The following is a 57,671-nucleotide window of genomic DNA, read 5'->3' on the forward strand; positions in this document are numbered from 1 at the left end:
TGGATGCCAATGTAACGCCTCCAAAAATAGAACCTTCCTCGACAGACGGGCAGGTATTGACCACGGTAGCGGGGAATGTGGCTTGGGCCACAACAGCCGCCGGGGCATCAGCCACAGGAACGACCATCGATGGTGATGGAACCCTCGCCACTCCTTTGGAACTAGCCGACGATGCCGTAACCTCTGTCAAAATTCTCAATGCGACCGTAGCCGCTGAAGACCTCAATGATATGGGGGCAGCAAACGGAGAGGTTCTAAAATGGAATGGCGCGAACTGGGCACCTGCGGTCGACACGGGTGGCTCTCAAAATCTTTTTGAATCGGATTTTACGCTGGCTGCCAATCGAACACATAATCTTGGTGGAAATAATTTTGTTTTGGGCGGTTCCGGAAATGTAGCAATCGGCACTCTGCCTGGTGCACCACAAGACAGATTGGATGTTGATGGTCAAATAAGAGCTCGTAATGGTTTTGCCTCAACAGAAGGAAGTGCGGGTAATCCTGGATATGGATTTTATACTGGTGGCAATACCGATATGGGAATGTTTCGAGCTGGAGTAAATAACTTAGGTTTTTCTACTGCCGGTACAGAGGTCATCCGAATAGATGAGAATCAAAACGTTGGTATCGGAATTCCAGCACCAACAGAAAAGCTACACGTAATTGGCAATATTTTGGCGTCAGGAACAATAACTCCAGATTACGTCTTCCAAACTTATTTCGATGGGAAAAGCTCACTTAATCCGGAGTACAAAATGTTTAATCTACAGCAAATTGAAGATTTTGTTCGTAGTCACAAACATTTACCCGGGGTACCTTCTGCCAAAGATATTAAAGAAAAAGGTGGCATCTTAATTAATAAATCGACCGAAATCAATCTTGAAAAAATCGAAGAACTATTCCTTCACACCATAGAGCAAGAGAAAAAAATAAATCAACTTAAAACTGAAAATCAAGCAATTTCAAAAGAACTCGCCACTCTAAAAAAAGAGTTAGAAAAACTTAAAAATTTAATTGAAAACAGATAATTGAAAAGATTGCTTTATATATTATGTTCGGTAGTTGGCCTGATTTCTCACGCCCAAACCGCCCTATATAACAGCGGCAACCTACGCATTCATGAAAACGGCCAAATGGGTTTCCATACCGATCTGACGAATGATGGTGTTTTTGATGAAAATTTGGGGTTGGTCGGCTTTTATGGTAATAGTATAAGTGTTTCCGGGGCCTTCGCCCCTACTTTCTTCGATGTTGAATTTGCGGCTACGGGCAGTACCTTGTTGAACAGCTCCGTCAATGTCACCAACAATGCCAATTTTATTTCGGGCAATGTGGCGACCTTTAGAAATACTTCGGACGTTTCCTTACAATTTTTGGAAAATGGTTTTTATACCGGTGAGAGCGATCCGAACAAGGTAGACGGGTACGTTTCGGTCAGCGGGCGGCCCAATTTTACGTTTCCCGTGGGCGATGCAAATCAACTTCGCCCACTCATTATGCAATCTTCGGGAGCCGGTACATTGGCAAAATGCGCCTACTTTTTTGAAGACCCGAACAATCCTCAAAGTTTAGACGACGCTTTTAGCACAGGTCGAACCGCACCTAACGTCGGGGTTGTGAGTCCCTTTGAGTTTTGGCGGCTGGAGAGCGATGTGCCGACCACTATTAGTATCAGCTGGAACGAGCGTAGTAATATATCCGGTCTGACCGACGATGTAAATACCATAGCCATAGTCGGATTCAGCAAAAGCCTAAATCAATGGGTAGGTTTAGGTAGCACTTCCAGAGCGGGTGATCTGGTACAAGGCTTTATCACCTCGGCGCAATTTGTGCCTGATGATTATGACGCTATTACGTTTTCAGGTTCCGGAGCGCCCGATGTGCTTTTAGAATTGGATAATTATCTCGTGAGTGCCAATGGCGATGGCATCAATGATTTTCTTGAGATTCCGGAGTTGGAACAATCACCGAACAACGAACTCTTCATCTATGACCGTTTTGGGATGAAGGTATTCGAACAGACCAATTATACCAATGAATTTAGCGGTTTCGCAAATACCGGCGACTTCGTTTTTCAACGCGAAAAAGGATTACCTTCAGGCGTATATTATTATGTTGTTTCCATGAAAGATATGGGCCTTGATTTTCAAGGATTCTTCTATTTGACACGATAAAACCAATATACTTCGCTCGACAAAAAGTCATATTTTACGGTAACTCGCAGACAATTTTCATTTCACAACATATTTTAAGCTACACACAACAATTATTATTGGTTGCTCTCGTTTCGTACTAATTTTACTACAAATTAGAAGATTAACACAAATCTTAGCGAAAAATGGACTTGAAAAAAATCGGGCTATTATGCTTCCTTTTCTTTTTTGCAAATTTTGTAAACGCCCAGTTGAAAATAGGTGAAAATCCAAATTCAATCAATGCCGCCTCCATTGTAGAAATGGAAAGTACTTCAAAAGCATTGGTGTTGACGAGACTCACCACCACACAAATGCAAAACATTACTCCACTTCGCGGAGCAATGGTCTACAATACAGATACAAAATGCATTCATTATTTTAATGGATCACAATGGAACAACCTTTGTCAGAACTCCGGACTGGGGTCATTTTCATTTGTAAATAATGGAAACGGAACCTTTACCATCAATTATTCGGATGGCACTTCTTTTACTTCCCAAGATCTTACAGGCCCTCAAGGCCCAATGGGTTTAAAAGGAGACAAGGGCAATCAAGGTGACGCAGGCCCACAGGGAATACAAGGAGATAAAGGTGATCAAGGCGACGTAGGTCCACAAGGGGTCCAAGGATATGTCGGTCCTCAAGGTATCCAAGGCGACGTAGGCCCTCAGGGAATACAAGGTGAAAAGGGTGATCGAAGGCGACGTTGGTCCACAAGGGATCCAAGGAGATAAAGGTGACAAGGGCGATCAAGGTGACGCAGGCCCACAGGGAATAAAAGGAGATAAAGGTGAACAAGGCGACGTTGGTCCACAAGGGGTCCAAGGAGATGTAGGTCCCCAAGGCATCCAAGGGGATGTAGGTCCGCAGGGTAGCCAAGGAGATAAAGGCGATAAGGGAGACCAAGGCGACGTAGGCCCTCAGGGAATACAAGGTGAAAAGGGAGACCAAGGTGACAAGGGAGACCAAGGCGATGTGGGTCCCCAAGGCATCCAAGGGGATGTAGGTCCGCAGGGTATCCAAGGAGATAAAGGCGATAAGGGAGACCAAGGCGACGTAGGTCCCCAAGGAATACAAGGTGAAAAGGGAGACCAAGGCGATGTGGGTCCCCAAGGCATCCAAGGGGATGTAGGTCCGCAGGGTATCCAAGGAGATAAAGGCGATAAGGGAGACCAAGGCGACGTAGGTCCCCAAGGAATACAAGGTGAAAAGGGAGACCAAGGTGACAAGGGAGACCAAGGCGATGTGGGTCCCCAAGGCATCCAAGGGGATGTAGGTCCGCAGGGTAGCCAAGGAGATAAAGGCGATAAGGGAGACCAAGGCGACGTTGGTCCTCAGGGAATACAAGGTGAAAAGGGAGACCAAGGCGACGTAGGTCCCCAAGGAATACAGGGTGAAAAAGGGGACAAGGGTGATCAGGGTGATGTGGGTCCCCAAGGAATACAAGGTGAAAAGGGTGATCAAGGCGACGTAGGTCCACAAGGAATCCAAGGAGATGTAGGTCCGCAAGGAATCCAAGGAGACGTAGGTCCGCAGGGAATTCAAGGTGAAAAGGGTGATCAAGGCGACGTTGGTCCACAAGGCATCCAAGGTGATAAAGGTGACAAGGGTGACCAAGGCGATGTAGGTCCCCAAGGAATTCAAGGTGACAAGGGCGACCAAGGCGACGTTGGTCCACAGGGAATACAAGGTGACAAGGGGAATCAAGGCGATGTAGGTCCGCAGGGGATCCAAGGAGATGTAGGTCCGCAAGGGATCCAAGGTGATAAAGGAGACAAGGGTGATCAGGGTGATGTTGGTCCGCAGGGAATCCAAGGAGATAAAGGTGACAAAGGAGATGCAGCTAATCCTTCTTGGGAACTTTTAGGAAACTCTGGCACCAATGCCAATACAAACTTTTTGGGAACCACAGATGCCCAAGATCTTGTTATAAAATCCAATAATATAGAGAAAATCCGTGTAGTACAGAATAAAGGTCAGGTCTTAATAAATCAAGCTCCCACCTTTAATAATCATCCTTTGGTCATTAAGGCCAATGGTGTAGATGTCTTAGCTTTTCAAGACAACACAGGTACACCCAAATGGCATTGGAATCTTATAGGAAACGGATTGAACTTCGTAGAGTCAAATGTAGCCGATTACAGGTTATTCCTAGAAACTGGAGGACAAGTAGGCATTAATACCAATACACCTACTGAACGGTTCGATGTGAACGGTACGGCCAGAATAAGGACATTGGGCAATGCCGCTAATTCAGATAATATTATGGCGGCAGATGCAACAGGTGTATTGAAAAAAGTCCAAAATAAACTATGGTGGCAGATGGACCAATTCCAATACGAACACCAATTTGAATGCCAGCAGTACGATCGCCCCTGTTTTTGGAACTCAAGATTATGTCGACGACGGTACGAATCTATATCAAGTTTCAGGAAATACGCTCATTTTAAAAGAATCAGGTCGTTATGATATTAGAGCAAATCTGTCTTTACTCGGGGTCAATATATCCGGAAACACGAAACAAAGAACAAACGTCAATGCGAGAATTGCAGTAAATGGAACCCCAATAGGAGCTATCGCTGCCTCAGGTTATATCCGTTGGGCAAACGGCCATGACCATTCGAGCATACATGTCAATGAAATATTGCAGTTGAGCGCCAACGATGTTATCACCATCATAACGTATAGAGAGGCAAATTCGGGTACTGTTCGTTTCAGTGGTTCAGGCGAATCGAGTTTTATCATCAACAAGTTAAGGTAGTAGCAACATGCGAATCAGAATAATTTACATAGTATATTGCCTAAGTGCATTCGCCTTCTCTCAGGAAGCCATTCACAATTTTGGGGACTTGCAAATTCATGGCCAGGCCTTGGTGGGTTTTCATACCGACTTGATCAATGATGGTGATTTTGATAAAAATTCAGGATTGGCCGGTTTTTATGGCTATGATAAATCGCTTACCGTCTCGGGGACAAAAAGCCCAATTTTTTATGATGCCGAAATAGTAGTGGACAATGGTTTGTATTTGGATACCGGAATCGGAGTTACAAATAATGGCAATCTAATAACCGGTGATATAATCACTCCCAGAACCAATACAAGTGTATTTCCAAACTTTATTGACGACGCTTTTTATGTCGGTGAAAATGATGTTTCCCTTGTTGACGGCTATGCAGCAATGACCAATAAAACGGTTTTTACGTTTCCGGTTGGTGATGATGAACGTTTACGGCCTTTGACCATTACTTCCTCCTCAACTAATCCAATGGTAAAATGCGCATATTTTTTTGAAAGTCCGAATACCCCTTCCACATTCGGGAAAAGCTTTCAGACAGCAGCAAAGGCTTCAGAATTTCTTTCGGTCAGCGAAAAAGAATTTTGGCACTTAGAAGGAAATCTACCCGTATCGGTTACCCTGACCTGGGATGATTGGAGCAATGTGGGGGCTTTTGCAACCTACATTAGTGATATTAAAGTGGTCGGTTGGCATAAAAAACAAAAAGAGTGGGTAAATCTTGGTAGCACCGATGTTCAAGGTGGCATGGCCTACGGCTCGGTTACTTCAGAGCCACTTGTTCCCAATGAGTACGAAATCATTACGCTGGGCGGAAATGACGACAAACTTGAGGAATTTACGACTATCGAACTTGACAACTACTTTATGACTCCTAATGGAGATGGTAAAAACGATTTTTTAGTGCTTGACGGAATCGAAAAATCTTCAAATAATACCCTTCAAATTTTTGATCGCTATGGCATTTTGGTGTACTCAAAAACCAACTATCAAAATGAATTCAATGGATTTTCCAATAGAAATTCAGTCATAAATCGCCCTTCCGGTCTTGCCTCGGGTATCTATTTTTACTTGATAACAATGAACGATTTAAAACAAAAGCATCAAGGTTATCTTTACCTTTCCTCAAAGGTCAATAATTAGAGTTTTAGTCATATTGTTGCTATTCCCTTGTATTACAACCCAATTCAGTATTCAAGTCGTATCATAATATTTACCTAATTTAGTCCATTTAAGATTCAGATTAGGGAACTTCTGAAAACTGCCTGGAAAAATGCTCCATTTCCAAATTTTTGGGAAGTCTCACGTTGTTGGCAACATTTTTGATGTTTTCCTGTTAAAATAGATATCCGCTAACCTAAAATAGCACCATGAAGAGAAGATCATTTATTAAAAAAAGTAGTGTTTCATGTTTGGCCCTTGGTACCTTGCCGGCCTTTTCTTTTGCTCAATATCAAGAAGGGGAATTTTCCATTATGGAATTGATGGGCAAAGAAGATATCAAATTATACGGTGAGGGTATCAACCTTAGAAAAGAGGCTCACGATGCATTTTTGGAAATGAAGAAAGCGGCCAATAGCGATGGAATCGATTTAAAAATAGTATCAAGCTATAGGGATTTCTATCGTCAAGAAGGTATTTGGGAACGAAAGTATCAACGCTATACCGAAGAAGATGGTATGGAACCTATGGAGGCCATTGACAAAATTGTCGAGTATTCGACCATACCCGGAACCAGTCGGCATCACTGGGGTACCGATATCGATATCGTCGATGGGTATAGAAATGTCGAAGGCGATGTGCTCGTACCCGAAAAATTCGGTGAAGGTGGCCCGTACGAAGACTTTAAAAAATGGATGGACGAGAATTCAAAAAAATTCGATTTCCATTTGGTATATACCGACGACCCTAAAAGGAAGGGGTTCAAATACGAGCCATGGCATTATAGTTATGCACCTATTTCAATACCCATGCTAACCGCCTTTAGGGGCAAAAACATACTGGCATTGTTAGGTCAGGAAGAATTTATGGGCAGCGAACACTTCACGACAGGATTTGTAAACAACTACATACGCAACAATATTTTGGATATAAATACCGAACTTTTATAAGGGTTTTGTATCTTGAATTTTGTAACGAACACTAGCAAAAATGAGAAGAGGCAGTTGGAAAATCCGTATTTTAATCGGACTGGCTATTGTGGCATTCGCTTTTATTAAGCGATGCAACAGCAAAGAGACCAATGAATATACCGGTCGTGTACAGACCATAAACATGACAGCGGAGCAAGAGATTGCCATTGGCCTTCAAAGTGCACCGGAGATGGCGCAACAGCACGGCGGGCTATACCCTGATGAACGCTTGCAGACCTTCGTGGATGCCGTGGGCCAAAAATTGGTAAACAACAGTATGGCTCGCGAAACCCCCTATAAATATGATTTTCATCTCTTGGCGGATGACCAGACCATAAACGCGTTCGCTTTGCCAGGCGGACAGTGTTTCATTACCTATGCCCTATTTTCCAAATTGAACGAAGCTCAGCTTGCTGGGGTTATGGGCCATGAGATAGGCCATGTTATTGGACGACATTCCGCAGAGCGTATTGCCGAAAGTGATTTTTGGCGAACGCTTTCAATGGGCGCATCCGTCGGCGGTGACATGGGAGGTCTTGTCAGTGGCATCGGTCAGAATACCCTACTGACCAATGGAAGGGACGATGAGCTTGAAAGTGACGACCTGGGCGTACTTTTAATGATACGTGCAGGTTACGATCCCCGAGAAATGATCAAAGTCATGGAAATACTAAAGGGGGCCGCCGGGCCCAATCGGGTACCTGAATTTCAAAGTACGCATCCCGACCCTGAAAACCGTATCGAAAAAATAAAGGAAGCTATTGCCAAATACGGTGGGTGACCACTTCGATTTCCATTCCTTTTTCTTTTTCGTGGGTGCCTACATCGAATATCTGGGCCTTTCATCCTATAAAGCGTCCCATTACTGTTAATTTCGAGGTATTCATCCCATTTTTTGGCGATTTTGGCTATATTTGAAATCCCTCAAGTCTTAACACCGCCTCAAATTTAACCCTTATAGCTTTGATTTAAGAACACGTACTGAACTTGCTTCAGTATTTAAATGAAACTATATGGGAACACTTTTACATTTTAAAAACCTATACACGGCAGCATTCGAGAATTGCAAGCCTGAAATCGTAGTCTTGATTTTGAAAGTCTACTCGGTTTTTTGCGCATTCATGATCTTTATGGCGATTTATGCCGTTTTTTACAGGGCCTTTACCGGATTTGACTTTTAACCAATTTTAAATAGCTCTTTTACTTGAACACTATATAGGGTGATTTAGTTAAAAGTTAAAAAACCCGTTCCAGCAACATATGCATTGGAACGGGTTTTTCATTGATTGATGAATACTGTACTCGCTTACATCACGGCCTCAAGAATTGCCAACGCATCTTGGGCATTTGAAAGTTCAGCGTGTTTCTTGATCGTATATCCCTTATCGCTTCGAATACTGAGGTCCGCACCGTTTTCAATAAGTATTTTCAAAATCTCGGCCTTATTGTAGCGCGCTGCAAATATCGCCGGCGTCATACCCAGCGACTTTTTGTTTACATCCTCGCCCAAATCGATCATACGTTTTACGGTTTCGATATCCCCTTGCATAATTGCCTTGCAAAAAGAACTGACTTCGAAGTCAATACTGATTTGCGGATAAGAAGAAAGGGGGTGATTTGATTTTTGGTCGGCCTTGGCCGAATTGGCCATTAGCAGACATGCCACGGCCAACGTTAAAACAGTTTTTTTCATGATGAATGATTTAGATTGATGAATAAATTTTGATTATATAAATATAGACTTGACTTATCGCATCTTGTTTCAGCATTAACAGTTAAATAACTAAAGTTTAACAGAATCGAGATGTCTTTCGTTATATAATTAACATTGTGTTATATACCGCAGAAAAATCAAGATTAAAATCTAGTCAAACTAGGTAAATCATCCTATTTTTGGTATTCCAAAAAATTTGTAGGATGAACAAAAAAATTATTTTGATGATTTTGGACGGTTGGGGAAAATCGCCTGACCCGAAAGTATCCGCCATTGATCAAGCGAATACACCTTTCATAGACTCCCTGTATAAGAAATATCCGAATGCCAACCTTTTGACCGATGGCATGAACGTGGGTCTTCCTGAAGGACAAATGGGCAATAGCGAAGTGGGCCATATGAATCTTGGTGCCGGTAGGATCGTATATCAAGATCTAGCAAAAATCAATCTGGCGGTTAAAGAAAATACCTTAAAAGACGAGGAAGTCTTAAAGGAAGCATTTTTATATGCCAAAAAAAATAACAAGGCCGTGCATTTTCTTGGCCTCTTGAGTGACGGTGGTGTACATAGTCATATCGAGCATCTAAAAGGACTTATTTCCGCCGGAGAAAATTTCGGACTCAAAAACATGTTCATCCATGCTTTTACCGATGGCCGCGACGTAGATCCCAAAAGCGGCAAAGGTTTTTTGATCGATCTCAACGCCTTCTGTTCGGATAAGCAGGCAAAGTTGGCCAGTGTCATCGGAAGGTACTACGCCATGGACCGTGACAAACGTTGGGAAAGGGTCAAATTGGCCTACGATCTTATGGTAAATGGTTTCGGCGAAAAATCCAAAGAGGTCTCCGCAACAATGCAAAAAAGTTATAATGAAGGGGTGACCGATGAATTCATTAAGCCTATTGTAATGACCGATTCCCAAGACAATCCAATCGCAAAGATCCAAGAGGATGATGTCGTCATTTTCTTCAACTTCAGAACCGATCGTGGCCGAGAATTGAGCCAAGTATTGAGCCAAGAAGATATGCATGAACTGAATATGCACAAATTAAAACTTTACTTCGTCACCCTCACGAACTACGATGATTCCTACACAGGGGTACATGTCGTTTATGATAAAGAGAATTTACGGGATACTTTGGGCGAGGTCTTGGAAAAAGCAGGCAAAAAACAGATTCGAATTGCCGAGACTGAAAAATACCCGCACGTCACCTTCTTTTTTAACGGAGGAAGGGAAAAACCATTTGATGGTGAAAAACGTCTTTTATGCCCGTCTCCAAAAGTAGCGACCTATGATCTTAAGCCAGAAATGAGTGCCTATGAAATTAGGGATGTCATCATTCCCGAATTGGACAAAAATGAAGTTGATTTCGTCTGCCTTAATTTTGCTAATCCTGATATGGTAGGGCATACCGGTGATATGAACGCCGCTATAAAGGCCTGTGAAGTAGTCGATAGTTGTGCTGAATCTGTCCTCACGGCGGCCTTGAAAAATGGATACTCGACCATCGTCATCGCGGATCACGGTAATTGTGATACGATGATCAATCCTGATGGTAGTCCGAATACGGCCCATACCACGAACCCGGTTCCATTGATTTTAGTGGATGAAGAAATTAAGGAAATTAAGGACGGTGTGTTAGGTGACATCGCCCCGACCATTTTACAATTGATGGGATTGAAACAACCTGAAAAAATGACCTGCACCTCACTAATTTAAATGATTTAAACTTTCTTGTACATTTTAACGGAAAATATAGTCCATACATCGGTATTTACTCGTAAATAAAAGTATTCCCTCTTATATTCATGGGAATTCCCCGGCAACTCTATTGAAAGATTCATTCTTAAGATATGCTATTAGGGGAACTTTATTTTAGACCTAGAAAGGGATACCTATATCTCCTCTTTTTTAGCTTTTTGGTGACCCTGAATGCCCAAGAATTAACAGGTGATTGGACAAGTAACGGTAGTAACAGAACTGCATCGGCTTGCGGCACAACCATTTCAACTGAAGTTTCCGATGAGCAAAATGGTGCGTTTGTCACCTTTGGTGCCGACCCCATTGATTGCAATATGCCGAACACGTACTCCAACAACACTGTTGTAGGCCAACCTGCACTGGCACCTTTTTTGGGGTATGGTACAACGAGTGGTAGTGCGGTCCTAACCTTTAATTTCAGTGAACCGGTCACCGACCCTATACTACATATAGATCGGTTGGGAGGAGGGTCTGATGTTGGATCAGGAGGCGCCGTTTTTTCAACCTCAGCCCTACTGACAATGATTACGCCAAATATTACATTACAACGTCTATCCGGAAATGGGCCTCATTTTGAAGTCAATACCAATGCAATTACTCGTACAACAGGTCAAGTACTTCCTCCTGGAATCAATACGGAATGTGGTGTCGAAACCGATGGAGTAGCTGCAGGGTCAATACAACTTATAGGTACTTTTGCGAGCGTTTCCTTCAGATTTGAAAGAAATGGTTCCGGAGGTGATGCCGATGCGATAGAAGTGGTTTGGGAATTGAACTGCGCTCCACCCCCACCGCCCCCTTCACTTGATTTTGACAATGATGGCATTCCAGATGTAGACGATCTTGACGACGACAATGACGGTATTCTCGATACGGTCGAACAAAATGGAATTCCCACCTTAGATACCGACAGTGATGGACTAATCGATGCTTTCGATCTCGATAGCGATAATGACGGTTGCGATGATGTCATAGAAGCCGGTTTCGAGGATCTGGATGGCAATGGTACCTTGGGCACGGCACCAGATGATGTAGATGCCAATGGGCTTATCATCAACGCCGTTGATGGCTATACGACGCCAAATGACCTTGATGCGAATTCAATTTTTGACTTTCAGGAGGTTTCTACTCCTGCGATACTTCAAAACCCCTTCGACGAAGTGCTTTGCGAAGATGAAAATGCGCAATTTCAGGTATTGGTTGTCAACTCAAATACTATTACCTGGGAAATAAGTACCGATAACGGTGCATCATGGAGTGACGTTCCCGATAATGGTTCTTATGATGGCATAAACACGGAAACGCTGAACATTCTGAACACCGAATTGGCCGACAATGGCAATTTATTCCGGATTAGAGTAGAGACCTTGGGATCGGTTTGCGACCCCGAAATTTACTCCGAACCTGCTGAACTAAGGGTATTACAAGCTGCAAATTCGGGGCAGGACACCGAACTTGAAGTGTGTGCCAATGACAGTCCGATTGATTTGTTGGAGCTATTGGGGGCAGGCGTTGATCCAGGAGGAACCTGGAGTCCAGTATTGAATTCGAACAATAATTTATTCGACCCATCATCGGATAGTGCAGGAACCCATACGTATACTGTTGGGTCCGGTGCTTGTCAATCAAGTTCTACCGTGGAAATCACAATTGGTGAAGGGCCGGTAATCGAGGCCGTTGATATTTTGGATGTAAACAACAATATTCAAGTGGTCATATCGGTATCCGAACCCAACACAACGGAGTACTCCATTGATGGCATTACTTTTCAGAACGAAAATACCTTTGAAAATCTAGGGGAGGTGAATATACCATATACGCAAGGTCTTTGAACGGATGCGGAACCGCGACCGAAATCATTGAAATTAACGGTATCGTTGACTACCCCAAGTTTTTCACTCCCAACCAAGACGGTGTAAACGATACCTGGCAAATTGAACAAATTAGAATACCCGATACGCGAACGTACATCTACGATCGCTACGGTAAATTATTAGCCGTGCTTATTGGAGAAGATGAACGTTGGGACGGTACCTACCGCAATCGACGAATGCCTTCTACCGATTATTGGTTTAAAGCGGTTTCGAACGAAGAAATTATTCTCAAAGGACATTTTTCGCTCAAACGTTAGTCATTCTGTCTAGATACTTCACATTATCATGAACTCATCAAACTTTTTAATCAGTGTTTGAATTGTTGAATTCAGATTGGTCAAAAAACCATAAAATTGTCGGATTGATTACCTTTGCAGGCTTATGGTAAAATTGAAGACACCTGAAGAAATAGAATTGATGCGCGAAAGCGCATTGGTCGTATCTAAAACCTTGGGGATGCTGGCCTCCGAAATAAAGCCGGGAGTGAATGCACTATACCTTGATAAGTTGGCCGAGGAATTTATTCGTGAACAAGGGGCGGAACCTGGTTTTCTGGGTATGTACGATTTTCCGAACACTTTGAATATAAGTCCCAATGCACAAGTGGTGCACGGTATTCCAAACAAAGAACCTTTGAAGGAAGGAGATATAATTTCTGTAGATTGCGGTTCTCTAAAAAATGGATTCTACGGGGACCATGCCTATACTTTTGAAGTGGGCGAAGTGGCCCCAGAAGTCAAAAAACTATTACAGGTGGCCAAAGAGTCGCTTTATCTCGGCATTCGACAATTCAGATTGGGTAACCGGGTAGGCGATGTTGCATTCGCAATTCAGAGTCATTGTGAAAGCCACGGTTATGGGGTTGTACGTGAGTTGGTCGGTCATGGTCTCGGAAAAAAACTGCACGAAAGTCCTGAAATGCCCAATTACGGAAAACGCGGTAGGGGGAAAAATTTGCCGAAGGTATGGTAGTCGCCATAGAACCCATGATCAATATGGGCACTAAAAACATAAAACAACTCAAAGACGGTTGGACCATTCTTACGGCCGACGGCAAGCCCAGTGCACATTTTGAACATAACGTGGCCATCGTCAACGGGAAACCTGAATTGCTTTCCACCTTTCAATATATTTACGATGCGCTCGGAATAAGCAGTAATGAGGAAGATGAATACCGGCAGAAAAAATAGAAGTGTGACCTCCGCAATATGAAAAAAGTCTTCAAGCATATCTTGAATACCATTCCCAGACCAATTTTAATTAAGCTTAGCTATTATGCACGCCCTATTTTGGCATGGTCGTACAGAGGTTCAAAGTTTACCGATCCCATTGATGAACGTTCATTTAAAAGTTTTCTTCCGTACGGTTATGAAAAGCCCCGTGAGAATGTACTTTCCCCCTCTACCTTATCGTTGGAGCGTCATCGATTACTTTGGCTGTATTTGAAAAACGAAACTGATTTTTTTTCCGATTCGCTCAAGGTATTGCATTTTGCACCTGAGCAGGCTTTCTATAAACGTTTCAGAAAATTAAAAAACCTTGATTATACCACAACGGACCTTAACTCTCCTTTGGCCGATATCAAGGCGGATATTTGTAACCTTCCTTTTGAGGACAATCGGTTTGACGTGATTTTATGCAATCATGTTTTGGAACATATTCCCGATGACACGGCTGCCATGAAAGAACTTTATAGGGTCTTAAAACCAGGTGGTTGGGGCATTTTTCAAATTCCCCAAGATCTAAAACGTGAGAGAACTTTTGAGGACAATTCCATTACCAATAAAAGAGAACGTGCCAAAATCTTTGGGCAATACGACCATGTACGCATCTATGGAAGGGATTATTTTGATAAACTTCGATCTATGGGGTTTGCCGTTAAAGAGGTGGATTATACGGCTATACTGCCTGCCGGGGAGGTCGAAAAATATCGATTGGCAAGAGGGGAAATTATACCCTTGGTTAGAAAGTAATTATTTCACCACCAACTCCTCAAACCCCTCGGTCATAAACTCTTGGGTATCTCCATGCTCATCGATATAGACGATATATCCGTCCAATTCTCTTTGTTGGCTCAAAAGTTTAAAAGACTCATCGAGATCCATGGCCATAAATGCGGTCGCAAAGGCATCGGCCTCTGCGCAGGTATTTGCCAAAACCGTGGCACTTAATGTGTTGCCGCTTTTGGTATATCCGGTTTTGGGGTCAACGGTATGCACATATCTTTTTCCCGTCTTTTCGTCGACCCTGAACTTTCTATAGTTTCCTGAAGAGGCCAATGCACGATTTTTTAAATAGATTGTTTTTTTCAACTCGCGCCGGGTTTCCATTTCAGGATCATCGATACCGACGACCCAAGGCTTCCCCTTATTTTGATTTTCACCCTTGGCTACCAGTTCTCCTCCTACCTCCAGCAGATAATTCCGTATGCCTTTGCCATCGAACATCTTGGCCAAACGATCTATGGCATAGCCTTTCGCCACGGCATTAAAATCAAAGTAAATATCAGGATGGCCTTTTTGAACCGTTCCCTTTTCAGAAATAGCCACTTTGTCAAACCCAACGAGATGTAACAGACTGTCTACGGCGGTACTATCCATTGCCATTTGCTCTTCTGGGCCAAAGCCCCAAGCATTGACCAAAACGCCCACTGTGGGATCAAAATAGCCGTTGGTCTTCTCGAAGACATTTTTGGACAGCATGAAAACCTCCTCGAACATTTCGTCGACCACAAGAGTAGAATCTCCCTTATTTATTTTGGAAATATCAGAATCGGAAATATAAGTCGACAAGGAACGGTTAACCGCTTGAAAAACTGAATCTATCTCTATTTGATAGTCTACCTCATCTTCCGCGAAATAGATAAGGCTATACGAAGTACCCAGGGCGGCACCTGTGCTACGATTCTCTACGAGTTCTCCACTTGTCGAGGCGCATGAAATAAAAAGCGAAATCCCCAAAATATAACATATCCTATTCATCCTCTATTTCAATAAGTCCATCATATTCCACTATATATTCCTCGTTTAAATAGACTGGCAACGCTCGGTCAGAAGCATTTGAAAGTCCGACTCCGGCGTAATACATCAGTGCCTCATGTTTCTGGGCATGGTCTTTCATCTTGGCCATTAAAACCTTGTCATACACTTTCGGATTTTCGGGATAAGCTACACTTCGAACCACAATAAAATGAAGCATTTTCTCTTTCAAGCAAACAAATTGAGGGTTTTTCTTCAGCTTGCTATTCACGCCCATAAAATCATATCCTTCGGCTTCCAGTTGTCTACCGACAATATTCATTGCCAGATTATGAAGTTCCTGTTCTGTTAACGGTTTTCCCATAAAAAGAACCTAAAAAAACCTGACAGGTTTTAAAACTTGTCAGGTTAAATTTTTCTTGATTATAACTTTATCCTCCAAAGTCGTCAAAGCGGATATGCTCATCAGGGATACCAAAATCTTCTCCCATCTTCTGTACCGCCTTGTTCATCAACGGTGGTCCGCAGAAATAAAGTTCAATATCTTCAGGAGATTCATGATGGTTCAGGTAGTTGTCGATAACACAGTTATGGATAAACCCTACGAAGCCATCTCCCGGTGCATCAATATCTTCCTTGACCTTCCAGTTGTCCTCTTCCATAGGTTCAGACAAGGCCATATAAAATTTAAAGTTGGGAAAGTCATTCTCAAGTTGTTTGAAGTGATCGATATAGAACAGTTCACGTTTTGAACGCCCACCATACCAATACGTAACCTTGCGATTCGTCTTTAAGGTTTTGAACAGATGATATAGATGTGAACGCATAGGTGCCATTCCCGCACCTCCACCAACGTAAAGCATTTCAGAATCTGACTCATTGATGAAGAATTCACCATAAGGACCTGAAATGGTCACATCGTCTCCAGGTTTTAGAGCAAAAATATAAGAGGAGGCAACTCCCGGGTTGACATCCATCCATCCATTTTTCGAACGATCCCACGGTGGAGTCGCAATACGTACGTTCAACATGATTTCCCTTCCTTCAGCAGGATAGGACGCCATGGAATAGGCACGTTCGACCGTTTCAGGATTTTTCATCACCAAAGGCCATAGGTTGAACTTGTCCCATTCAGCTTGAAATTTATCAGGAGTTTCATGTTCTTCAGGATGCGCCGTAATATCGATATCGGAATATTTTATTTCACATTCGGGGATTTCGATTTGAATATATCCTCCTGCCTTATATCCCATATCTTCGGGAATCTCAACCACAAACTCTTTGATAAACGAAGCGACATTATAGTTACGCACTACCTTTGCAGGCCACTTCTTGATTCCGAAAACTTCTTCAGGAATGGTAATTTCCATGTCTTGCTTTACCTTGACCTGACAGGCCAATCGGGCCCCATGATTTAACTCCCTTTTCGAGAAATGGGGCGTTTCTGTGGGTAGTGCTTCACCACCACCTGAAAGCACGTGACATTCACACTGAATGCAGGTACCACCTCCGCCACAGGCGGATGGCAAGAATACTTTTTGATTTCCCAAAGTAGATAACAAAGAGTTACCCGAGGCTACTTCAATTTTCTTTTCCCCATTGATGGTGATGGTTACTGGACCAGAAGGAGATAATTTTTCCTTGGTGAACAACAACAGCGCTATCAATAACAATAAAAGTGTTAAGAAGGCTATTACGGTAATTAGTATGGTTCCACCCGTACTTGTAGCTAAGATCATATTCATTCTTTTATCGCGTCGTTATATGAGATCTCTTTTTCGTCAATTTCTTCATCGACCTTGTCGGCAACTTTTTCGTCAGTTTCTTTCTGTTCGATAATCTTGGCAGAAGTGGTCTCCTCCGCTGGTGCATCATCACCACCCGTCAACATGCCACCAAAGCTCTGAAAGCCTATTCCCATCAATCCTGTGATAATGAAGGTAATTCCCAATCCACGTAGCGGGGGAGGAACATTCGAATATCTTATTTTCTCACGAATGGCGGCAATTGCCAAAATTGCCAAAAACCATCCAATTCCTGAGCTAACTCCATAATTGAAAGCCAAGCCTAGAGTTTCAATTTCTCTGGCCTGCATAAAAAGCGAGCCTCCTAAAATAGCACAGTTCACCGCTATCAAAGGGAGAAAAATACCCAATGAGTTATATAGTGATGGTGAAAACTTCTCAACTACAATTTCAACTAACTGTACCATAGTAGCGATAGTCGCAATGAATAGGATGAACGATAAAAAGCTCAAATTGTAGTCCGCATATTCGGGTCCCAGCCAGGCCAGGGCGCCATCTTGTAATAAGTATTTGTCGAGCAACCAGTTCAATGGTACGGTAACGGCAAGTACGAAGATAACGGCGGCCCCTAAACCTACCGCGGTTGCCACTTTTTTCGACACGGCCAAATAAGAGCACATTCCCAAGAATACGGCAAATACCATATTGTCAATGAAAATGGATTTAAAAAATAATTCTATATGTTCCAACATACCGTCAGGCTTAAATTTTTTATTAGTTCTCTTCTACCAATGCAGGATTTCTAGAGCGCTGTACCCAGATAATTATCCCAACAACAATTAGCGCTGCAGGTGGAATGATCATAAATCCGTTATTTTCATATCCTGTAGCATAGAGTCCGGTTTTTGCAATGGGGTCTCCCAAAACCGGAATTCCAAATAATGTTCCTGAGCCAAGCAATTCCCTAAAGAATCCAACGATAATCAATATCACTCCGTAACCAAGCGCATTTCCGATGCCGTCAAGGAACGAACGCCAAGGACCGTTGGCCAAGGCAAATGCCTCAAAGCGACCCATAATGATGCAGTTGGTAATGATCAGTCCGACAAATACGGCCAATGTTTTACTTAGTTCGTACTGATAGGCCTTCAATACCTGATCCACAATAATGACCAATGCGGCGACAACAATCAACTGTACGATGATCCGTATTTTGGATGGAATGATATTACGCATCAGCGAAATCACGACATTACCCAGCCCGAGGACAAAAACGACCGCAAGTGCCATAACCAAAGAAGCTTTCAATTCAGCTGTAATCGCGAGGGCGGAACATATACCCAGTACCTGTATCGTAATCGGGTTGTTATCCGCCAAGGGATCCAGAATAAGACTGGTATCTTTTTTTGAGAGTAATGCCATATTTACTGTGTTCTAATGGTTTCTAAATAAGGTTTATATAGATTGACGGTCTCTTTAATCATCGCCGACACACCATTACCGGTAATTGTCGCGCCGGCCAAAGCATCGACTTCGTTGTCATCCTTCACTTTGTTTAGAGGGTCGTTGTTGCCCTTGGCTACTTTGATACCCGCATATTGTGTACCCTTTAAAATGGTTTCTCCTGAAAAATCATCCATAAAGTAGCGCATTTTAATGTTGGCACCCAATCCGGGGGTTTCCGCTTTATGGTCAAAATATACACCTTGAACGGTCATGGTCTCGTCTACTGACACAAAGCCCCAAATAGCGTCCCAAAGGCCTTTGCCGTACATGGGCATAATGTAAAATTTCTTTCCGTCCTTTTCCCCTACAAATAGCGGCAGTTGGTAGTCTTGACCTTTCTTTTTAGCAGCCAATTGTTTTTTCAAATCAATCAGGTACGACTCTTCCTTTGGAACGGCCTTACCATTGTCAATAACCAATTGTTCCTTGATATATTTTGAAAATTCACTCTCTACTTTATCCGTTGGGATAAAATCAACACTACCCTCACCTTCGTTATTATTGACGCCCATCGCGTAAAGAATATTCTGCTGTTTTTCGAACCTTTCATTTTCTTGAATCTGTGGGCGAAGCCCAGATGCCAAAAAGGCTAAAATAGAACCAACGACCACTACCATAATAGCGGCGAACACGACGGTGTAAACGTTTTTATCTGTATCGATTGCCATAATTAAACGGTTTCTGCTTTAAGTTCTTTTGCTTCTTGATCCGAATCTTTCGGAAGTAAAGTTGCATTCTTCAAACGCTTCATTCTTCTTTTTACGTTGCCGCGGATTACATAATGGTCAATGGTCGGTGCGAATACATTCATTAGAAGAATGGCCAAAAATACCCCTTCAGGATACGCCGGATTGAACACGCGTATCATAACTGACATAAAACCGATTAAGAAGCCATAGATCCATTTTCCACGATTGGTCTGCGCACCGGTCACGGGGTCTGTCGCCATGTACACGATACCGAATGCCAAACCGCCTACAAGCAAATGTTTCCAAAAATCAAAACTCATCAGGCCATAAAAGCTACTGCTTTCGCCAATCCAGCCCCATTCAACGACCTGGTTGAAGAACAGCCCCATCACCAAAGAGCCCAGCACGGCACTTACCATAATTCGCCAACTGGCGATTTTACTAAAGATTAAAAAGAGTCCGCCCAACAAAATCAAGAAGGTCGGGGTCTCACCTACCGACCCGGGAATAAAACCCCAAAAGGCGTCCCACATCGAATAGGACATTTCCGCACCCTTATTTTGTGCTAAAAAGCCTAAAACTGTTTCTCCCGAAATCGCATCGACATTGGCTCCGTCGGCAATTTCTTGTGCACGTTCTACGGCGCCATGTACCCAAACCTTATCACCGCTCATCCAAGTCGGATAGGCAAAGAAAAGAAAGGCGCGAATGGTCAAGGCAGGGTTTAGGATATTCATTCCTGTACCGCCAAATACTTCTTTGCCAATAACCACACCGAATACAACGGCAACAGCCAACATCCAAAGTGGTGTGTCGATAGGAACGATCAATGGCACCAACATACCAGTGACCAGATATCCTTCCTCAACTTCATGGCCCTTAATCACTGCGAAAATAAATTCCACCAAAAGCCCTATTCCATAGGAAACAACAACGAGCGGAAGAACTTTTACAATTCCAATCCAAAAATTGTCCCATGTCAAGAAATGCTCCATCACGGAGAAGTCTTGCGGAAAACCGTTGATCGCGGAATAATGTTGATAGCCTGCATTGAACATTGAGAACAATAGTACGGGCACCAAGGCCATAATGACGGTATTCATGGTACGCTTCAAGTCATCTGCGGCACGAACGTGTGATCCATTGTGCGTAGTCTCATCGGGCGTAAACAAAAAAGTATGGAGCGCATTGAATGCGGGCGCCATTTTCTTGCCGCGATAATGATGCTTGATAATGTGCAGTCTTTTCTTAAAAGTCAATCTTTTGTCGCTCATATTATCCTATTTCTTTTTGCAAGAGATCAAGGCCCTCGCGAATAATCTGCTGATGTGGCTGTTTTGAGACACAAACGAATTCCGTTAGTGAAAAATCCTCGGGAGCTACTTCATAAAGCCCCAACTGCTCCATTTCGTCCAAGTCTTTGACCATACAAGCCTTCAAAAGCTGCATCGGGTAAATATCCATGGGGAATACCTTTTCGTACATTCCGGTTACCACAAATGCCCTGTGTTCGCCATTGGTATTGGTCGTCAGGTCATATTTTTTATTGGGTTGCAGCCATGAAAAAGTTAAGGCTCTAGTAGCGGAAATTTTGTTGAAAATGGGTTTGTTCCATCCGAAGAACTCATAGTCGTCCCCTTCGGGAATACAGGTTACCGTATTGTTGTAGTATCCGAGATGGCCATCTTGTTTTGATTTAAGACCGGTAAGCACATCCCCATTGATAACCCGGAAATTTTCTCCGTTTACGCCACTGGCATACAAAAAGGTCGAAATTTCGGTTCCTATTTTCGTCGTATAATATTTAGGTTGTTTTACCGATGATCCGGCCAGAGCGACGATTCGCTCGGCATTGAACGTACCGGTCAACAAAAATTCGCCTATGATCACTAAATCTTGCGCACTGACCGTCCAGACCAATTCTCCTTTATTGATGGGGTCTATTTTATTGATGTGGGTTCCGACCAACCCCGCAGGATGTGGCCCTGCAACTTTGTGCAATTCTATTCCGTTCAGGCCGGTCAATGGCGATTTCGCCGATTTCCCCACCGAAACATGTACCTTACCGGGAGTCATCTTCCCTAAGGCTGAAATTGCGGCTTGCAGCTCTTTTTCCTTTCCTTGGAGCACATAATCCAAATCGGCGGATAAAGGTGCTGTGTTGTATCCTGAAATAAAAATAGCTTTCGGGGTCGTATCGGGGTCGGCTATTATATCGTAGGGACGTTGTTTAATGAATGGCCAACATCCTCCTTTTAGCAAATATTCCTTTACCTGATGGGCCGATGCCTTTTCAAGATCGAGCTTGGAATGCTCCAAGGTGTCCTGTGTTTTATCGGCTAGTATTTTTAGGGTCAAAATACGTCTTCTGGCACCTCTTTCGATTTCAATAAGCTCACCGCTGACCGGTGAAACGAATAACATGTCCTCACGATTTTTATTATAAAAAAGTGCTTCGCCTGCTTTGATTTCTACACCTTCCTTGACCAACATTTTTGGAGTTATTCCGTGGAAATCGCTAAGATGTATTGCGTAAACATTGCTTAAAACGGCTTTTGAAGTAGTCTGCTCTGCGGCACCGACAAGATTGATGTTCAAGCCCTTTTTAATCCGGATGTCTTTAGACATATTATTGTAGACCTTAGGTTATCAAAATTTGGAGCAAAAATAGTACTTAAACGATAGTTTTCATAATTATTGCCCATAAATTTGGGTAGTATAACGATGTTAATTTGTTCGGTATGCTTTTTGTTTACCTTTGCCTAAAAAATAGCGGTTTTATGCGCCAAAATCTTCAACAGATCTTCTTTCTACTATTGATGCCCTCTCTTTTTGCACAAGTTCAAGAAGAGGTAAATGCACCCGAGAATATCAAGTCGATCATCTTTCGCGGACCAACGGAAGACCAGTTCCCCGTCGTGCAGATCGGAGAGTCCATTTATTTGGAATTCGATGATATTTTGGCCAATGAGCAAGATTATTATTACAAAATAGTGCACTGCGACTATGACTGGACGCCTTCGTCCCTATTGAAATCACAATATCTAAGCGGTGTCGACAATCAAAGGATCATCGACTACGGAAATAGCTATAACACCCTTCAACCTTATTCCAACTACCGACTGACCATTCCCAACGACAATGTTACGTTACGTGTATCAGGAAATTATCTTATCGAAATTTACAATGACAGCTATGAGCTTCAATTTTCACGGAGATTTGTCGTGTATACCGATGCGGTTCGTGTCGGGGGCACCGTTAAGCGTTCGCGTGATTTTAATTTTCTCAATGAGAAGCAAGTAGTCCAATTCAGCATAAACGCCGCGAATTTTCAAGTGGTCAACCCAAAGAAAGAGGTCAAGGTAGCCATCTTGCAAAACCACTATTGGCCCACGGCCATTTTTGACGTGCCGCCACAGTTCACGTTAGGGGAAGAACTGGTCTACAAATATGATCAGGAAACCAGTTTTTTCGGAGGAAATGAATACTTCAATTTCGACACAAAGGACCTTCGTGCCCCAACCGCGGCCATTTCACATATAGAATTGCGTGATATCTATAATCATTTTCTGTTTTCAGACCGATATCGCTTTGGTGAACCTTACACTTATTTTCCGGACATCAATGGTGACTTCGTCGTTCGAACGCTACAGGGGGAGGATATCTCAAGGGAAGCAGAATATACCAACGTACATTTTAGTCTCCCATATGACGACCGACTAGGTCTCGATGAGGTTTTTGTTTTTGGTAAGTTCAATAATTACGTTCTTACCAATGTAAACCGAATGACCTATAACGAAGACAACGGTATGATGGAAGCCACCATAAAAATGAAACAAGGTTTTTATAACTATAAATATGTGGTAAAACGGGAAAATGGCGATATCGAACTTAATACCGTGGGAGGCAACTTCCATTTTACCGAGAACAACTATCTTATCTTGGTCTATTATCGCAATTTTGGAGACCTTTACGACAGTATTATAGGCGTAGGTTCAGCAAACTCCAGGAATATTAGTAATTAGGCCTCCCCGAATTCTACTCATGGAGGAGGAAACGAATTAGATTACCATTTGGAGCATTTTTATTTCGTATTATTGAAATACAAATGACAAACAAACCGACCATACCATCAGCCGGGCGCTATAAACTTCAATATCGGGGTACCGAATGCACGAACTGCGGCCATCCATTGGATATGAGCGACAAATTCTGCCCGAACTGTTCACAGGCCAATAGCACTAAAAAATTATCCCTAAAAGACTTTTTCGACGAATTTTTTTCGTCAATCATTTCCTACGACTCGAAATTGTTCAATACGCTCTCGGTGATGTTGTGGCGGCCCGGAAAAATAACCCGAGATTACATCAACGGCAAGCGGGTCTCTTATACCAATCCGTTCCGGTTTTTATTAAGTTTGACCATTATTTACTTTTTAATGATGACCGTTGGCGGGGATTTTTCAGGCCTCGACCGAATCAATCTGGACGGCAATGAACTAAACGATATAAAGGTCAAGGAAGGAATTTTAGATATAACGGTAAAAGATGAAGACGCCGATGTCCAAGCCATACTGGATTCCGTTCCCGACCTGGGATTCATCGCAAATGCAATCGCCCGAAAGGACTCGATTATGCTGGCCGACCCAAACGCACATTATGACAGCATTGCCCAAGAAGGTTTTCTAACACGTTTCTTTGAAAAAAGAGAACTTTTCGGCCTCTTATTGGACAAGGAAAAAATTGTAGGGTATACAGATCTGAAACCCAAATACAAGATTCCCGATTCGCGCGAAAACCAGGCCTCCTTCAATGTAGCGCGAAGCTTTTCTAGGGTGAAAAAGGAACCCAGCGCCTTTATAACCTCATCGATTTCAAGGCTGCCCTTTGCCATATTCTTCTTTTTGCCGCTCTTCGCGCTCTTCATTTGGCTGGCGTACATCAGAAAAAAATACAATTATACCGATCATCTGGTCTTTAGCTTTCACAATACCTCATTGTTGTTTATCTTGCTCATTATTAGCTATTTGATAGATTCAATTTTTGACATCGACAGTAGTTGGTTCTTTCTTTTAGTGTTTTTGATTTATCTGTTTATAGGCATGAAAAGATTCTATGGACAGGGCATATTCAAAACAAGTATTAAATACGTGTTTTTGAATATGATTTTTTTTATATTGGCAATGTTTTCAATGTTGATTTTTTTCGCAGGAAACATTTTTACTTTTTAGACCAAAACTATGATTACACAAGTAACCAAAGGCATAAAGATTTCGGTGCAGACCAGTTTTGAAGGTACTTTCTTCAAAAACTACAAAATGCATTTTGCGTTCGGGTACACGATTACCATCGAGAACCAAAGCAAAGACTCCGTGCAGTTGACTTCACGCCATTGGGACATCTATGATGCCCTTAACGAAATGGAGACCTTAGATGGCGAAGGTGTTATTGGAAAGAAGCCAGTAATCAAACCCGGTGAATCACATACGTATAATTCAGGCTGTCTTTTGGCTTCTCCTATCGGTGCGATGAAAGGCTATTATAACATGGTCAATTTTAGTTCTACCGAAAAGTTCAGGGTCTACATTCCTACCTTTAAGTTTAGTGCGCCTTTTGCGCTTAACTAAAAACTAACATGACCCTTCAGAGGGAATTTTCGTATTTCTAAATTCGTACTTCTACCTTCCATTGATTACCTTTGCGGTCTAATTTTTAACTTCAAAGTTTACGACTCATGGGAAAAGGTTTTTTTCAAGTTCCAACGGCATATAACGAACCTATAAAAAGTTATGCTCCAGGCTCTTCGGAGCGCGACGAAGTACTCAAACAATACAAATCATACTTTAAGGGCAAAGTAGATGTTCCGCTTTACATCGGAAGCGAGGAAATCAAAACAGGAAACATCAAACCGATGTCGCCTCCGCATGATCATAAACACATTGTCGGCACCTATCATTTGGCCGAAAAAAACATGTCACCAAGGCCATCAAAAATTGTTTGGATTCTAGAGATGCCTGGGCTAATCTCACTTGGGAGCAACGTGCCGCTATTTTCTTAAAAGCCGCGGAATTGATAGCAGGTCCATATCGCGCTAAAATCAATGCGGCGACCATGATCGCCCAATCGAAGAATATACATCAGGCAGAAATCGATGCCGCTTGTGAATTGATTGATTTTCTTCGGTTCAATGTGGAATACATGTCACAGATCTATGAGGAACAACCCGATTCTGCAGAAGGCATTTGGAACCGGGTAGAATATCGTCCGTTGGAGGGATTCGTCTATGCGATTACTCCATTCAATTTTACGGCCATTGCCGGTAACCTTCCCGCTAGTGCCGCCATGATGGGGAACGTCGTACTTTGGAAACCTAGCGATAGTCAGATATTCTCCGCAAAGGTCATAGTGGATGTTTTTAAGGAAGCTGGATTACCCGATGGTGTTATCAATGTGGTTTATGGAGATCCCGTTATGATTACCAAAACGATATTGGACAGTCCTGATTTTGCCGGAATCCATTTTACGGGCTCCACCCACGTCTTTAAAGAACTCTGGAAACAGATCGGCAATAACATTCACAATTATAAGACCTATCCGAGAATCGTAGGCGAGACTGGTGGAAAAGATTTTATCGTTGCGCATCCTTCTGCAAAACCGGAACAAGTGGCTACAGCAATTACCCGTGGAGCTTTTGAATTTCAAGGTCAAAAATGTAGTGCCGCGTCGCGTGTATATTTACCAAAGTCAACTTCCAAAGAAATTTTGGACCTGGTCAAAAAAGATATCAATTCGTTCAAAAAACCTGGATCCCCAGAAGACATGTCAAACTTCATTACGGCGGTCATCCACGAAGGGTCTTTCGATAAATTGGCAAAATATATCGATCAGGCCGAAAAAGATAAAAATGCCGAAATTATTGCGGGCGGGAAATATGATAAAAGAAAGGGATATTTTATTGAACCCACCGTTATTTTGACCACTGACCCACATTACACGACCATGGAAACAGAACTTTTCGGCCCCGTGGTAACTGTCTATGTTTATGAGGACAAAGATTGGTCAAAAACCCTGAAATTGGTTGATTCGACCTCTGAATATGCGCTGACCGGCGCCGTGCTTTCGCAAGATCGCTATGCCATCGATGAAGCGACCAAAGTATTACAGAATTGTGCGGGTAACTTTTACATCAATGACAAACCTACCGGTGCCGTTGTCGGGCAACAGCCTTTTGGTGGTGCCAGGGCATCGGGAACCAATGATAAGGCGGGCTCTGCGCAGAATCTGTTGCGATGGGTTTCCCTAGATTGATCAAGGAAACTTTTGTCACGCCCGAAAATTACAGGTATCCTTTTTTGGGATGAAAACCTGTTAAAAGCTATTGAAAGTTGAGAATATTATATTGATTTTCATTACATTACAAATTCTATTATAATCCTTATTGAAAGGACAACACAATCAATTAAAACAAGTGAAAATGAAAAAACTAGCAGTAGCATTCGCATTCGTGGTCTCTTTTGCCACCTATGCACAAGACAATTTAACGCAATCCACCATTCAGGGTGTATTGGCAGGCAATCAAGGGCAAGTAGTACAGTTGGCCGAAGCTTTTTCGGAGGAACAATATGATTGGCGCCCAATGGAAGGCGTAAATTCCGTTCGTGAAGCACTTTTACACGTTGCTGGTGCAAACTATTATTTGGCATCGAAAATGGGCTTTCCACCACCCGAAGATGTAGATGTTATGGGGCTGGGCAAGATAACCGGTAAAGAGAACGTCATTGCCGTCTTAAAGCAATCGAACGCATTCGTACTTGAAAAAGTCGCTATGGTCAAAAGCGAGCAATTTAACGAAGAAGTGGATTTCGGTTTTGCCAAAATGAACAAACTCGGAGGTCTTTTGGCCGTCATGGAGCACAATGGCGAGCATAAAGGGCAATTGATCGCCTATGCAAGATCCAATGGTGTCGTACCGCCTTGGAGCAAATAAGAACGAATTTAAAATTTCATTTTGAAACCTCCGATGCCATATCATTCGGAGGTTTTTTTATGGATTATGATACCGATTCAAAAATTCAATTTTGGCTCTGGGAAACTTGGCCCCGAAATGGTAACCATCCGTATAGTGCCCATCGTTTAGAAAACTAAATTTATGAATATCTTTGTACCACGAATAAACGGAACCAAAATTCCGGGAAAGTCCCTAAAGAAATGATGCTAAAACAATCATTCTTTAAAAGAATAATTCTACTGATACTGGCTTCGCTAGCCATATACGCATGTTCCGACAATGACGATGGACAGAACACCATCTGCGGCGTTACAGACCCTACCGAGGAACTGAAATGGTTAAAGACAGAAATTACGTTACGAAAACGTGACGTTTCAGAAAATGCAAAGTACTATTATATTTCCCAAGCTGAGCTTGACGGAAAAACGGTTTTTCTATACCTCGATTGTGATTCAAAAGCGAATACCGCCCCATCAGTATATGATTGCGAAGGAATGCTCTTAGGGGCAATCGGAAAAGAATTTACCCTCGAAGAATTCACAAATCACAGCGACATCTTCGTTCCGTTGAATTTTGAATGTCAATCGGAATAGGGCCCGTTAACACTAAGCCTAATCAATCCCTTTTACCACTGTTTTTTAGGTAATTATCAAAAATATGATACTGTTTACCACAATTTTAATGTAAATTTAACGTTAAGTAATTGTAAATTATTCGTAACTTCAAGAAAAGTAAACGCTAAAAAGACAGAAAAAATGAAGGCCAATACCTTTACCACTACACAAAAAAACAGTTCAACAGGGCTAATCAAAAGAGTACGGAACTATGTACTGGCCTATGCAAAAAAATGTCGCAATTCATATTTGCATATGTTGAGTATCTAGCTCAACCCTTAAATTTCATTGGCAGGTAGACTACTTTTTTGGTTTCAAAAAAATCCTCTTTGAAACAATCCGAAAGCTCGAAAACCTGTACCGTCTTATATTCGGCCAATTCTTCTTGTAAATCACCCCCTTTCAAATATAAAATTCCGTTTCGCCGTTCGTGAACGGATTCTTTTTTTACTCGCCCTTTTATCCATCGTACGAAAGTCGGCATAGCCGCTACCGCCCTACTGACCACGAAATCGTATTGGTCGTGCATGTCTTCTACGCGGGCATGAACGGCAGTAACATTGGTCAATTCAAGTCCATCGATCACTTCTTGAACTACTTTAATTTTCTTTCTGATGGCATCCACTAATGTAAACTGCGTATCAGGAAAGAGAATTGCCAACGGAATTCCTGGGAACCCCCTCCGGTTCCTACATCCAAGACCGAGCTTCCGGGTTTGAAATGCTGAATTTTTGCGATTCCCAAAGAGTGTAATACATGGCGTAGATAAAGTTCGTCGATGTCCTTTCTTGATACTACATTGATTTTTTGGTTCCAATCTTTGTAAAGCTCTTCCAACTGTAAAAATTGGCTTTTTTGAAGCTCGGATAAATTGGGAAAATATTGGAATATTAATTCGGCTTTCATGCGTATATTTGTTATTTACAAAAATAGTATATTCATCCCTCGTAAGAACTTCCATTTAGGGAGATATTCGAACCAAACGGCGCATTTTCGCCATTATCATAATCAAAGATTTCATCCTATGGACCAAAACACCATTCGATTTTCAAGAAAAGATTCGGCTAAATTTTTTAAGACCCTAAACCAAAGGGTCAACGACTACTTCAAAGAAAACAAGCTTAAGAAAACGGGCAATTGGCGATTGCATTTGAAGACTATCGTGATGTTCGCTTTATTTCTGACACCCTATTTTCTTATTCTGACCTTGGGGCTTCCCAATTGGGCCAATCTTTTGTTGACCATTGTCATGGGCGTGGGCATGGCCGGTGTGGGCATGAACGTGATGCACGATGGCAATCACGGATCATATTCCAATAAAAAGTGGATCAATAAGATTATGGGTGGAAGTATTTACATTCTTGCCGGTAATGTATACAACTGGCAGGTACAGCACAATGTACTGCACCATACGTACACCAATATCCATGAGCATGACGAGGATATGGAAGCGGGCCGCATCTTGCGTTTTTCGAAACATACTGAATGGAAGAAACATCATAAATTTCAGCATTTCTATTCCATTTTACTATACGGTCTTTTGACTTTCAATTGGGCTATTACGACCGACTTTCAACAAATGTACCGCTATATGAAGCGCAAGTTGTCCTATGGAAAACTGCCCAATCCCGTTATCAACTGGAGTACCTTGGTCATTACCAAAATATTGTACATCACTATTTGGATCGTCCTGCCTTTGATTTTTTTAGACATCGCTTGGTGGAAAGTGTTATTAGGCTTTTTTGTTATGCACTACGTGGCAGGGGTCATCTTGAGCGTTGTCTTTCAATTGGCACATATTGTAGACGAAGCGGAAACTCCCCTTCCCGATGAGACGGGCACCATGAAAAATACTTGGGCGATACACCAATTATTTACCACCGTAAACTTTGGCACCAAAAACAAAATTGTCAATTGGTTTACAGGAGGCTTGAACCATCAGGTAGAGCATCATATTTTCCCTAATATTAGCCATGTACATTACACAAAAATCTCAAAAATTGTGAAACAAACGGCCAAGGAATTTAATTTGCCGTACAACGAATATAAAACTACTAGAAAAGCTATAATTTCGCATTTCAAACATCTACGCGAATTGGGCAAACAGCCAAGTTTGCAGTACTAGTAATTTTAGATTCAAAATGAGCAACCAATTATCGGATAGAATCAATAGTGTAACCCCTTCCGCCACTCTAGAAATGGCCGCCAAGGCCCGCAAACTAAGAGCTTCTGGAAAAGACATCATCGGATTGAGCCTCGGAGAACCCGATTTTGACATTCCCGATTATATCAAAGATGCGGCAATTCAAGCCGTAAACGACGGATACAATTCCTACACCCCGGTCGACGGTTATGTCGAACTTAAAGATGCCATCATCACGAAGTTCAAAAGGGACAATAATCTTACTTACGACCGTACACAAATTGTCGTTTCTACCGGAGCGAAACAATCCCTTTACAATGTTGCGCAAGTCGTATTGAACAAAGGCGATGAAGTAATTCTACCCTGCCCTTATTGGGTTAGTTATTCCGATATCGTAAAGCTGGCCGATGGAGTTCCGGTGGAAGTTCCAACAAGTCTTGAAAACGATTTTAAAATGACCGCCGAGCAGTTGGAGGCGGCCATTACTCCAAAAACGAAAATGCTGTGGTATAGCTCCCCATGCAACCCAAGTGGTTCAATTTACAGCAAGGACGAGCTTCGCGCTTTGGCCAATGTGCTGCAAAAACATCCGCAGATCGTAGTGGTCAGTGATGAAATCTATGAGCACATTAACTATGGTGTCACCCCACATGCCTCTATGGCGGAATTTGAAGATATGTACGACCGAACCGTTACCGTAAACGGAGTAGCAAAAGCCTTCGCCATGACCGGATGGCGTATCGGTTACATCGGAGCTCCTGCTTACATCGCAAGAGCCTGCAACAAATTACAAGGCCAAGTGACCAGTGGGGCCAATTGTATCGCGCAACGTGCCGTAATTACTGCTTTGATAGAATCTCCCGAACGCATTCATTATATGGTGGATGAATTCAAAGAGCGAAGAAAAATCATTTTGGGATTATTGAACGATATCGAAGGGTTCAAATGTAATGAGCCGGAAGGTGCCTTCTATGTTTACCCCGATGTCACCGCTTATTTCGGGAAGACCTTTAACGGAACAAAAATCAATAATGCTTCAGATTTCGCCATGTATCTTCTGGAAGCCGCCAATGTTGCCACAGTAACCGGGGATGCCTTCGGTAACGGCAATTGTATTCGTATTTCGTATGCCGCTTCAGAGAAGGAGATTCGAGAGGCCATTTCTAGAATTAGGACCGCTTTAAGTTAAGATATTATTCGCGCTTATAATGAACCCTACTGATTTTGTAGTGCGATTTTTATTTTTAAGCACCCCTACTACATATCTATACGAGCGTTACGTCCTTTTCCAAAAATAAGGCGTTAATAAAATCAATACGGTAAAAAGCTCCAACCTACCAGCGAGCATTAAAAATCCACACCACCATTTTCCCAAGGCCGGCAGTCCATTAAAATTGCTCAAGGGGTTCAGGCTACCGAATGCAGGGCCTACATTCCCTAAAGAAGAAGCGGCACCACCAATCGCCGTGGTAAAATCGAGTCCTAATGCGCCAAGCACCAAGGCCCCCGTAATAAAAAGAAGCATATACAAAATCAAGAAGCCTATGATATTGTAAACGATATGTTCTTGAACTGTCTTGTTGTTATACCGCACCGGTATAATAGCGTTCGGATGCAAGGTTCGTTTGAATTCCAATACCCCATTTTTGATAATCAGAACGTGGCGCATCACTTTAATACCCCCTGCGGTCGAACCGGCCGAGCCTCCTAAAAACATAAGACCAAAAAAGAAAATGGTTAAAAAGGGTGTCCAGCTTGTAAAGTCGGCAGTAACAAAACCTGTGGTCGTAATTACGGCAATTACCTGAAATAGGGCATGTCTAAATGAACTTTCACCATCACCCAGAACTTTTGGGTGATATTCTGTAACGGGCACCTCGGCCTTGAAATAGATTACCAAAGCTGCAACCACCGCAAAAAATAAGATAAAACCGGTATAATATCTGAACTCTTCATCTTTCAGTACGCGTTGCACTTTGCCTTTGAACGCAAAATAACTTAGTACAAAGTTCGAGCCTGCCAAGAACATAAAAAGGATTACGATGTATTGTATCAGCGGTTGGTCGTTCCAGTAGGCCAAGCTCAAATTCTTGGTGGAGAAACCTCCAGTGGATAATGTTGCCAAAGAATGATTGATTGCATCGAAAAAAGACATTCCTGCCAGTTTTAGCAATAGTGTTTCGGCTGCTGTGTACCCCACATAAATAAGCCAAAGACGTTTAGCGGTGTCGGTAATTCGCGGATGTAGCTTATCCGCACTCGGACCGGGTGCCTCCGCGGCAAAAAGTTGCATTCCCCCAATACCCAATAACGGTAAAATGGCGATGGCTAAAACGATAATACCCATACCCCCGATCCAATGGGTCAGGCTGCGCCAAAAGAGAATGCCTTCGGGCAAGGCTTCGATATCGTCGAGAATAGATGCTCCAGTGGTTGTATAGCCTGACACGGTTTCGAAAAAAGCATTGGTAACGGTAGGGATAGCTCCTGAAAAGAGGTACGGCAACATTCCTGAAATCGACATAACAATCCAACCGAAGGTGACGATGATATATCCTTCCTTTCGTTTGACCTCTTTTTTATGTCCCCGAGTAAAATACATGGCCGAAACGCCGATAAAAAGAGTGGTAATGGCCGCACTGGTGATATCCAAGGTTGCACCATCGGAATAGATGCCACTGACCAAAGCGGCCAATAACATAAAGCCTCCGTTGCATAGCAACAGTAATCCCATCAAATGAAATATAATTCTTGAGTTCAGCCCCATATTATAGAAATAATCGCTCAATGACCGGTATTACTTCGGGCAAACAGCAGACCACTACCCGATCACCAGCTTTGATCTCAAAACCACCAAGGGCAATAATCCCTTCACCATTGCGCACTACCCCACCAATAGTCGCAGCCTTTGGAAAATCAAGCTCACGGATGACATTACCTGTTACCCTTGAATCGGGTTTCACTATAAATTCAAGGATTTCGGCATTTAGATTATTCAAACGCATCAAAGCCACAACCTCACCTTTACGAATATGTCTAAAAATATGATTGGCCGCCAAAAGCTTTTTATTGATCAACGAATCGATACCGATGGAATGCGACAGTTGAAAATAATCCATGTTTTCGACCAATGCAATAGTCTTTCGAATGTGCTTCGATTTCGCCACTAAGCATGACATGATATTAGTTTCGGAGTTTCCGGTCACGGCGATAAATGCATCCATCGACTCAAGGCTTTCTTCCTCGAGCAACTCGACATTTCTACCATCCCCGTTGATGACCAAGGCGTTCGGAAGTTCATCTGCCAGATCAAATGCTTTTTCCTTATCCTTCTCTATAAGTTTCACATTAAAATGTTTGGCACAAAGATCGCGGGCCGCCTTAGATCCGACCTTGCTTCCTCCTAAAATCATTACATTTTTGATCTCGAGTTTTTTCTTGCCCGTCAGCTTATAAAGTTCATCTACACCTTCTTTCACGGTTATGAAATAGACCTTGTCGCCTTCTTTAAAAATGGTATCTCCACGAGGTATTACGGTATATTGGGTACCCAATCGCTGAAGCGCGATGGGCATAAAATGTAGCTCAGGAAAAATCTTGGCTGCTTCTTTGACCATTTTTCCCACAAAGGGAGCGGTTTTCTCCAAAGAAACCCCGATCATGATCAACTTGCCTTCTTCGAATTCGTAGGTATCGTTAAAAGCTGATTTATTGAGCAACAATTGAATCTCGGTCGCCGCCAATTCTTCTGGTGAAATAAGTTCATCTATGCCAAGTTCGGAGAACTTGATAGCATCCTTATTTTCAATGAATTCAGTATTCGAGATTCTGGCAATGGTACGCTTACTGCCCAACTGCTTCGCAAGCATGCACAACGTAATGTTAGTAGTCTCTGAAGAGGTAACCCCGATTACAAGATCCGAGGTCTGAACCTTGGCATCTGTCATCACCTCTATCGAAGTGGCATCGCCACGCAATACTCTAATGTCGAGATGGCTATCGGCATAGGCCAAGCTTTCCTTTTTGGTGTCGATCAAGGTAATGTCCTGTGATTCGTAGGAAAGTAATTTAGCCAAATGGAAGCCGACCTCACCTGCGCCGGCAATAATAATTTTCATCTAAAACTGATCTTGTGTTTTTCGTTCCAGGAATAAAACCCTGCTCGATAATTTGAAAGAAAAGCCAACATGGCATAAAAAAGCTTGGGTAATGCCCATTGTGCAAACTATTTGCATCTATCGCAATGCGAAATTAAACAAATAATTCCGCTTGCCATTTAAATTCATTACCTAAAAAACTCCAAGAGCCATTCTTTATTGTCCCTTTTTTGCCCCAAATCCTTCAGGTGTTATCGTATCTTTGCCAAAAATTGCCCCAATGGCCAAAAAAGTAAACCCTTACAAAGATTCTACCCTTGGTAAAAAGGAACAGGTTACACAGATGTTCGATGCGATCAGTGGCAACTATGATGGACTGAATCGGGTAATTTCTTTTGGAATCGACATCAAATGGCGCAAACGTGTGGTCAATATTCTCAAAACAAAAAAACCAATGTCCATTCTCGATATCGCAACGGGTACGGGCGATTTGGCCATCAATATGGTAGAGACCGGGGCGAAAAGGATTATCGGCCTTGATATTTCTCCAGGAATGTTGGAAGTCGGCAGGAAAAAGGTTCTAGAAAAAAGATGTACGACACCATCGAAATGATCATCGGAGATAGTGAAAATCTACCTTTCGAGGTCGATAGTTTCGATGCCGTAACCGTTGCTTTCGGGGTTCGAAATTTTGAAACGTTGGAAAAAGGATTGTCGGAAATCCACCGTGTGCTTAAACCCACCGGTACTTTGGTCATACTTGAAACCTCAATACCTACGAAAACACCTTTCAAACAAGGCCATCATCTATATACAAAATATATACTTCCGGTCATTGGCCGAATTTTCTCAAAAGACACTTCAGCCTATGCCTATTTGAGCGAATCGGCATCAGTCTTTCCACATGGTGAAACCTTCAACAATATTTTACGCAAAATCGGGTTTATAGAGGTAGAGAACAGACCCCAAACTTTGGGTGTCGCCTCTATCTATGTTGCAACAAAGGCCCAAAACGGGCATCAATAGAACTGAGAAGTCGGTAATTTCAATAACTCTGGTTGCCGACTCTTATAATTTGCGTGAATGAAGAAGTTACTTATTCTCATCCTATTAGCTGTTTTTGCTGGTCAAAATAGTACTGCCCAATTCAAGGAAAATCCTATTCTCAATTTAGAGAATGAAGACGAGCCGCTTTTCAACTACGGTTATTTTTTGGGCTTTAACCGATATGATTTTAAATTTGACTATCAAGAAAATACCGAAGATATTCTCGTCGACCAATCGACAGGTTTTAATGTAGGGCTTATTGGGGAAATGCGATTGAACCAATTTCTTGACCTGCGACTTGAGCCCGGACTTTTATACAATTCGCGTATTTTGAATTTTCCAGGTTTTATTGGGGAAGACGATATTAAACGAAATACCGTACGTGAAGTAAAATCGACCTACATCAACTTTCCGTTGCTTTTAAAAGTTAGCACCAAACGATTTGGAAATTGGAAGCCCTTTATTATCGGGGGCGGATCGGCCTCGTTAAATCTGGGGAGTAACGAGGATAGCCTTGACGACAATGCCGCCGGAACTTTTAGAATGAAAAAGTGGGTCTACAACTATGAATTGGGTTTCGGAATCGACTTTTATCTTGAGTACTTTAAGTTCACCCCTTCCATTCGGGGTGTTTTCGCCATTACCGATGAATTGGTTAGAGATATGGAACCTAACAGTCCATGGACCGGCAATTTAGATGCGATGCGTACAAGGGGCATTTTTGTTAATTTTACCTTCGAGTAAGTTTTAATCAAACTTTCGTCTACGTATTTCATTTAAAAGAATTGCCGTAGCAGTCGCTACATTCAAACTTTCGGCCGTCTTTTTTCCAAATTGGGGAATTGTTATTTTCGAAGATATCTTATCTTCTATTTTCTTGGATATTCCATTGGCCTCATTGCCCATGACCAATATTCCGGATTCCGGAAGTTTTTCCGTAAGAACTGACATTCCGTCCATAAAAGCTCCAAATTTGGGTAGGTCGGTAGCTTCCAAATAATCCTTAAGGTTAGTATAATGCACATTTACCCTGGCAATGGAACCCATAGTCGCCTGCAATACCTTGGGATTGTAGCAATCTACCGTATTTTCAGAACAGACCAAATGTTTGATTCCGTACCAATCGCACAAGCGAATAATAGTACCTAAATTTCCAGGATCTCGAACATCATCCAAAGCAACCACCCAATCGGTGCTTTTAGGGATTTCCCTTTTTGGAATGTGAAATAGCCCTAATACCGTATTGGGATTCTTAAGGCCGCTCATCTGTTTCAACGCTGATTCAGAGATTTGTTCGATCAAATCTTTTTTCGCCGTGAAGGCCGAAAGATCCGTAGTAAATATTCTTTCCGTTTTAATACTAGAGTCAAGAAGCTCCTGAACAGTCTTTATTCCCTCTGCTACGAACATGCCGTGTTGAATTCGGTACTTTTTTTGCTGTAGACTTTTTATAAGTTTTATTTGGTTTTTAACAACCATTCAAATAATGTATTTTTGATTTCTATGAGGACCCCGTTGCGCACAACGATCAACATCGCTAAAATAAGCTTATTATTACTAGTCGCGGCACTTACCTCTTGTAACGCCTTAAAAAGAGTCGAAGAAGATGAGGTTTTGGTTATAAAGAATACCATCTATGCCGACGAAGAAAAAGTTACCGACGAAGATGTCGAAAGCCTTGTCATTCAAGAGCCGAACAGTGCTCTTTTAGGGTATCCGCTGCGACTTAATCTATATAATCTCGCCAAGGTAAATCCTGATTCATCGTTTCAGGCCTGGCTCTATAGAAAAGAAAACCGAAAACAACGATTGGTCAATCTTCTTTCCGAAAAACAGGTAGAGCGGTTAGGCGAATCCTTTTTGGTAAAAGGATTGAGTGAATGGTTAAAAAATATTGGGGAGGCACCGGTTACGCTAGATACTATCGCGACGAAAAGAACGCTACAGCGATTGAGCGCCTATTATAGCAGTAAAGGATATTTTAATAATAAGACTACCTATGAAATTGACAGTTCAAAAAGAAAGCAGCGCGTAGCCGTAGATTACAAAATAATACTTGGTGAGCCTTATTTAATCGATACGGTTACCCACAAAATAGATTCAAAGGTCATCGATTCGATATATCTGCTGAACAGCCAAGAATCCTTCGTGAAAAAAGGCAAACAATTCAATTCGTTGGATTTTGCCATTGAACGCGAACGGCTTACCAATGTTTTCAAAAATTCAGGAGTTTACAATTTTCAGGAAAGTTCGATCAATTTTGATATTCTCCGCGATTCGAGCGCCACAGGTTCAAGCAAAGAGATGGATGTTCGGATGACCATTGGCAACCTAAAAAAAGAGATGAAAATACCACGACTACAGTAGAATACCAGGTTCACAAAATCGATCAGGTCAATATCTTTACCGACTTTTTAAATAAAGATCAGTTTATACGATATAACAACTATACCATTTATTATAAGGATAAGCTACGCTTTAAACCCAAGACCCTTACCGATGCCATTTTTTTTGAAAAGGACAGTATTTATAAGGATACCAACCGTACAAGGACTTATCGACAAATCACCAACCTGAACGTCTTTAAATATCCGAGTATTCTTATCGAAGAGGATAGTCTTCAACCAAAGAATTTAACGGCGAATATCTATTTGTCGGCGCGACCAAAATATTCATCGGGCACTGAATTCAATATCTCACGTTCCAACATTCAACAAATCGGACTTGGATTGAGCCAGTCGCTTCAAGCCCGTAATCTTTTTGGGGGTGCTGAAAACCTGAGCTTATCGGGACGGATAAATTTAGGCTCCTCACGTGACCCCAGTATCGAGGACAATCAATTTTTCAATATTCTGGAATATGGTGTAGACCTGAACCTGAATTTCCCAAGAATCTGGTTTCCGTTCTTAAAGGCAGAAAAAATCATTCCGAACTACATGCTGCCACAAACCCGGATATCTCTGGGCACGACATCGCAACGGAATATCGGTCTCGATAAATGGACCTTTAATACCATTTTGGGCTATAACTGGTCACCTTCCGACTTTAAAAGACATTCGGTAGAGCTTTTGAACGTGCAGTTTGTGAACAATTTGAATCCCGAACGATTCTTCAACATTTACGAAAATGCGTATAATCAACTTAACGATATTGCAGAAGACTATGTTGACAATCCGTTAGTATCGGACTTTTACATCATTGACGATGAGGGAACTCCCAGACTGATTTTACCCAATACAGACCCTGATATTCCCGAGGGAGGCACTGCAGGCTTCATCAACGCGGTAGAAAACCAAGGTCTGATTTCTACGTCCGATAATGATTTCAGACGAACGACACGTATCGAAGAACTTCGAGAACGTTTGACGGAAAACAACCTTATTTTTGCGAGTAATTATACCCTCAATACCAATAATCGAAACGGACTTACCGATAACAGTTTTTACAAATTCAGATGGAAAATAGAAAGTGCGGGAAACCTGCTTTCAGGTATTTCGTATTTATTGCCTTTCGACCAGACGAACAACAAGTTGACCGTTTTTAATGTTGCCTATTCACAATACTTAAAAACAGAGTTCGATTATATCAAATACTGGGATTTAAAACGCTCGAACGTATTGGCTTTTCGTAGCTTTTTTGGCATTGCGGTGCCTTACGGCAACTCGGATAACATCCCGTTTGTGAGAAGTTATTTTGCGGGAGGTTCGAACGACAACAGGGCTTGGTTTCCTTATTCCCTCGGCCCGGGAAGGACCAGCGCCATCAACGACTTTAACGAAGCGAACTTAAAAATCGCAATGAACCTAGAATATAGATTTCCTGTCGTCGGTGATATTAACGGAGCACTATTCGCCGACGCCGGAAATATTTGGAACGTTTTCGACAATGTCGACGATTCCGATGCCACTTTTAACGGATTCAGCTCATTGGCCGATATCGCATTGGGTACGGGTTTCGGCTTGCGATATGATTTTACGTATTTTTTATTTCGGGTAGATTTGGGCTTCAAGACCTACAACCCGGCCGAAGAACAATCAAAAAGATGGTTCAGGGACTATAATTTTGCTAATTCGGTTCTCCAGATCGGTATTAATTATCCCTTCTAAAAAGTGCAATTGCAACCGACTGGGTACTTGCATAATTTTATTACTTTTGTCATTCACAATTATGAACTAACAGACTAGAAAACTATGGCCCACAATATTAAGCCCGGTGTTGCCACCGGCGATGAAGTCCAAGATATTTTCAATTACGCCAAAGAAAAAGGGTTTGCACTTCCAGCGGTCAATGTAATCGGTTCCAATACGATCAACGGTGTTCTCGAAACTGCGGCAAGTTTAAATGCGCCCGTAATCATTCAATTCTCCAATGGTGGAGCCCAGTTCAATGCCGGTAAAGGACTATCCAACGAAGGTCAGAATGCCGCTATCCAAGGTGCAGTGGCCGGGGCAAAACACGTGCACCAATTGGCCGAAGCCTATGGCACTACAGTTATTTTACATACGGACCATTGTGCCAAGAAATTATTACCATGGATCGACGGGCTTTTAGATGCCAGTGAAAAACACTTCGCCGAGACGGGTAAATCGTTGTTCAGCTCACATATGATCGACCTTTCAGAAGAACCTATCGAAGAAAACATAGAAATTTGCAAAGAATATCTTGCAAGAATGAGCAAGATGAATATGACCCTAGAGATAGAACTGGGCATAACGGGGGGCGAAGAAGATGGTGTTGATAATTCAGATGTTGACGATTCAAAGCTCTACACCCAACCTGAAGAGGTCGCCTATGCATACGAAGAACTGTCAAAAGTCAGCCATAGGTTCACTATTGCTGCCGCTTTTGGTAACGTTCATGGCGTTTATAAGCCGGGCAATGTAAAACTGACCCCTAAAATCCTGAAAAATTCGCAAGAGTATATTTCCGAAAAGTACGGGGTGGAACACAACCATATCGATTTTGTCTTCCATGGTGGTTCAGGCTCTACAGTAGAAGAAATTCGCGAGGGTATTAGCTACGGAGTTATCAAAATGAACATTGATACCGACTTGCAATACGCTTTCTTGGCGGGTGTCAGAGACTATGTTGAAGACAAAAAAGACTTTCTTCAATCACAAATAGGAAATCCGAATGGGGCCGATGAGCCCAACAAGAAATTTTATGACCCTAGGGTTTGGCTGCGTGAGGGTGAGAAATCATTTGTAGAACGATTGAAAAAAGCATTTGAAGACCTCAATAATGTCAATACCCTTTAATAAAGGTATTTCGTAACACTAATATGGAAGACATGACAGCTTGGTTCAAGAGAAAGGAAAAAGGAATTCAAACATCCACTGAACAGAAAAAAGATACACCGAAGGGGCTTTGGTATAAATCTCCTACGGGGAAAGTCGTTGAATCTGATGATTTGGCACGGAACTTTTATGTGAGCCCTGAGGATGACTACCATGTTCAGGTCGGTAGTAAAGAATATTTCGAAATTCTTTTTGATGACAACAAGTTTACCGAACTGGATGCAAAACTTACATCAAAGGATCCATTAAAATTCGAAGACACCAAAAAATATTCCGATAGACTAAAAGCCGCTCAAAAGAAAACGGGACTCAAGGATGCCGTTCGTACGGCAATGGGCAAATCGTATGGAAAAGACCTAACCGTCGCCTGTATGGATTTCAGTTTCATCGCCGGATCGATGGGAAGTGTTGTTGGTGAAAAAATAGCACGCGGAATCGACCATGCCATCAAAAAGAGGACTCCATTTGTAATGATATCCAAATCAGGCGGGGCCAGAATGATGGAGGCGGCCTTATCGTTGATGCAACTTGCAAAGACTTCGGCCAAACTCGCGCAATTGTCCGATGCAGGCTTGCCTTATATTTCATTATGCACGGATCCAACCACAGGGGGCACTACGGCTTCCTATGCGATGTTGGGCGATATCAATATTGCCGAACCTGGCGCTTTGATAGGCTTTGCAGGACCTCGCGTCGTAAAAGAAGCTACGGGAAAAGAACTTCCTGAAGGTTTTCAAACGGCCGAATTTGTCCTTGAGCATGGTTTCCTTGATTTTATTGTACACCGTAGGGATCTGAAGAAAAAAATCAATCTATATGTTGATTTGATTCAGAACAACCCTATACGTGCATAGCTAATATTTCATGAATTTTTCATTTTCATCTTCACACATAGTTCTTTTGATGCTCATGTGCTGCTGTTCCACGGATAAGAATCAAGATATTGTGGAAAATATACAGGCCGAGGAAGAAATGGAACAGTTGCAACCGGGGCCTGCCCGGGTGACCGATGTTTCCATCACCGGTGAAGAAAACGGGTATTCCTTTAGCGTTACCATTAGTAGTCCTGATACGGGCTGTAATCAATATGCAGATTGGTGGGAAGTTATCGACTTGCAAGGAAATCTTGTTTATAGAAGAATTCTCGCCCACAGCCATGTCGATGAACAGCCTTTCACAAGGTCGGGAGGTCCCGTAGAGATTACAAAAGATTTGGAAGTCTATGTGCGGGCGCATATGAACAATTCGGGCTATGGCGGGCGTGTCTTTAAGGGCTCCGTTCAAATCGGATTCACAAGTGAATCGCTGAGTGCCGATTTTGCCAAAACATTGGAAACCATGGCACCGCAACCCGACGGGTGTGTATTTTGAATTACTTGTTCGCCTATTAATTCTTGGGCATAAAACTTCTCACATCACAAAATAATCCTATATTTGCAGCCTGATTGAAAATCGGTCAGATACATAAAAATCATTTAAAACAATATTGGAATGTATTTAACAAAAGAAGTGAAGGCCAAAATCTTCAAAAAACATGGAGGTAATGCCGAGAATACAGGCTCTACCGAAGGGCAAGTCGCCTTGTTTACACATCGCATCAACCACCTAACCGGTCACCTTAAGAACAACCATAAAGATTACAACACAGAAAGATCATTGGTTCGTTTGGTAGGAAAAAGAAGAAGTTTATTGGATTATTTGAAAAAGAAGGATATTGTCAAATATCGTGAATTGATCAAAGAATTGAATATCAGAAAATAATATTTTTAGGGGCTGAAAAAATTCAGCCCCTTTTTATATTCCGAAGTCCTTGCCCAAAGCAAGGCAAATTCAAAAAGCTGCACACAGTTTTTCATTGGTCACAACAACACAACACACAACAACTCCGACCAGAGAAAAAGAAGAATGGCGGAGTGACCATTGTTTAACAAAATCCTGTTTGCACAGGTATTAAATCAATTTTATGATTCCAAAAGTATTTAAAGAGGTCATCGACCTTGGTGATGGAAGGAAATTTCCATCGAAACCGGAAAATTGGCTAAACAGGCCCACGGTTCTGTTGTTGTACAATCCGGAAAATGTATGCTCTTGTGTACGGTAGTATCCAACTACGAGCAAAAAGATTTGCCTTTTCTGCCCCTAACGGTAGACTATCGTGAAAAGTTTGCGGCTTCCGGTCGTTATCCGGGCGGGTTCTTTAAAAGAGAGGCTCGACCTAGCGACGGTGAAGTATTGACCATGCGTTTGGTGGATCGCGTATTGCGACCACTTTTCCCAAAGGACTATCATGCTGAGACTCAGGTAATGATCCAATTAATGTCTCACGACGAAGACGTTATGCCAGATGCCATGGCAGGACTTGCCGCCTCAGCAGCTATCCAATTATCTGATTTTCCGTTTGAATGTGCCATATCAGAAGCCCGTGTGGGCCGTGTGAACGGGGAATTCGTCATCAATCCCAGCCGGTCACAATTGTTGGAAAGTGATATCGATATGATTATCGGTGCCTCAGCAGATTCGGTGATGATGGTGGAAGGTGAAATGGACGAGATTTCAGAAGAGGAAATGGTCGAGGCCATTAAATTCGCTCACGAGGCCATTAAAAAACAGATTGACGCTCAAATGAAACTGGCCGATGCCTTCGGAAGAAAAGAAGTGCGCGAGTACGAGCAGGAGACCGAAGACGAGGAACTGGAGAAGAAAATCCATGACCTTGCCTATGATAAAGTATATGCAGTAGCTAAGGCCGGTTCCGCCAAGCATGAGCGAGGCGAAGCCTTTGCGGCGATTAAAGATGAAATCAAGGCAACCTATTCAGAGGAAGAGCTGGAGGAAAAGGGAGACCTGATTTCTGAATACTATCGCAAGGCTGAAAAAGCAGCGGTTCGCGACTTGACCTTGAATGAAGGCATGCGTTTGGACGGTAGAAAAACGGACGAAATCCGCCCAATCTGGTGCGAAATCGATTATCTGCCTTCTACACATGGTTCATCCATTTTTACTAGAGGAGAAACGCAAGCTTTGGCAACCGTAACTTTAGGAACCTCAAGAGAGGCGAACCAAATTGATATGCCTTCCTTCGAAGGTGAAGAAACGTTTTACCTACATTACAACTTCCCGCCGTTCTGTACAGGTGAGGCTCGACCCATCCGTGGAACTTCGAGAAGGGAAATCGGTCACGGTAATCTGGCGCAGAGAGCTTTGAAAGGAATGATTCCGGAAGACTGCCCCTACACGGTTCGTGTAGTTTCCGAAGTTCTTGAAAGTAATGGATCTTCGTCTATGGCCACAGTTTGTTCCGGCACCATGGCATTGATGGATGCCGGTGTACAATTGAAGAAACCGGTCTCAGGTATCGCCATGGGATTGATTTCTGATGGTGATTCCGGAAAATACGCTGTATTGTCAGATATTCTTGGAGATGAAGATCATTTGGGTGATATGGATTTTAAAGTTACAGGTACCGCTGACGGCATTACCGCTTGCCAAATGGATATTAAAGTAAAAGGACTTTCCTATGAAATATTGGTCAAAGCCTTAAAACAAGCTCAAGCCGGTCGTTTGCATATCTTAGAAAAACTGACGGATACCATTGCGGCGCCAAATGCCGATGTGAAGCCACATGCACCGAAAATGGTGACCACGGTGATTCCGAACGAATTTATCGGTGCCTTGATCGGTCCTGGTGGAAAAGTGATTCAAGAACTACAGAAAGAGACGAAAACCACAATCGTTATCAACGAAGATCCCGTTACCGAAGAAGGTATCGTCGAGATTTTGGGAACAGATCAAAATGGTATCGATGCGGTATTGGCGAAAATCGATTCGTTGATGTTCAAACCCGAGATGAACGGAACTTATAAAGTGAAGGTCATCAAGATGCTTGATTTCGGTGCGGTAGTAGAGTATCTGGACGCACCTGGTAACGAGACTTTATTACATGTCTCCGAACTGGCATGGGAACGTACGGAAAATGTTTCTGATGTGGTGAACATGGGTGACGAGTTCGAGGTAAAGTATTTAGGTACCGATCCAAGAACCCGTAAAGAGAAAGTTTCCCGAAAGGCACTTTTACCAAAACCGGAAGGTTATGTCGAAAGACCGCCACGCAGTAACGACCGCAATCGCGGAAGGGATGATCGCCGTGGAAGGGACAATCGAGATCGTAAACCCAGAAGGGATTAGAATTACGTAATACCTTATAATTTTGAAGCCCTGACCATAGGTGTCAGGGCTTTTTTATACTGTTTAACCGAAAAATAAACATTTTTTTATCCTTTTGTAACATTTGCGTCTTTTTTACGTATAAGTATATGCAGTCTATGCAAACAGAACTTAATTTACCTACATGAGACAGCTTAAGATTACAAAACAGGTTACCAATAGGGAAACCGCATCTTTGGACAAGTACTTGCAGGAAATCGGCAAAGTGGACTTGATTACCGCTGATGAAGAAGTAGAATTGGCACAACGCATCAAGGCAGGCGACCAGATCGCTCTTGAAAAACTGACAAAGGCCAATCTTCGATTCGTGGTATCGGTTGCCAAGCAGTACCAGAACCAGGGACTTACTTTACCGGATTTGATCAACGAGGGCAACCTTGGTCTGATCAAGGCCGCACAACGATTCGACGAAACCCGTGGATTTAAATTTATTTCCTACGCCGTATGGTGGATCCGTCAGTCCATTCTACAGGCATTGGCAGAGCAGTCACGTATAGTACGTCTGCCATTGAACAAGATTGGATCTATCAATAAGATCAACAAAACTTTTGCCTTCTTGGAGCAAGCGCATGAGCGTCAGCCATCTGCCGAAGAAATAGCAAAAGAATTGGATATGACGGTCGAGGATGTAAAACAATCCTTGAAAAACTCGGGCCGTCACGTATCGATGGATGCCCCATTAATCGATGGAGAGGATTCAAACCTTTATGATGTACTTCGTAGTGGTGAATCACCTAACCCCGATAAAGAATTATTGCATGAATCATTGCGCACCGAAATCGAGCGCGCATTGGAAACCTTGACACCAAGGGAAGCCGATGTCATCCGTCTATATTTCGGATTGGCAGGACAACATTCAATGACCCTTGAAGAAATTGGGGAAACCTTCGATTTGACCCGCGAACGCGTACGTCAAATTAAAGAAAAAGCGATTAGAAGATTAAAGCATACTTCAAGAAGTAAAATCTTGAAAACCTATCTTGGATAGGGTTACAATAAATTGTATGTTAAATTATACTTAAATTGGAAATTTGGCATATAAATTGTAATTTTGAAGGTAACAACAGTTTATCATGACTGTTCGTTTTTTGATTGATGAATAAACTCCGGCTGATTACCGGAGTTTTTTCATTTTGTAAACCTGATACGTTTTATGTTGTATATTTAAAAACAACCTTCAAGAAGATCAACATGAAGTTTTCTGTTTCCATATTACTTTACATTATACCAACCATATTTTTAAGTTGTAATTCAGAAAATAATACTACTGAAGCCTCTAAAGCTGAATCATCTACAACTGAAGTCTCCCTGAACAATCCACCAGAAGGTTATGAAACCTTGTTCAATGGTAAAGATTTTAATGGATGGAACATAATAACTGACAATGAGCAATCTGATGTAGAGTTGTTTTCCGTTGAAGGTGGTATGATTCACACCTATAAAAATTTAGAAGCAAATTCTGTACAACCTTTTGGTGAACTCATCTCAGAAAAAGAATATGAAAATTATATCCTGTCCGTGGAGTATAAGTGGGGTGAAAAAAAATTTAAACCCCGAGATGAAGCAGTAAGAGATGCCGGGGTCTTATTTCATGGATTTGATGAGGATATTTTTTGGGCCAGTGGTGCTGAATGCCAAATTCAAGAGGGAGATACGGGAGATTTATGGCTAATTGGGGTACGCGGCAGTACCAAACTTGAATCCAGCAATCAACATTACGCTCCGGATGGAGATACATTTACTAAAGGGGAAGACCCAAAAAAACGTTACCAAAGCTTCCCAAGAAATTGGTTTTGGGAAAAAGAAGGGTGGAATAAAGTTATTATTGAGGTGAAAGAAAATAGTGCAAAGTTTATGGTCAATGGAAAATTAGTTAACGAAGTCTTTGACCTTGAGTATTATGATGAAGTCAGTAAGGAATTTAAGCCTTTAACAACTGGAAAAATTTTACTTCAGGCAGAAGGGGCTGAAATCTATTACAGAAATATTTTTATAAAATCGCTCTAGTAATTGAGCATTAATCCATAATCAAAAAATATTTTAAGCGTATTCCGTCTTCTCTTCACTACATTAACCAATTTGAACATCTTGGGGTTTCTTAATGTGAAAATCACTAACTCCAGTGCTAATGCCTTTTTAATATAAAATGAGTGAAAAGGACAAACTGATACTACAAAAATCCATGGAACCAAATATTGAGAGTCAACCCAATAACCCCTTACATGGTGTAAAATTATTGGACATTTTGGAACATCTTACCCAAGAATACACATGGCAAGAACTGGCTTCCGAAATAAATATCAATTGTTTTAAAAGTAATCCTTCTATAAAGTCCTCCCTGAAATTTCTACGCCGAACGCCATGGGCACGTAGTAAGGTGGAGCAGTTGTATCTTAAATCCCTTAAAAAATAGATGGCATTCAATATTGTACTTATCGAACCCGAAATTCCGAACAATACCGGAAATATTGGCAGGTTGGCCTTGGCCACAGGTTCGCACCTACATTTGGTAAAACCCTTTGGTTTTGAATTGGATGACAAACGCCTAAAACGGGCCGGACTTGATTATTGGCAACATCTCTCTTTGTCCATTTACGAAGATGTCGATGATTTTTTTTCGCAGCATAAGAATAAGAAAATGGTCTTCTTCTCAATCCATGCAGAAAAAAATCATTGGTCCATTGATTATAAAGATGATCTCTTTTTGGTTTTCGGAAAAGAATCCGTCGGTTTGCCAAAATCATTGCTATCCGAAAATAAAAATTCACTTTACAAAATAGCGCTGTATAGTGAACATATTAGGAGTCTGAATTTGGCCAACGCCGTGGGTATAGTAGTTTATGAAGGACTGCGACAACTTCACTGAAGTAATTTCTTTCACATTATAAGTAACAAATACTAAAATTACATTTTCGAAGTTTCCAATTATGAGGACACCGACCAAATGAGAACACTTACTTACTTGGCTTTTTTACTGTTTTTATCTTCCGTTAATGCCCAAGTAGTCGACCAATCCATCAACGGAGTCCAAACTGGCTTTTTAGGCATTTGGCTGAATAACGAATCAAGAATAGCCCCCAACTGGGCCTTTCGTTCAGAAATTGGCTTGGAAGCCACCCTCCTAACCGGACTCACTGACGGCGAAGTCGAATACCCCGTTTTTGTGCCAATAGTCTCCTTTGAGCCACGCTGGTACTACAATTCCCCTAAAAGGCAAGGAAATACCAAAAATACCTTCCATAATAGTAGTAACTACCTTACTGTCGCAATTCGTTGGTATCCTGAATTTTGGGCGATTTCGCCACATACCATTGATGAAATCGACGGAGCAGTTTTTATCGTTCCGACTTGGGGTATTCGTCGTAATATCAGTTTTCGCTGGAACTACGAAGTGGGCATTGGTATGGGCGTCGATGTTTACGAGCTTCTTTTTAGTGAAGTCAATACGACCGATGTAAATTTCAATCTTCATGTTAGAATAGGCTACAAATTTGGCAAACTGTAATGTGCTTATTTTTATTTTTCCATCCACAAACAGTTTTTAGTACATTTATAGGATAACCGATCATTCCTAACATAATGTACAAAGTCAAAACCTCAATTATCCTTTTAGCCATGGGCATTCTTCTTTTCTCCTGTAAAAAAGAAGTCAAAACCGAAATAGTCGAAGAATCAAATACGGTTGAAATAGATTCAATTTCTTTTGAGCTTCCCCCGGGCTTTGTGCTCGAAAGCCTATATCAACCTAGCAAAAATGATCAGGGCTCATGGGTTGCCTTGGCACAAGGACCCAATGAAACGATTTATGCCTGCGATCAGTATGGTAAAATTTATCGTTTCAATGCCCCTAAGGAGGGATCTACGCTAAGTCCTGAAAATATCAAGCCCCTGGACCTTGAAATCGGGGAGGCACACGGTCTCCTATGGGCGCACAATAGCCTTTATGTGGCGGTCAATAAAAATTGGGACAACGATGTGCCCGACGAGCAAGAAAATGCCAGCGGTGTGTACAGAATTACGGATACAGATGGCGACGGGGAATTGGATAAGATCGAGATGCTCCTAAAGTTGGAAGGCTCTGGCGAACATGGGCCACATAGTTTTGTCGAGAGTCCTGATGGTCAAGAAATTTACTTCATCGCGGGAAACCATGTTTTGGTTCCCGAATCCTTATTTGAAAATAGTCGGGTTCCTACCAATTGGGGAGAAGATAATCTGTTCAAACCTTATCTAGACGCCCGTGGGCACGCCAACGACATCAAGGCCCCTGGAGGCTGGATTGCCAAGTTCAAACCTGACGGCAGCGATTGGACCTTAATTTCCGCAGGATATCGAAATCCGTTCGATATGGCGTTTAACCAAGATGGCGAACTTTTCGCCTACGACGCCGATATGGAATGGGATATCGGGATGCCTTGGTACCGCCCGACCCGAATCTGTCATGTTACCAGTGGTAGCGAATACGGTTGGCGCACTGGGTCTGGTAAATGGCCTGCGTACTATCCCGATAATCTTCCGGCGGCGCATAATCTGGAGCAAGGGTCGCCGACAGCGGTACTTTCAGCAGCAAATTTGAAGTTTCCGGCCAAATACAAAAACGGACTTCTAATCATGGACTGGAGTTTTGGTACGGTTTATTTTATTGACCTTAAAGCAGAAGGAAGTTCGTATTCCGCGAAGCGGGAAGAGTTTCTGTCGGGCACTCCCCTACCCCTGACGGATATGATTGCCGGTACCGATGGCAACCTCTATTTTGCAACGGGTGGGCGCAGGATCGACTCTCATTTGTTCAGATTACGATATACCGGAAATGATTCCGAAACCGCGGAAAACAGCTCTGATACAGATGCCGAAAAACTTAGGGTACTACGACATAACATTGAAAAATACCATTCAGAAGTAGCTCCTGAGGCCATTACCTTGGCATGGGAAAATCTTGACCATGCAGACCGGTTTATTCGATATGCTTCCCGTGTCGCATTGGAACATCAACCCGTGGTACAATGGCAAGAGCGGTTTTTTTCCGAAGAGAATCCGGCCAAGATTATCGAAGCCGGAATTGCCTTGGCCCATCAAGGAGATAAAAGTCTTCAGGGTAGAATTCTTGAAAAATTGAATCCTTTGAATTTAGAGTCGCTTAGCGAATACCAGCAAGTCGCCTTGTTGCGGAATTATACACTCCTGTTTATCCGCATGGGCGAACCTGATGTGCAGCACTCCAAATTAACGGCGCAAAAGCTGAAAACGTATTTCCCGTATGCCAGCAACCGATTGAATAGAGAACTTGGATCGTTGTTGTTGTACTTAAAGGATGAGGGAGCAACCACCGAACTGGTAAAGCTTTTGGAAAAACATGCCCAAGAAAAAACTATCTCAGAAGGTGTCGAAATGCTCTCGGAAGAGGCCACCGAACGTAGCGAACAGTATGGACCACTTATTCGCGATGTCATTGCCCAAATGCCGCCCAGCGAATCTATTTACTATGGAATGCTGCTGAGCCATGCCGAAAAAGGTTGGACCAAAGATGCTAGGGAAAAATATTTCACATGGTTCTTTGATGTGATGAACTCCAAAGGAGGCATGAGCTTTAAGGCCTACATCGAGAACGTACGACAAAAAGCCATGGCAAACGTTCCAAAGGGCCAAAAAGAATATTTAGAAGAACTTTCAGGTATTTATTCCCCCACCGACGTACTGGCTGACCTTCCGAAACCTATTGGCCCTGGTAAGAATTATACCATGGGTGAAATCAATGATATTTATTGGGAGACCAGTAAGGGCTATAAAAGTACGATTGCCAAAGGCGAAAGGGCATACAAAGCGGCCTTGTGCATTTCGTGCCATAGAATGAAAGGCGAAGGCGGTGCTACCGGGCCAGATCTGACCCAAGCATACTCAAAATTCAATAGCTATAACCTGACCTTTGCCATGGTCAGCCCGAGTGACGAGATCTCCGATCAGTATGCCAATACTATTTTTCACAAAAAAGATGGGTCACAAGTTATTGGCAGATTACTTTCGGAAGAAGGAGATTCCCTAGGTATTATGACCAATCCATATAATCCGTCATATACTTTGAAATTGGCGAAGTCGAATATAGAAAAACAAGAACTTTCTCCTATTTCGCCTATGCCTCCGGGACTTCTCAACCGACTGAACGAAAAAGAAATCATCGATCTTTATGCTTATTTATTGTCAGGAGGGGATAAAGATCATAATATTTATACAGGGAAGTAACTTCTAGTCTTAGCGCGAGTGTTACACTGGTGCTAGCAGCTGTAGTATGAAAACTATGAGACAATGGAAAATAAAAAAGAAGTTGTCATTAGAAAAACAAGAAGAACTCATTGGCGTATTAAAAAACCGCTTCTATAAAAATATGGCGCGCCATAAAGGTATTGAGTGGGATAATATACAAGCAAAGCTTGAGGCCAACACCAACAAACTATGGTCGCTCAATGAAATGGAAAGAACAGGTGGCGAGCCTGATGTTGTAGGGTATGACAAGAAGACGGGCGAATACCTTTTCTACGATTGTGCAGCGGAAAGTCCGAAAGGACGCAGAAGTATAGCCTATGATTTAGAAGGACAGGAATCAAGAAAAGAATACAAACCAAAGAACAACGCCGTTGATATGGCCGATGCTATGGGCGTTGAACTTTTAACGGAAACCGAATATAGAACGTTGCAGAACCTTGGAAATTTCGATACTAAAACATCGAGCTGGCTAAAAACGCCTGCCGAGATTAGAAAAATTGGGGGTGCCATCTTTGGTGATTTTCGTTATGGTAATGTCTTTGTGTATCACAACGGCGCACAATCATATTATGCGGCAAGAGGGTTTCGGGGCTCGCTGAAGATCTAGGGTTGCAAAGCATCAATTTGAAAATGAAAGAACATTACCTTGGTAATTTACTAAAACAATTGGTTCGAAAGAGACCCATTGCTCCGGTCTTAAATTTTAGAATATCGTTAATCATACTTCTAATGACTTCGCTACATAGTTTTTCCCAAGATAAAAGAATACGCGATTATGGTATTGAAATCGGTGTTCTAAAAACCGGAAAGCACAATGCCATTACGGATATCGATGATGTCAGCGTGGGCCATACCACCCTGACTATTGGCGACAGTATAAGAACGGGGGTTACCGCCATCGTACCTCATTCGGGCAACATTTTTCGAGAAAAGGTGCCGGCTGCCATCTATATCGCAAATGGTTTTGGCAAATTAGCGGGGTATAGTCAAGTCAAAGAATTAGGAAATATCGAAACACCGATAATCTTGACCAATACTTTAAGTGTTCCGACGGCCTCCGATGCCTTGATTTCTTATACATTAGATCAAAAAGGTAATGAAGATGTGCGTTCGGTAAATTCAGTTGTCGGCGAAACCAACGATGGTTGGCTGAATGATATCCGAGGTCGGCACATTACCCAAGAACACGTGTTGAACGCACTTAAAAATGCCAAAGGTGGTGCCGTTGAAGAAGGAAATATCGGTGCTGGTACGGGTACAATTTGTTTCGGATACAAAGGTGGTATCGGTACTTCTTCCCGTGTACTACCCAAATCGTTGGGTGGATATACAGTGGGTGTTTTGGTGCAGTCGAACTTCGGGGGCGTACTTGAAATAAATGGCGTGCCCATAGCCAAAGAACTGAATACCATTCCCAAACAATTCAATTACGATGTCGATGGCTCATGCATGATGGTCGTAATTACCAATGCGCCCTTAGATGCTAGAAACCTAGAACGACTTGCAAAAAGAGCCATCATGGGATTAGCAAAAACAGGAGGCATCGCTTCTAATGGCAGTGGAGATTACGTCATAGCACTTTCCACGGCAAAAGAAAATTTAATAGCCTATTCAAGTGATTCGCTTGTGAAGTCAACTATGGTTCTAAGGAATGATGCCCTGTCCCCCTTGTTTTTAGCGACCATAGAAGCAACGGAAGAAGCCATTTTAAACTCTTTGTTCGCAGCGGAAAAAATGATGGGAAGGGAAGGTCATACCGTTGAGGCCATCCCGGTGGAAAAAGTCATCGCTGTGATGAAAAAATACAATAGAATCAAGAAATAAAATCGCCACATAAAACCAAGAAAATGAAAAAACACATTACAATTAATTTACTCTTTTCATTTTTAAGCTGTGCTATTATAACGGCACAACGAAACTCCAAAACAACAACATTACAAAAAGCTACGATAGACAAAAGTTTTTATGAAGGTCTTGAATGGCGAAATATCGGCCCTAATCGCGGAGGGCGCTCTTTAGGGTGCGCCGGTAGCCCGGGTCGGCCCAATGAATATTATTTTGGTGCCACCGGTGGCGGACTTTGGAAAACCACCGATGGTGGCAACGAATGGGAAGCCGTTACAGACGGTCAAGTAACCAGTTCTTCGGTCGGGGCGGTAGCCGTGGCCGAAACCAATCCTGATATTGTTTATATCGGAATGGGCGAAGTGCAATTAAGAGGAAGTATAACCCAAGGTGACGGAGTCTATAAAACAAAAGATGGCGGCAAGACATGGCGCCATCTCGGTCTGAAGGAAACACAGGCAGTGGCACGTATTCGAATACACCCTACCAATCCTGATATTGTTTATGTGGCGGCCCTCGGCCACCCGTACGGGGATAATGAAGAACGTGGTGTTTACAAAAGTACCGATGGAGGCAATACATGGAAAAAAGTGTTATACGTAAGTCCAAAAGCAGGCGCGGTCGATTTGATTATTGACCGAAACAATCCAAAAGTTCTGTATGCCAGCACTTGGGAAGTGCAACGAAAAGCATGGAAGATGTGGGGCGGCGGAGGCGATTCCAAATTATGGAAATCGACCGATGGTGGCGAAACTTGGTCTGATTTGACCAGCAACACAGGTATGCCGGCTCCCCCAATAGGAAAAATCGGAGTGACGGTTTCCCCTGCCGATTCCAATCGGGTGTGGGCTATTGTCGAGGCTAATGAAGGTGGTGTTTTTCGTTCCGATGATGGTGGAAAGACTTGGGAACGTACCAACGACGAGCGTAAATTACGACAGCGTGCTTTTTACTATTCAAGAATTTATGCCGACCCTTGGGATAAAGAAACCGTGTATTGCCTCAATACCGGCTTTTACAAATCGACCGATGGTGGCAAGACTTTTGACACCACAATGAAAGTCCCACATGGGGACAATCACGACCTCTGGATCGACCCCAATAATCCTGATCGTATGGTCAATTCGAATGACGGTGGTGGCAACGTAAGTATCAATGGCGGAAAGACCTGGACGGAGCAAGATTATACAACTACCCAGTTCTATCATGTAATGACAACAAGCGATGTTCCTTACCACGTTGCCGGAGCACAGCAAGACAATAGTACTTTGGCCATGCCAAGCGACGGTTGGGACCATATGCAGGCCCGAGGCCCAAATCATGGATGGTATTATGCCGTCGGTGGCGGTGAAAGCGGATGGATTACACAACACCCGGAGAACAAGGATATTTTCTATGCCGGAAGCCAAGGTGCCCTATTAACGCGATATGACCGAAGCAATGGACAGTCAAGGGATATACAAGTATACCCTAGATTTTTCTCGGGAGAACCGGCAAGTGCGCTTCCTGAAAGATGGCAATGGACTTTCCCCATCATGTTCGCTCCGCAGGAGCCTAATATCATGTATACCTGTTCGCAACATGTTTGGAAAACGACCGATGATGGTCAATCTTGGGAAAAGATAAGTCCGGATCTGACCTATGCGGATCCCGAAACCTTGGGCAAAACGGGCGGAGTCATTACCATGGATATGAACGGACCTGAAATCTATGCCACAGTTTTCGCCTTGGCTCCATCCATTCACGACATCAATACTATTTGGGCCGGGTCCGATGATGGCAAAATACATATTACGAGAGATGCAGGTAAAAACTGGGAAGATATTACACCCAAAGATTTGCCCAAATTCTCAAGGGTCAGCATTATCGATGAATCAAAACATCGGCCCGGCACTTTGTTCTTGGCGGCGAATCGCTATCAGGTCGATGATCGTCAACCCTATGTTTTCAAGACCCATGATTATGGTAAAACTTGGACAAAGATTATCAACGGAATCGAAGACGGTCATTTCGCTAGGGCGGTACGTGAAGATCCCATTCGTCAAGGTTTGCTTTTTTTGGCGACCGAACACGGAGTGTATTTTTCTATGAACGATGGCGAATTATGGCAAAGTCTTCAGTTAAAACTTCCGGATACGCCGATTCGCGATTTGGTGGTCAAGGATAACGATGTGGTTTTAGGTTCCCATGGGAGAGGTTTTTGGATTTTAGATGATATCCAACCTTTACGCCAATATAAAGACGAAATGAAAAATCAATCCGCAGTACTTTTTGAACCTGCGGATGCGATGCGTGGCATACAAGATGCCTCGATTCAGTATTATTTAAAAGAGCAACAAGACACCATCACTTTGGAGATTCTTGATGCAAATGACCAAATAATCAACACTTTTACTGGAAGCAAGCCCAAATACGAAAAAGACCCCGACCTACCCTGGTGGCAGCAGGGCGGTTCTTCGAAACCGACTACTGCCAAGGGCATAAATACCTTTACTTGGGATTTACGATATCCGGGCGCGACCGAATTTGATGGTATGATTATCTGGAGCGCACGTCCGCAAAGAGGGCCCAAAGCCCCATTAGGCACCTATAAAGTCCGTATGAAGACAAAGGACTACGAAAAAACCTATTCCTTTGGTATCCAAATGGATCCTAACCTTAAGGGTATCACAGAGTCAGATTTGAAAGAGCAGTTCGAATTGGCGAATAAAATCATGCAAAAGACGACAGCTGCCAATAAGGCGGTAATCCGTATTCGGGAAATCAGGAAACAGATAGAATCCAGCAAGGAAAAAATATCCAATGCCGATGTTAAAAAAACCGTAGCTCCATTTCTAGCTAAACTAGCCGCAGTGGAAGAAGAATTGTACCAAGTAAAAAACCAATCAGGTCAAGACCCTTTAAACTTTCCGATTAAGTTAAATAACCGTTTGGCCTCGCTACGTCGAAGTGTTGAGGATGGAGATGCCAAACCGACGGATGGGGCCTACAAGGTTTTTAAAGAACTATCGGCAGAGCTTGAAAAACATTTGGGGAACCTAAAAGCAACAATGCAAAACGATCTGCCAAAAGTGAATACCCTATTAAAAAACAGCGGTGCAGAAGCGATTGGAGAGAGCGAATAGACTATTACAATATGAAGAATGCAGTACTATATCTGATTGCCGTGGTCCTCTGCATAGGCTGTCGTAGTGAAAAAAAGAGGAGGCAGTTCCAGCTATTGAAAAATTGGAAACCGTAAACTCCGAAACCACATTTGTCACCCCACTGGGCAAGGAATATATAATTCCGGAACCCTCGGGGAAAGTGTTGGATCAATACGAGGCCGCTAAAGAAGTTTTTGAACAAGACCCTGACAATCCTGAGAATATCATCTGGTATGGGAGAAGAACCGCCTATTTGGGAAACTATGAAGATGCCATTGGTATATATTCCGAGGGTATTGAGAAATTTCCGGATAATCCTCGATTTTATAGACATCGAGGGCATCGATATATATCTATAAGAGCTTTTGACAAGGCCATTGCCGATTTCGAAAAAGCGGCAACACTCATCGAAGGTACCGGTAACGAAATTGAACCCGATGGCATGCCCAATGCCATGAATATTCCTGTCAGCACGTTACACGGTAATATCTGGTACCATTTGGGGTTGGCCTATTATCTAAAGTATGATTACGAAAATGCGTACGAGGCCTATTTAAAATGCCGTGAATCCGGAGATAATGATGACAATCTGGTCTCAAGTACCCATTGGCTTTATATGATCCAAAGAAGATTGGGCAACAACGAACTTGCCGATAAAATGTTGGACCCCATTCATAAAGATGCCGAAGTTATTGAAAACGACAACTATTATACCCTTTGTAAGTTTTATAAAGGAATGATTCCGATAGATTCCATACAATCCATAGAAATTGGTAGTCCATCTTCCGATGCCGTCGCCTATGGGCTGGCCAACTGGTATTTTTACAATGATGAAAAAGAAAAATCCAAGGAGGTTATGGAAGGTCTGGTAGAAAGTAGCGCATGGAGTTCCTTTGGATATATTGCCGCGGAGAGTGATCTAATCCAGTATTTTCACAAGAAGAGCAACTAAATTGATTGATTTTCCGTTCGTCGCGAAACTTCTCAATTCACTACTTTTGCATTAAATAACAAGCGTACCGCCATGGGTAACATAAAAATAGCTCCATCACTATTGGCCTCAGATTTTGGAAATCTTCAACGCGATGTTGAAATGGTCAACAATAGTGATGCAGACTGGCATCATATCGATGTGATGGATGGAGTATTCGTTCCGAACATTTCTTACGGAATGCCCGTGATCAAGGCGATACAAAAACATGCCACGAAACCTTTGGACGTACATTTGATGATTATCGACCCCGATCGCTACATCGACACTTTTGCCGAATTGGGGGCTGCAATTCTAACGGTGCACTACGAGGCCTGCACCCATCTACATAGAACCCTACAGGCTATAAAAGCTAAAGGAATGCAAGCTGGTGTCGCACTAAATCCGCATACAAACATCAACGTGCTTGAAGATACAATCAAAGATATCGACCTCGTCTGTATGATGAGTGTCAATCCGGGGTTCGGTGGGCAGTCGTTTATCGAAAATACCTATAATAAAGTACGTGACCTTAAGGCGTTGATTCAGCACAAAAGGGCCAAGACGCTTATTGAAATAGACAAAAAAAAAAAAAAAAAAAAAGGTGGTGTAACCTCACAAAATGCTAAGGC

49 protein-coding genes and 5 pseudogenes (2 of these 54 only partly in view) are annotated in these 57,671 nt (G+C 42.5%); 41 read left to right on the top strand and 13 right to left on the bottom strand.

Annotated features, from left to right (window positions below):
• The 8 genes from N8A86_RS03405 to N8A86_RS03440 form a co-directional block, all read left to right on the top strand.
• Positions 1 to 1,028: the end of a bZIP transcription factor gene (locus tag N8A86_RS03405; RefSeq protein ID WP_273567797.1), read on the top strand. The gene continues 1,735 nt to the left of window position 1, outside the view; the window shows 1,028 of its 2,763 coding nt (coding positions 1,736-2,763); the start codon falls outside the window, past its left edge; it ends in the stop codon at positions 1,026 to 1,028.
• Complete coding sequence (locus N8A86_RS03410) at positions 1,029 to 2,174, top strand: T9SS type B sorting domain-containing protein (protein WP_273567798.1); 1,146 nt, start codon at positions 1,029 to 1,031, stop codon at positions 2,172 to 2,174.
• A 164-nt stretch (positions 2,175 to 2,338) separates the two neighbouring features.
• Complete coding sequence (locus N8A86_RS03415) at positions 2,339 to 2,929, top strand: hypothetical protein (protein ID WP_273567799.1); 591 nt, start codon at positions 2,339 to 2,341, stop codon at positions 2,927 to 2,929.
• Positions 2,886 to 4,664 carry a collagen-like domain-containing protein gene (locus N8A86_RS03420; protein WP_273567800.1) on the top strand — a complete coding sequence of 593 codons (1,779 nt, stop codon included), beginning with the start codon at positions 2,886 to 2,888 and terminating at the stop codon, positions 4,662 to 4,664. The genes N8A86_RS03415 and N8A86_RS03420 overlap by 44 nt, the downstream gene beginning before the upstream one ends.
• A gap of 299 nt (positions 4,665 to 4,963) precedes the next feature.
• On the top strand, positions 4,964 to 6,133 hold the full coding sequence (locus tag N8A86_RS03425; protein WP_273567801.1) for a T9SS type B sorting domain-containing protein: 1,170 nt from the start codon (positions 4,964 to 4,966) through the stop codon (positions 6,131 to 6,133).
• A gap of 227 nt (positions 6,134 to 6,360) precedes the next feature.
• Positions 6,361 to 7,101 carry a M15 family metallopeptidase gene (locus N8A86_RS03430; protein WP_273567802.1) on the top strand — a complete coding sequence of 247 codons (741 nt, stop codon included), beginning with the start codon at positions 6,361 to 6,363 and terminating at the stop codon, positions 7,099 to 7,101.
• A gap of 40 nt (positions 7,102 to 7,141) precedes the next feature.
• Positions 7,142 to 7,903 (top strand): M48 family metalloprotease, encoded by a 762-nt coding sequence (locus N8A86_RS03435; RefSeq protein ID WP_273567803.1) that lies wholly within the window; start codon positions 7,142 to 7,144, stop codon positions 7,901 to 7,903.
• A gap of 232 nt (positions 7,904 to 8,135) precedes the next feature.
• On the top strand, positions 8,136 to 8,303 hold the full coding sequence (locus tag N8A86_RS03440; RefSeq protein ID WP_273567804.1) for a DUF6747 family protein: 168 nt from the start codon (positions 8,136 to 8,138) through the stop codon (positions 8,301 to 8,303).
• 125 nt (positions 8,304 to 8,428) lie between these two features.
• On the opposite strand, the gene N8A86_RS03445 is transcribed toward N8A86_RS03440, so the two are convergent.
• Positions 8,429 to 8,815 carry an ankyrin repeat domain-containing protein gene (locus N8A86_RS03445; protein WP_273567805.1) on the bottom strand — a complete coding sequence of 129 codons (387 nt, stop codon included), beginning with the start codon at positions 8,813 to 8,815 and terminating at the stop codon, positions 8,429 to 8,431.
• A 224-nt stretch (positions 8,816 to 9,039) separates the two neighbouring features.
• Here N8A86_RS03445 and gpmI point away from each other — a divergent pair, with 224 nt between their 5' ends.
• The 5 genes and pseudogenes from gpmI to N8A86_RS03470 all read left to right on the top strand — a co-directional run bounded on the left by gpmI (position 9,040) and on the right by N8A86_RS03470 (position 14,446).
• Entirely contained in the window at positions 9,040 to 10,557 is a 1,518-nt protein-coding gene (gene gpmI, locus N8A86_RS03450) for a 2,3-bisphosphoglycerate-independent phosphoglycerate mutase (RefSeq protein WP_273567806.1), read from the top strand.
• Between the two features lie 134 nt (positions 10,558 to 10,691).
• Entirely contained in the window at positions 10,692 to 12,431 is a 1,740-nt protein-coding gene (locus N8A86_RS03455) for a hypothetical protein (protein WP_273567807.1), read from the top strand.
• The gene (locus tag N8A86_RS03460) at positions 12,428 to 12,730 is read left to right on the top strand and encodes a T9SS type B sorting domain-containing protein (RefSeq protein WP_273567808.1); all 303 of its coding nucleotides are present in this window, start codon (positions 12,428 to 12,430) and stop codon (positions 12,728 to 12,730) included. Before N8A86_RS03455 ends, N8A86_RS03460 begins: the two co-directional genes overlap by 4 nt.
• Before the next feature lie 124 nt (positions 12,731 to 12,854).
• Positions 12,855 to 13,663: pseudogene (gene map, locus N8A86_RS03465) on the top strand (type I methionyl aminopeptidase).
• A gap of 18 nt (positions 13,664 to 13,681) precedes the next feature.
• Complete coding sequence (locus tag N8A86_RS03470; RefSeq protein ID WP_273567809.1) at positions 13,682 to 14,446, top strand: class I SAM-dependent methyltransferase; 765 nt, start codon at positions 13,682 to 13,684, stop codon at positions 14,444 to 14,446.
• Here the strand turns inward: N8A86_RS03470 and N8A86_RS03475 are convergent, their stop codons facing one another.
• The 8 genes from N8A86_RS03475 to N8A86_RS03510 all read right to left on the bottom strand — a co-directional run bounded on the left by N8A86_RS03475 (position 14,447) and on the right by N8A86_RS03510 (position 22,019).
• Positions 14,447 to 15,454, bottom strand: coding sequence for an FAD:protein FMN transferase (locus N8A86_RS03475; protein ID WP_273567810.1), 1,008 nt, complete (start codon positions 15,452 to 15,454; stop codon positions 14,447 to 14,449). It abuts the gene before it with no gap.
• Positions 15,447 to 15,815, bottom strand: coding sequence for a Na(+)-translocating NADH-quinone reductase subunit F (locus tag N8A86_RS03480; RefSeq protein ID WP_273567811.1), 369 nt, complete (start codon positions 15,813 to 15,815; stop codon positions 15,447 to 15,449). The genes N8A86_RS03475 and N8A86_RS03480 overlap by 8 nt, the downstream gene beginning before the upstream one ends.
• 67 nt (positions 15,816 to 15,882) lie before the next feature.
• Entirely contained in the window at positions 15,883 to 17,190 is a 1,308-nt protein-coding gene (gene nqrF, locus N8A86_RS03485; protein WP_273567812.1) for an NADH:ubiquinone reductase (Na(+)-transporting) subunit F, read from the bottom strand.
• A 2-nt stretch (positions 17,191 to 17,192) separates the two neighbouring features.
• Entirely contained in the window at positions 17,193 to 17,948 is a 756-nt protein-coding gene (gene nqrE, locus N8A86_RS03490; RefSeq protein WP_273567813.1) for an NADH:ubiquinone reductase (Na(+)-transporting) subunit E, read from the bottom strand.
• Positions 17,949 to 17,970: 22 nt separating this feature from the next.
• Positions 17,971 to 18,618: an NADH:ubiquinone reductase (Na(+)-transporting) subunit D gene (locus N8A86_RS03495; RefSeq protein ID WP_273567814.1), complete on the bottom strand. Its 648-nt coding sequence runs from the start codon at positions 18,616 to 18,618 to the stop codon at positions 17,971 to 17,973.
• 2 nt (positions 18,619 to 18,620) lie between these two features.
• Complete coding sequence (locus tag N8A86_RS03500; protein WP_273567815.1) at positions 18,621 to 19,370, bottom strand: Na(+)-translocating NADH-quinone reductase subunit C; 750 nt, start codon at positions 19,368 to 19,370, stop codon at positions 18,621 to 18,623.
• Between the two features lie 2 nt (positions 19,371 to 19,372).
• Complete coding sequence (locus tag N8A86_RS03505) at positions 19,373 to 20,665, bottom strand: NADH:ubiquinone reductase (Na(+)-transporting) subunit B (RefSeq protein WP_273567816.1); 1,293 nt, start codon at positions 20,663 to 20,665, stop codon at positions 19,373 to 19,375.
• A 1-nt stretch (position 20,666) separates the two neighbouring features.
• Positions 20,667 to 22,019 carry a Na(+)-translocating NADH-quinone reductase subunit A gene (locus N8A86_RS03510; protein WP_273567817.1) on the bottom strand — a complete coding sequence of 451 codons (1,353 nt, stop codon included), beginning with the start codon at positions 22,017 to 22,019 and terminating at the stop codon, positions 20,667 to 20,669.
• Between the two features lie 152 nt (positions 22,020 to 22,171).
• Between N8A86_RS03510 and N8A86_RS03515 the strand changes: the two genes are divergently transcribed.
• The 6 genes and pseudogenes from N8A86_RS03515 to N8A86_RS03540 all read left to right on the top strand — a co-directional run bounded on the left by N8A86_RS03515 (position 22,172) and on the right by N8A86_RS03540 (position 27,991).
• Entirely contained in the window at positions 22,172 to 23,416 is a 1,245-nt protein-coding gene (locus N8A86_RS03515) for a type IX secretion system plug protein (protein WP_273567818.1), read from the top strand.
• A gap of 83 nt (positions 23,417 to 23,499) precedes the next feature.
• Complete coding sequence (locus tag N8A86_RS03520) at positions 23,500 to 24,621, top strand: DUF3667 domain-containing protein (RefSeq protein ID WP_273567819.1); 1,122 nt, start codon at positions 23,500 to 23,502, stop codon at positions 24,619 to 24,621.
• Positions 24,622 to 24,630: 9 nt separating this feature from the next.
• Positions 24,631 to 25,017: a Co2+/Mg2+ efflux protein ApaG gene (gene apaG / locus N8A86_RS03525; protein ID WP_273567820.1), complete on the top strand. Its 387-nt coding sequence runs from the start codon at positions 24,631 to 24,633 to the stop codon at positions 25,015 to 25,017.
• Between the two features lie 107 nt (positions 25,018 to 25,124).
• A pseudogene (pruA, locus tag N8A86_RS03530) lies at positions 25,125 to 26,751 on the top strand (L-glutamate gamma-semialdehyde dehydrogenase).
• Between the two features lie 113 nt (positions 26,752 to 26,864).
• Entirely contained in the window at positions 26,865 to 27,377 is a 513-nt protein-coding gene (locus N8A86_RS03535; protein WP_273567821.1) for a DinB family protein, read from the top strand.
• Positions 27,378 to 27,598: 221 nt separating this feature from the next.
• Complete coding sequence (locus N8A86_RS03540) at positions 27,599 to 27,991, top strand: hypothetical protein (protein ID WP_273567822.1); 393 nt, start codon at positions 27,599 to 27,601, stop codon at positions 27,989 to 27,991.
• Between the two features lie 292 nt (positions 27,992 to 28,283).
• Here N8A86_RS03540 and rsmG read toward each other — a convergent pair.
• Positions 28,284 to 28,918, bottom strand: a pseudogene (gene rsmG, locus N8A86_RS03545) (16S rRNA (guanine(527)-N(7))-methyltransferase RsmG).
• A gap of 118 nt (positions 28,919 to 29,036) precedes the next feature.
• Between rsmG and N8A86_RS03550 the strand changes: the two are divergent.
• The gene (locus N8A86_RS03550; protein WP_273567823.1) at positions 29,037 to 30,137 is read left to right on the top strand and encodes a fatty acid desaturase family protein; all 1,101 of its coding nucleotides are present in this window, start codon (positions 29,037 to 29,039) and stop codon (positions 30,135 to 30,137) included.
• A 16-nt stretch (positions 30,138 to 30,153) separates the two neighbouring features.
• On the top strand, positions 30,154 to 31,344 hold the full coding sequence (locus N8A86_RS03555; protein WP_273567824.1) for a pyridoxal phosphate-dependent aminotransferase: 1,191 nt from the start codon (positions 30,154 to 30,156) through the stop codon (positions 31,342 to 31,344).
• Between the two features lie 87 nt (positions 31,345 to 31,431).
• Here the strand turns inward: N8A86_RS03555 and N8A86_RS03560 are convergent, their stop codons facing one another.
• A complete protein-coding gene (locus N8A86_RS03560) occupies positions 31,432 to 32,922 on the bottom strand; it encodes a TrkH family potassium uptake protein (protein ID WP_273569013.1) in 1,491 nt (496 codons plus the stop codon).
• Between the two features lies 1 nt (position 32,923).
• On the bottom strand, positions 32,924 to 34,273 hold the full coding sequence (gene trkA / locus N8A86_RS03565; protein ID WP_273567825.1) for a Trk system potassium transporter TrkA: 1,350 nt from the start codon (positions 34,271 to 34,273) through the stop codon (positions 32,924 to 32,926).
• A 259-nt stretch (positions 34,274 to 34,532) separates the two neighbouring features.
• On the opposite strand from trkA, the pseudogene ubiE reads away from it, so the two are divergent.
• Both ubiE and porT read left to right on the top strand, forming a co-directional pair.
• Positions 34,533 to 35,278: pseudogene (gene ubiE / locus N8A86_RS03570) on the top strand (bifunctional demethylmenaquinone methyltransferase/2-methoxy-6-polyprenyl-1,4-benzoquinol methylase UbiE).
• A 57-nt stretch (positions 35,279 to 35,335) separates the two neighbouring features.
• Positions 35,336 to 36,043 carry a type IX secretion/gliding motility protein PorT/SprT gene (porT, locus tag N8A86_RS03575; RefSeq protein WP_273567826.1) on the top strand — a complete coding sequence of 236 codons (708 nt, stop codon included), beginning with the start codon at positions 35,336 to 35,338 and terminating at the stop codon, positions 36,041 to 36,043.
• Between the two features lie 3 nt (positions 36,044 to 36,046).
• Here the strand turns inward: porT and N8A86_RS03580 are convergent, their stop codons facing one another.
• Positions 36,047 to 36,709: an RNA methyltransferase gene (locus tag N8A86_RS03580; RefSeq protein WP_337251730.1), complete on the bottom strand. Its 663-nt coding sequence runs from the start codon at positions 36,707 to 36,709 to the stop codon at positions 36,047 to 36,049.
• Positions 36,710 to 36,793: 84 nt separating this feature from the next.
• Between N8A86_RS03580 and N8A86_RS21360 the strand changes: the two genes are divergently transcribed.
• The 18 genes and pseudogenes from N8A86_RS21360 to rpe form a co-directional block, all read left to right on the top strand.
• A complete protein-coding gene (locus N8A86_RS21360; RefSeq protein ID WP_337251731.1) occupies positions 36,794 to 37,666 on the top strand; it encodes a hypothetical protein in 873 nt (290 codons plus the stop codon).
• Positions 37,667 to 37,698: 32 nt separating this feature from the next.
• Positions 37,699 to 39,405, top strand: a complete 1,707-nt coding sequence (gene tamL / locus N8A86_RS21365; RefSeq protein WP_488226202.1) for a translocation and assembly module lipoprotein TamL — start codon at positions 37,699 to 37,701, stop codon at positions 39,403 to 39,405.
• 84 nt (positions 39,406 to 39,489) lie between these two features.
• On the top strand, positions 39,490 to 40,557 hold the full coding sequence (fbaA, locus tag N8A86_RS03590; RefSeq protein WP_273567828.1) for a class II fructose-bisphosphate aldolase: 1,068 nt from the start codon (positions 39,490 to 39,492) through the stop codon (positions 40,555 to 40,557).
• A gap of 32 nt (positions 40,558 to 40,589) precedes the next feature.
• Complete coding sequence (gene accD / locus N8A86_RS03595) at positions 40,590 to 41,450, top strand: acetyl-CoA carboxylase, carboxyltransferase subunit beta (protein ID WP_273569014.1); 861 nt, start codon at positions 40,590 to 40,592, stop codon at positions 41,448 to 41,450.
• A 10-nt stretch (positions 41,451 to 41,460) separates the two neighbouring features.
• Positions 41,461 to 41,967: a hypothetical protein gene (locus N8A86_RS03600; RefSeq protein ID WP_273567829.1), complete on the top strand. Its 507-nt coding sequence runs from the start codon at positions 41,461 to 41,463 to the stop codon at positions 41,965 to 41,967.
• 120 nt (positions 41,968 to 42,087) lie between these two features.
• Positions 42,088 to 42,357 carry a 30S ribosomal protein S15 gene (gene rpsO / locus N8A86_RS03605; RefSeq protein ID WP_273567830.1) on the top strand — a complete coding sequence of 90 codons (270 nt, stop codon included), beginning with the start codon at positions 42,088 to 42,090 and terminating at the stop codon, positions 42,355 to 42,357.
• A gap of 202 nt (positions 42,358 to 42,559) precedes the next feature.
• Positions 42,560 to 44,781, top strand: a pseudogene (locus N8A86_RS03610) (polyribonucleotide nucleotidyltransferase).
• 163 nt (positions 44,782 to 44,944) lie between these two features.
• Positions 44,945 to 45,808, top strand: a complete 864-nt coding sequence (locus N8A86_RS03615; protein ID WP_126162497.1) for a sigma-70 family RNA polymerase sigma factor — start codon at positions 44,945 to 44,947, stop codon at positions 45,806 to 45,808.
• 203 nt (positions 45,809 to 46,011) lie between these two features.
• Positions 46,012 to 46,827 carry a 3-keto-disaccharide hydrolase gene (locus N8A86_RS03620; protein WP_273567831.1) on the top strand — a complete coding sequence of 272 codons (816 nt, stop codon included), beginning with the start codon at positions 46,012 to 46,014 and terminating at the stop codon, positions 46,825 to 46,827.
• Positions 46,828 to 46,966: 139 nt separating this feature from the next.
• On the top strand, positions 46,967 to 47,233 hold the full coding sequence (locus N8A86_RS03625) for a VF530 family protein (RefSeq protein ID WP_273567832.1): 267 nt from the start codon (positions 46,967 to 46,969) through the stop codon (positions 47,231 to 47,233).
• Positions 47,234 to 47,686: a tRNA (cytidine(34)-2'-O)-methyltransferase gene (locus N8A86_RS03630; RefSeq protein ID WP_273567833.1), complete on the top strand. Its 453-nt coding sequence runs from the start codon at positions 47,234 to 47,236 to the stop codon at positions 47,684 to 47,686.
• A 78-nt stretch (positions 47,687 to 47,764) separates the two neighbouring features.
• Positions 47,765 to 48,325 (top strand): hypothetical protein, encoded by a 561-nt coding sequence (locus N8A86_RS03635; RefSeq protein ID WP_273567834.1) that lies wholly within the window; start codon positions 47,765 to 47,767, stop codon positions 48,323 to 48,325.
• A 74-nt stretch (positions 48,326 to 48,399) separates the two neighbouring features.
• Positions 48,400 to 51,057: a c-type cytochrome gene (locus N8A86_RS03640; RefSeq protein ID WP_273567835.1), complete on the top strand. Its 2,658-nt coding sequence runs from the start codon at positions 48,400 to 48,402 to the stop codon at positions 51,055 to 51,057.
• Between the two features lie 55 nt (positions 51,058 to 51,112).
• Positions 51,113 to 51,685 carry a DUF4256 domain-containing protein gene (locus N8A86_RS03645; RefSeq protein ID WP_273567836.1) on the top strand — a complete coding sequence of 191 codons (573 nt, stop codon included), beginning with the start codon at positions 51,113 to 51,115 and terminating at the stop codon, positions 51,683 to 51,685.
• 122 nt (positions 51,686 to 51,807) lie between these two features.
• The gene (locus N8A86_RS03650; protein WP_273567837.1) at positions 51,808 to 52,902 is read left to right on the top strand and encodes a DmpA family aminopeptidase; all 1,095 of its coding nucleotides are present in this window, start codon (positions 51,808 to 51,810) and stop codon (positions 52,900 to 52,902) included.
• 23 nt (positions 52,903 to 52,925) lie between these two features.
• Positions 52,926 to 56,048: a WD40/YVTN/BNR-like repeat-containing protein gene (locus N8A86_RS03655; RefSeq protein ID WP_273567838.1), complete on the top strand. Its 3,123-nt coding sequence runs from the start codon at positions 52,926 to 52,928 to the stop codon at positions 56,046 to 56,048.
• A 103-nt stretch (positions 56,049 to 56,151) separates the two neighbouring features.
• Positions 56,152 to 57,021, top strand: a complete 870-nt coding sequence (locus N8A86_RS03660) for a tetratricopeptide repeat protein (RefSeq protein ID WP_273567839.1) — start codon at positions 56,152 to 56,154, stop codon at positions 57,019 to 57,021.
• Between the two features lie 72 nt (positions 57,022 to 57,093).
• Positions 57,094 to 57,671, top strand: the 5' portion of a protein-coding gene (gene rpe / locus N8A86_RS03665; protein ID WP_273567840.1) for a ribulose-phosphate 3-epimerase. 106 nt of this gene lie beyond the right edge of the window; 578 of the gene's 684 nt are visible here — the first part of the coding sequence; the start codon lies at positions 57,094 to 57,096; its stop codon lies beyond the right edge, outside the window.

Source organism: Maribacter halichondriae (assembly GCF_027474825.1).
Taxonomy (GTDB): Bacteria; Bacteroidota; Bacteroidia; order Flavobacteriales; family Flavobacteriaceae; genus Meishania; species Meishania halichondriae.

Excerpts from the sequence above, each read along its gene's own strand:
- N8A86_RS03415 (WP_273567799.1), top strand. The coding sequence starts at position 2,339 with ATGGACTTGAAAAAAATCGGGCTATTATGCTTCCTTTTCTTTTTTGCA.
- N8A86_RS03425 (WP_273567801.1), top strand. The coding sequence starts at position 4,964 with ATGCGAATCAGAATAATTTACATAGTATATTGCCTAAGTGCATTCGCC.
- N8A86_RS03430 (WP_273567802.1), top strand. The coding sequence starts at position 6,361 with ATGAAGAGAAGATCATTTATTAAAAAAAGTAGTGTTTCATGTTTGGCC.
- N8A86_RS03435 (WP_273567803.1), top strand. The coding sequence starts at position 7,142 with ATGAGAAGAGGCAGTTGGAAAATCCGTATTTTAATCGGACTGGCTATT.
- N8A86_RS03440 (WP_273567804.1), top strand. The coding sequence starts at position 8,136 with ATGGGAACACTTTTACATTTTAAAAACCTATACACGGCAGCATTCGAG.
- N8A86_RS03445 (WP_273567805.1), bottom strand. The coding sequence starts at position 8,815 with ATGAAAAAAACTGTTTTAACGTTGGCCGTGGCATGTCTGCTAATGGCC.
- gpmI (WP_273567806.1), top strand. The coding sequence starts at position 9,040 with ATGAACAAAAAAATTATTTTGATGATTTTGGACGGTTGGGGAAAATCG.
- N8A86_RS03455 (WP_273567807.1), top strand. The coding sequence starts at position 10,692 with ATGCTATTAGGGGAACTTTATTTTAGACCTAGAAAGGGATACCTATAT.
- N8A86_RS03470 (WP_273567809.1), top strand. The coding sequence starts at position 13,682 with ATGAAAAAAGTCTTCAAGCATATCTTGAATACCATTCCCAGACCAATT.
- N8A86_RS03475 (WP_273567810.1), bottom strand. The coding sequence starts at position 15,454 with ATGAATAGGATATGTTATATTTTGGGGATTTCGCTTTTTATTTCATGC.
- N8A86_RS03480 (WP_273567811.1), bottom strand. The coding sequence starts at position 15,815 with ATGGGAAAACCGTTAACAGAACAGGAACTTCATAATCTGGCAATGAAT.
- nqrF (WP_273567812.1), bottom strand. The coding sequence starts at position 17,190 with ATGATCTTAGCTACAAGTACGGGTGGAACCATACTAATTACCGTAATA.
- nqrE (WP_273567813.1), bottom strand. The coding sequence starts at position 17,948 with ATGTTGGAACATATAGAATTATTTTTTAAATCCATTTTCATTGACAAT.
- N8A86_RS03495 (WP_273567814.1), bottom strand. The coding sequence starts at position 18,618 with ATGGCATTACTCTCAAAAAAAGATACCAGTCTTATTCTGGATCCCTTG.
- N8A86_RS03500 (WP_273567815.1), bottom strand. The coding sequence starts at position 19,370 with ATGGCAATCGATACAGATAAAAACGTTTACACCGTCGTGTTCGCCGCT.
- N8A86_RS03505 (WP_273567816.1), bottom strand. The coding sequence starts at position 20,665 with ATGAGCGACAAAAGATTGACTTTTAAGAAAAGACTGCACATTATCAAG.
- N8A86_RS03510 (WP_273567817.1), bottom strand. The coding sequence starts at position 22,019 with ATGTCTAAAGACATCCGGATTAAAAAGGGCTTGAACATCAATCTTGTC.
- N8A86_RS03515 (WP_273567818.1), top strand. The coding sequence starts at position 22,172 with ATGCGCCAAAATCTTCAACAGATCTTCTTTCTACTATTGATGCCCTCT.
- N8A86_RS03520 (WP_273567819.1), top strand. The coding sequence starts at position 23,500 with ATGACAAACAAACCGACCATACCATCAGCCGGGCGCTATAAACTTCAA.
- apaG (WP_273567820.1), top strand. The coding sequence starts at position 24,631 with ATGATTACACAAGTAACCAAAGGCATAAAGATTTCGGTGCAGACCAGT.
- N8A86_RS03535 (WP_273567821.1), top strand. The coding sequence starts at position 26,865 with ATGAAAAAACTAGCAGTAGCATTCGCATTCGTGGTCTCTTTTGCCACC.
- N8A86_RS03540 (WP_273567822.1), top strand. The coding sequence starts at position 27,599 with ATGATGCTAAAACAATCATTCTTTAAAAGAATAATTCTACTGATACTG.
- N8A86_RS03550 (WP_273567823.1), top strand. The coding sequence starts at position 29,037 with ATGGACCAAAACACCATTCGATTTTCAAGAAAAGATTCGGCTAAATTT.
- N8A86_RS03555 (WP_273567824.1), top strand. The coding sequence starts at position 30,154 with ATGAGCAACCAATTATCGGATAGAATCAATAGTGTAACCCCTTCCGCC.
- N8A86_RS03560 (WP_273569013.1), bottom strand. The coding sequence starts at position 32,922 with ATGGGGCTGAACTCAAGAATTATATTTCATTTGATGGGATTACTGTTG.
- trkA (WP_273567825.1), bottom strand. The coding sequence starts at position 34,273 with ATGAAAATTATTATTGCCGGCGCAGGTGAGGTCGGCTTCCATTTGGCT.
- porT (WP_273567826.1), top strand. The coding sequence starts at position 35,336 with ATGAAGAAGTTACTTATTCTCATCCTATTAGCTGTTTTTGCTGGTCAA.
- N8A86_RS03580 (WP_337251730.1), bottom strand. The coding sequence starts at position 36,709 with ATGTTCGTAGCAGAGGGAATAAAGACTGTTCAGGAGCTTCTTGACTCT.
- fbaA (WP_273567828.1), top strand. The coding sequence starts at position 39,490 with ATGGCCCACAATATTAAGCCCGGTGTTGCCACCGGCGATGAAGTCCAA.
- accD (WP_273569014.1), top strand. The coding sequence starts at position 40,590 with ATGACAGCTTGGTTCAAGAGAAAGGAAAAAGGAATTCAAACATCCACT.
- N8A86_RS03600 (WP_273567829.1), top strand. The coding sequence starts at position 41,461 with ATGAATTTTTCATTTTCATCTTCACACATAGTTCTTTTGATGCTCATG.
- rpsO (WP_273567830.1), top strand. The coding sequence starts at position 42,088 with ATGTATTTAACAAAAGAAGTGAAGGCCAAAATCTTCAAAAAACATGGA.
- N8A86_RS03615 (WP_126162497.1), top strand. The coding sequence starts at position 44,945 with ATGAGACAGCTTAAGATTACAAAACAGGTTACCAATAGGGAAACCGCA.
- N8A86_RS03620 (WP_273567831.1), top strand. The coding sequence starts at position 46,012 with ATGAAGTTTTCTGTTTCCATATTACTTTACATTATACCAACCATATTT.
- N8A86_RS03625 (WP_273567832.1), top strand. The coding sequence starts at position 46,967 with ATGAGTGAAAAGGACAAACTGATACTACAAAAATCCATGGAACCAAAT.
- N8A86_RS03630 (WP_273567833.1), top strand. The coding sequence starts at position 47,234 with ATGGCATTCAATATTGTACTTATCGAACCCGAAATTCCGAACAATACC.
- N8A86_RS03635 (WP_273567834.1), top strand. The coding sequence starts at position 47,765 with ATGAGAACACTTACTTACTTGGCTTTTTTACTGTTTTTATCTTCCGTT.
- N8A86_RS03640 (WP_273567835.1), top strand. The coding sequence starts at position 48,400 with ATGTACAAAGTCAAAACCTCAATTATCCTTTTAGCCATGGGCATTCTT.
- N8A86_RS03645 (WP_273567836.1), top strand. The coding sequence starts at position 51,113 with ATGAGACAATGGAAAATAAAAAAGAAGTTGTCATTAGAAAAACAAGAA.
- N8A86_RS03650 (WP_273567837.1), top strand. The coding sequence starts at position 51,808 with ATGACTTCGCTACATAGTTTTTCCCAAGATAAAAGAATACGCGATTAT.
- N8A86_RS03655 (WP_273567838.1), top strand. The coding sequence starts at position 52,926 with ATGAAAAAACACATTACAATTAATTTACTCTTTTCATTTTTAAGCTGT.